Annotated in this window: 64 protein-coding genes, 1 tRNA gene and 1 pseudogene (1 of these 66 cut by a window edge); 38 read left to right on the top strand and 28 right to left on the bottom strand. The window is 42.2% G+C overall.

The features are described from left to right. On the top strand, positions 1-519 hold the 3' portion of the coding sequence (locus A0125_RS11085; RefSeq protein WP_066755940.1) for a DinB family protein. The gene continues 30 nt to the left of window position 1, outside the view; the window shows 519 of its 549 coding nt (coding positions 31-549); the start codon falls outside the window, past its left edge; its stop codon occupies positions 517-519. Further along, complete coding sequence (locus A0125_RS11080; RefSeq protein WP_066755937.1) at positions 509-925, top strand: hotdog fold thioesterase; 417 nt, start codon at positions 509-511, stop codon at positions 923-925. Before A0125_RS11085 ends, A0125_RS11080 begins: the two co-directional genes overlap by 11 nt. A 63-nt stretch (positions 926-988) precedes the next feature. Here A0125_RS11080 and A0125_RS11075 read toward each other — a convergent pair whose 3' ends face one another. Next, on the bottom strand, positions 989-3466 hold the full coding sequence (locus A0125_RS11075) for a family 20 glycosylhydrolase (RefSeq protein ID WP_156472520.1): 2478 nt from the start codon (positions 3464-3466) through the stop codon (positions 989-991). A gap of 116 nt (positions 3467-3582) precedes the next feature. Between A0125_RS11075 and A0125_RS11070 the strand changes: the two genes are divergently transcribed. The 7 genes from A0125_RS11070 to A0125_RS11040 all read left to right on the top strand — a co-directional run bounded on the left by A0125_RS11070 (position 3583) and on the right by A0125_RS11040 (position 7155). Next, positions 3583-3657 (top strand) — tRNA-Glu (locus A0125_RS11070). Positions 3658-3857: 200 nt separating this feature from the next. Further along, positions 3858-4442, top strand: a complete 585-nt coding sequence (locus A0125_RS11065; protein ID WP_066755931.1) for a Crp/Fnr family transcriptional regulator — start codon at positions 3858-3860, stop codon at positions 4440-4442. Positions 4443-4489: 47 nt separating this feature from the next. Then, positions 4490-4927, top strand: coding sequence for a carboxymuconolactone decarboxylase family protein (locus A0125_RS11060; protein WP_066755928.1), 438 nt, complete (start codon positions 4490-4492; stop codon positions 4925-4927). Positions 4928-5172: 245 nt separating this feature from the next. Further along, the gene (locus A0125_RS11055) at positions 5173-5511 is read left to right on the top strand and encodes a TM2 domain-containing protein (protein WP_066755926.1); all 339 of its coding nucleotides are present in this window, start codon (positions 5173-5175) and stop codon (positions 5509-5511) included. Beyond that, positions 5511-5924: a DUF2752 domain-containing protein gene (locus A0125_RS11050; RefSeq protein ID WP_066755923.1), complete on the top strand. Its 414-nt coding sequence runs from the start codon at positions 5511-5513 to the stop codon at positions 5922-5924. The genes A0125_RS11055 and A0125_RS11050 overlap by 1 nt, the downstream gene beginning before the upstream one ends. Next, on the top strand, positions 5921-6358 hold the full coding sequence (locus A0125_RS11045; protein WP_066755920.1) for a DUF4870 domain-containing protein: 438 nt from the start codon (positions 5921-5923) through the stop codon (positions 6356-6358). Before A0125_RS11050 ends, A0125_RS11045 begins: the two co-directional genes overlap by 4 nt. Further along, positions 6355-7155, top strand: a complete 801-nt coding sequence (locus A0125_RS11040; protein WP_066755917.1) for a M48 family metallopeptidase — start codon at positions 6355-6357, stop codon at positions 7153-7155. The genes A0125_RS11045 and A0125_RS11040 overlap by 4 nt, the downstream gene beginning before the upstream one ends. 72 nt (positions 7156-7227) lie before the next feature. On the opposite strand, the gene A0125_RS11035 is transcribed toward A0125_RS11040, so the two are convergent. The 4 genes from A0125_RS11035 to A0125_RS11020 form a co-directional block, all read right to left on the bottom strand. Then, positions 7228-7812, bottom strand: coding sequence for a Crp/Fnr family transcriptional regulator (locus A0125_RS11035; protein WP_066755915.1), 585 nt, complete (start codon positions 7810-7812; stop codon positions 7228-7230). A gap of 202 nt (positions 7813-8014) precedes the next feature. Next, on the bottom strand, positions 8015-8635 hold the full coding sequence (locus A0125_RS11030) for an alpha/beta hydrolase (RefSeq protein ID WP_066755913.1): 621 nt from the start codon (positions 8633-8635) through the stop codon (positions 8015-8017). A gap of 24 nt (positions 8636-8659) precedes the next feature. Then, the gene (locus tag A0125_RS11025; protein ID WP_066755911.1) at positions 8660-8953 is read right to left on the bottom strand and encodes a GNAT family N-acetyltransferase; all 294 of its coding nucleotides are present in this window, start codon (positions 8951-8953) and stop codon (positions 8660-8662) included. Between the two features lie 9 nt (positions 8954-8962). Then, positions 8963-9892 carry a ring-cleaving dioxygenase gene (locus A0125_RS11020; protein WP_066755908.1) on the bottom strand — a complete coding sequence of 310 codons (930 nt, stop codon included), beginning with the start codon at positions 9890-9892 and terminating at the stop codon, positions 8963-8965. A 439-nt stretch (positions 9893-10331) separates the two neighbouring features. On the opposite strand from A0125_RS11020, the gene A0125_RS11015 reads away from it, so the two are divergent. Then, positions 10332-10874, top strand: a complete 543-nt coding sequence (locus A0125_RS11015; RefSeq protein WP_066755904.1) for a GNAT family N-acetyltransferase — start codon at positions 10332-10334, stop codon at positions 10872-10874. Between the two features lie 5 nt (positions 10875-10879). Here the strand turns inward: A0125_RS11015 and A0125_RS11010 are convergent, their stop codons facing one another. The 3 genes from A0125_RS11010 to miaE all read right to left on the bottom strand — a co-directional run bounded on the left by A0125_RS11010 (position 10880) and on the right by miaE (position 14183). Further along, a complete protein-coding gene (locus A0125_RS11010; RefSeq protein ID WP_066755903.1) occupies positions 10880-12409 on the bottom strand; it encodes a SulP family inorganic anion transporter in 1530 nt (509 codons plus the stop codon). A 133-nt stretch (positions 12410-12542) separates the two neighbouring features. Then, positions 12543-13574: an Atu2307/SP_0267 family LLM class monooxygenase gene (locus A0125_RS11005; RefSeq protein ID WP_066755901.1), complete on the bottom strand. Its 1032-nt coding sequence runs from the start codon at positions 13572-13574 to the stop codon at positions 12543-12545. A 27-nt stretch (positions 13575-13601) separates the two neighbouring features. Further along, complete coding sequence (gene miaE / locus A0125_RS11000; RefSeq protein ID WP_066755899.1) at positions 13602-14183, bottom strand: tRNA-(ms[2]io[6]A)-hydroxylase; 582 nt, start codon at positions 14181-14183, stop codon at positions 13602-13604. Between the two features lie 67 nt (positions 14184-14250). Between miaE and A0125_RS10995 the strand changes: the two genes are divergently transcribed. The 3 genes from A0125_RS10995 (at position 14251) to A0125_RS10985 (ending at position 16523) form a co-directional block, all read left to right on the top strand. Beyond that, a complete protein-coding gene (locus tag A0125_RS10995) occupies positions 14251-15492 on the top strand; it encodes a glycosyltransferase (RefSeq protein ID WP_082785013.1) in 1242 nt (413 codons plus the stop codon). Between the two features lie 78 nt (positions 15493-15570). Continuing rightward, positions 15571-16044, top strand: coding sequence for a DUF4293 domain-containing protein (locus A0125_RS10990; RefSeq protein ID WP_066755894.1), 474 nt, complete (start codon positions 15571-15573; stop codon positions 16042-16044). Between the two features lie 32 nt (positions 16045-16076). Beyond that, a complete protein-coding gene (locus tag A0125_RS10985; protein ID WP_066755892.1) occupies positions 16077-16523 on the top strand; it encodes a hypothetical protein in 447 nt (148 codons plus the stop codon). 14 nt (positions 16524-16537) lie between these two features. On the opposite strand, the gene A0125_RS10980 is transcribed toward A0125_RS10985, so the two are convergent. Then, entirely contained in the window at positions 16538-17077 is a 540-nt protein-coding gene (locus A0125_RS10980; protein ID WP_066756544.1) for a tetratricopeptide repeat protein, read from the bottom strand. Between the two features lie 93 nt (positions 17078-17170). Here A0125_RS10980 and ung point away from each other — a divergent pair, with 93 nt between their 5' ends. Continuing rightward, a complete protein-coding gene (ung, locus tag A0125_RS10975; protein WP_066755889.1) occupies positions 17171-17842 on the top strand; it encodes a uracil-DNA glycosylase in 672 nt (223 codons plus the stop codon). Positions 17843-17847: 5 nt separating this feature from the next. On the opposite strand, the gene A0125_RS10970 is transcribed toward ung, so the two are convergent. Both A0125_RS10970 and A0125_RS10965 read right to left on the bottom strand, forming a co-directional pair. Then, complete coding sequence (locus A0125_RS10970; protein ID WP_066755886.1) at positions 17848-18915, bottom strand: DUF6695 family protein; 1068 nt, start codon at positions 18913-18915, stop codon at positions 17848-17850. Between the two features lie 16 nt (positions 18916-18931). Beyond that, positions 18932-19402 (bottom strand): Lrp/AsnC family transcriptional regulator, encoded by a 471-nt coding sequence (locus A0125_RS10965; protein ID WP_066756541.1) that lies wholly within the window; start codon positions 19400-19402, stop codon positions 18932-18934. 319 nt (positions 19403-19721) lie between these two features. On the opposite strand from A0125_RS10965, the gene sufB reads away from it, so the two are divergent. From sufB to sufD, 3 genes are all read left to right on the top strand, one after another. Next, entirely contained in the window at positions 19722-21173 is a 1452-nt protein-coding gene (gene sufB / locus A0125_RS10960) for a Fe-S cluster assembly protein SufB (RefSeq protein WP_066755883.1), read from the top strand. 72 nt (positions 21174-21245) lie between these two features. Next, positions 21246-22004 (top strand): Fe-S cluster assembly ATPase SufC, encoded by a 759-nt coding sequence (gene sufC, locus A0125_RS10955; RefSeq protein ID WP_066755880.1) that lies wholly within the window; start codon positions 21246-21248, stop codon positions 22002-22004. Between the two features lie 46 nt (positions 22005-22050). Continuing rightward, the gene (gene sufD, locus A0125_RS10950) at positions 22051-23364 is read left to right on the top strand and encodes a Fe-S cluster assembly protein SufD (RefSeq protein WP_082785012.1); all 1314 of its coding nucleotides are present in this window, start codon (positions 22051-22053) and stop codon (positions 23362-23364) included. 59 nt (positions 23365-23423) lie between these two features. On the opposite strand, the gene A0125_RS10945 is transcribed toward sufD, so the two are convergent. Further along, positions 23424-24248, bottom strand: coding sequence for an MBL fold metallo-hydrolase (locus A0125_RS10945; protein WP_066755874.1), 825 nt, complete (start codon positions 24246-24248; stop codon positions 23424-23426). A 60-nt stretch (positions 24249-24308) separates the two neighbouring features. Further along, positions 24309-25037 (bottom strand): ThuA domain-containing protein, encoded by a 729-nt coding sequence (locus A0125_RS10940; RefSeq protein ID WP_066755871.1) that lies wholly within the window; start codon positions 25035-25037, stop codon positions 24309-24311. Positions 25038-25284: 247 nt separating this feature from the next. On the opposite strand from A0125_RS10940, the gene secA reads away from it, so the two are divergent. Genes secA through A0125_RS10915 form a run of 5 tightly spaced genes read left to right on the top strand, consistent with a single transcriptional unit; the run spans position 25285 to position 31319 of the window. Beyond that, entirely contained in the window at positions 25285-28587 is a 3303-nt protein-coding gene (gene secA / locus A0125_RS10935; RefSeq protein ID WP_066755868.1) for a preprotein translocase subunit SecA, read from the top strand. Positions 28588-28596: 9 nt separating this feature from the next. Next, positions 28597-29055 (top strand): SPOR domain-containing protein, encoded by a 459-nt coding sequence (locus A0125_RS10930; protein ID WP_231863216.1) that lies wholly within the window; start codon positions 28597-28599, stop codon positions 29053-29055. A 15-nt stretch (positions 29056-29070) separates the two neighbouring features. Beyond that, positions 29071-30258: a M20 metallopeptidase family protein gene (locus tag A0125_RS10925; protein ID WP_066755865.1), complete on the top strand. Its 1188-nt coding sequence runs from the start codon at positions 29071-29073 to the stop codon at positions 30256-30258. Positions 30259-30264: 6 nt separating this feature from the next. Further along, positions 30265-30831: a hypothetical protein gene (locus tag A0125_RS10920; protein ID WP_066755863.1), complete on the top strand. Its 567-nt coding sequence runs from the start codon at positions 30265-30267 to the stop codon at positions 30829-30831. Next, a complete protein-coding gene (locus A0125_RS10915; protein WP_066755861.1) occupies positions 30828-31319 on the top strand; it encodes a GNAT family N-acetyltransferase in 492 nt (163 codons plus the stop codon). Before A0125_RS10920 ends, A0125_RS10915 begins: the two co-directional genes overlap by 4 nt. A gap of 14 nt (positions 31320-31333) precedes the next feature. Here the strand turns inward: A0125_RS10915 and A0125_RS10910 are convergent, their stop codons facing one another. Continuing rightward, a complete protein-coding gene (locus A0125_RS10910; RefSeq protein ID WP_066755858.1) occupies positions 31334-32641 on the bottom strand; it encodes a M20/M25/M40 family metallo-hydrolase in 1308 nt (435 codons plus the stop codon). Positions 32642-32860: 219 nt separating this feature from the next. Here A0125_RS10910 and A0125_RS10905 point away from each other — a divergent pair, with 219 nt between their 5' ends. The 4 genes from A0125_RS10905 to A0125_RS10890 all read left to right on the top strand — a co-directional run bounded on the left by A0125_RS10905 (position 32861) and on the right by A0125_RS10890 (position 35384). After that, positions 32861-33175 carry a rhodanese-like domain-containing protein gene (locus tag A0125_RS10905; RefSeq protein WP_066755855.1) on the top strand — a complete coding sequence of 105 codons (315 nt, stop codon included), beginning with the start codon at positions 32861-32863 and terminating at the stop codon, positions 33173-33175. Positions 33176-33370: 195 nt separating this feature from the next. Continuing rightward, a complete protein-coding gene (locus A0125_RS10900) occupies positions 33371-34795 on the top strand; it encodes a Glu/Leu/Phe/Val family dehydrogenase (protein ID WP_066755852.1) in 1425 nt (474 codons plus the stop codon). Positions 34796-34829: 34 nt separating this feature from the next. After that, positions 34830-35120: a hypothetical protein gene (locus A0125_RS10895; RefSeq protein WP_066755849.1), complete on the top strand. Its 291-nt coding sequence runs from the start codon at positions 34830-34832 to the stop codon at positions 35118-35120. 24 nt (positions 35121-35144) lie between these two features. After that, complete coding sequence (locus A0125_RS10890) at positions 35145-35384, top strand: DUF6358 family protein (protein ID WP_156472519.1); 240 nt, start codon at positions 35145-35147, stop codon at positions 35382-35384. Positions 35385-35421: 37 nt separating this feature from the next. Here A0125_RS10890 and gcvT read toward each other — a convergent pair whose 3' ends face one another. The 4 genes from gcvT to A0125_RS10870 all read right to left on the bottom strand — a co-directional run bounded on the left by gcvT (position 35422) and on the right by A0125_RS10870 (position 38414). Continuing rightward, positions 35422-36504, bottom strand: coding sequence for a glycine cleavage system aminomethyltransferase GcvT (gene gcvT / locus A0125_RS10885; protein WP_066755844.1), 1083 nt, complete (start codon positions 36502-36504; stop codon positions 35422-35424). 75 nt (positions 36505-36579) lie between these two features. Further along, on the bottom strand, positions 36580-37308 hold the full coding sequence (locus A0125_RS10880) for a pseudouridine synthase (protein WP_066755841.1): 729 nt from the start codon (positions 37306-37308) through the stop codon (positions 36580-36582). Then, entirely contained in the window at positions 37308-37676 is a 369-nt protein-coding gene (locus A0125_RS10875; protein WP_066755839.1) for a DUF4359 domain-containing protein, read from the bottom strand. Before A0125_RS10875 ends, A0125_RS10880 begins: the two co-directional genes overlap by 1 nt. Before the next feature lie 6 nt (positions 37677-37682). Continuing rightward, the gene (locus tag A0125_RS10870) at positions 37683-38414 is read right to left on the bottom strand and encodes an SIMPL domain-containing protein (RefSeq protein ID WP_066755836.1); all 732 of its coding nucleotides are present in this window, start codon (positions 38412-38414) and stop codon (positions 37683-37685) included. A gap of 149 nt (positions 38415-38563) precedes the next feature. Here A0125_RS10870 and A0125_RS10865 point away from each other — a divergent pair, with 149 nt between their 5' ends. Beyond that, on the top strand, positions 38564-38755 hold the full coding sequence (locus tag A0125_RS10865; RefSeq protein ID WP_066755833.1) for a cold-shock protein: 192 nt from the start codon (positions 38564-38566) through the stop codon (positions 38753-38755). 88 nt (positions 38756-38843) lie between these two features. Here the strand turns inward: A0125_RS10865 and recO are convergent, their stop codons facing one another. After that, entirely contained in the window at positions 38844-39563 is a 720-nt protein-coding gene (recO, locus tag A0125_RS10860; protein ID WP_066755830.1) for a DNA repair protein RecO, read from the bottom strand. Between the two features lie 8 nt (positions 39564-39571). Then, positions 39572-39799 (bottom strand): hypothetical protein, encoded by a 228-nt coding sequence (locus A0125_RS10855; RefSeq protein ID WP_066755827.1) that lies wholly within the window; start codon positions 39797-39799, stop codon positions 39572-39574. Between the two features lie 295 nt (positions 39800-40094). On the opposite strand from A0125_RS10855, the gene rpmB reads away from it, so the two are divergent. From rpmB to A0125_RS10810, 10 genes and pseudogenes are all read left to right on the top strand, one after another. Further along, on the top strand, positions 40095-40328 hold the full coding sequence (gene rpmB / locus A0125_RS10850; protein WP_066755822.1) for a 50S ribosomal protein L28: 234 nt from the start codon (positions 40095-40097) through the stop codon (positions 40326-40328). 87 nt (positions 40329-40415) lie between these two features. After that, a complete protein-coding gene (rpmG, locus tag A0125_RS10845; protein WP_066755820.1) occupies positions 40416-40598 on the top strand; it encodes a 50S ribosomal protein L33 in 183 nt (60 codons plus the stop codon). Between the two features lie 64 nt (positions 40599-40662). Beyond that, entirely contained in the window at positions 40663-40824 is a 162-nt protein-coding gene (locus tag A0125_RS15420; protein ID WP_082785011.1) for a DUF4295 domain-containing protein, read from the top strand. A 159-nt stretch (positions 40825-40983) separates the two neighbouring features. After that, entirely contained in the window at positions 40984-41940 is a 957-nt protein-coding gene (ftsY, locus tag A0125_RS10840) for a signal recognition particle-docking protein FtsY (protein ID WP_066755818.1), read from the top strand. 80 nt (positions 41941-42020) lie between these two features. After that, entirely contained in the window at positions 42021-43361 is a 1341-nt protein-coding gene (gene rimO, locus A0125_RS10835) for a 30S ribosomal protein S12 methylthiotransferase RimO (protein ID WP_066755816.1), read from the top strand. Then, positions 43361-44221, top strand: a complete 861-nt coding sequence (locus A0125_RS10830; RefSeq protein WP_066755813.1) for a transglutaminase-like domain-containing protein — start codon at positions 43361-43363, stop codon at positions 44219-44221. The genes rimO and A0125_RS10830 overlap by 1 nt, the downstream gene beginning before the upstream one ends. Before the next feature lie 171 nt (positions 44222-44392). Next, entirely contained in the window at positions 44393-45991 is a 1599-nt protein-coding gene (bshC, locus tag A0125_RS10825) for a bacillithiol biosynthesis cysteine-adding enzyme BshC (protein WP_066755810.1), read from the top strand. A gap of 276 nt (positions 45992-46267) precedes the next feature. After that, a pseudogene (locus A0125_RS10820) lies at positions 46268-46561 on the top strand (HU family DNA-binding protein); the annotation flags it as partial. 6 nt (positions 46562-46567) lie between these two features. Next, positions 46568-47404 carry a tetratricopeptide repeat protein gene (locus A0125_RS10815; RefSeq protein WP_066755805.1) on the top strand — a complete coding sequence of 279 codons (837 nt, stop codon included), beginning with the start codon at positions 46568-46570 and terminating at the stop codon, positions 47402-47404. Positions 47405-47702: 298 nt separating this feature from the next. Further along, positions 47703-49256, top strand: coding sequence for an Rne/Rng family ribonuclease (locus tag A0125_RS10810; protein ID WP_066755802.1), 1554 nt, complete (start codon positions 47703-47705; stop codon positions 49254-49256). Positions 49257-49314: 58 nt separating this feature from the next. Here A0125_RS10810 and A0125_RS10805 read toward each other — a convergent pair whose 3' ends face one another. The 7 genes from A0125_RS10805 to A0125_RS10775 all read right to left on the bottom strand — a co-directional run bounded on the left by A0125_RS10805 (position 49315) and on the right by A0125_RS10775 (position 54258). Continuing rightward, entirely contained in the window at positions 49315-49947 is a 633-nt protein-coding gene (locus A0125_RS10805; RefSeq protein ID WP_066755793.1) for a nitroreductase family protein, read from the bottom strand. Positions 49948-50005: 58 nt separating this feature from the next. After that, positions 50006-50383 carry a DUF1304 domain-containing protein gene (locus A0125_RS10800; RefSeq protein WP_066755790.1) on the bottom strand — a complete coding sequence of 126 codons (378 nt, stop codon included), beginning with the start codon at positions 50381-50383 and terminating at the stop codon, positions 50006-50008. A 13-nt stretch (positions 50384-50396) separates the two neighbouring features. Continuing rightward, positions 50397-50819 (bottom strand): organic hydroperoxide resistance protein, encoded by a 423-nt coding sequence (locus tag A0125_RS10795; protein WP_066755787.1) that lies wholly within the window; start codon positions 50817-50819, stop codon positions 50397-50399. A gap of 4 nt (positions 50820-50823) precedes the next feature. Beyond that, positions 50824-51267 (bottom strand): MarR family winged helix-turn-helix transcriptional regulator, encoded by a 444-nt coding sequence (locus tag A0125_RS10790; protein WP_066756535.1) that lies wholly within the window; start codon positions 51265-51267, stop codon positions 50824-50826. A gap of 101 nt (positions 51268-51368) precedes the next feature. Continuing rightward, positions 51369-52277 (bottom strand): tRNA (adenosine(37)-N6)-dimethylallyltransferase MiaA, encoded by a 909-nt coding sequence (gene miaA / locus A0125_RS10785; RefSeq protein WP_066755785.1) that lies wholly within the window; start codon positions 52275-52277, stop codon positions 51369-51371. A 3-nt stretch (positions 52278-52280) separates the two neighbouring features. Then, positions 52281-53453: a Gfo/Idh/MocA family protein gene (locus A0125_RS10780; protein WP_066755782.1), complete on the bottom strand. Its 1173-nt coding sequence runs from the start codon at positions 53451-53453 to the stop codon at positions 52281-52283. A gap of 37 nt (positions 53454-53490) precedes the next feature. Then, positions 53491-54258, bottom strand: a complete 768-nt coding sequence (locus tag A0125_RS10775; protein WP_066755779.1) for a hypothetical protein — start codon at positions 54256-54258, stop codon at positions 53491-53493. A 174-nt stretch (positions 54259-54432) separates the two neighbouring features. Between A0125_RS10775 and def the strand changes: the two genes are divergently transcribed. Further along, positions 54433-55020 (top strand): peptide deformylase, encoded by a 588-nt coding sequence (def, locus tag A0125_RS10770; protein WP_066755776.1) that lies wholly within the window; start codon positions 54433-54435, stop codon positions 55018-55020. A gap of 17 nt (positions 55021-55037) precedes the next feature. On the opposite strand, the gene A0125_RS10765 is transcribed toward def, so the two are convergent. Then, a complete protein-coding gene (locus A0125_RS10765; protein ID WP_066755774.1) occupies positions 55038-55658 on the bottom strand; it encodes a trimeric intracellular cation channel family protein in 621 nt (206 codons plus the stop codon). Between the last annotated feature and the right edge of the window lie 188 nt (positions 55659-55846).

Raw genomic sequence — 55846 nt, 5'->3', positions numbered from 1 at the left:
GCAATTTATAAGGAGTATATTGAGAGTGTGACCGAGCCTATAATGGATGAGTTGGCGCAGCAATTACAGGCATTTCCCGAGTTTGTGCGCAGTATTCCCCAACATTTGGGTAGTTACTCCTATGCCGAAGGCAAATGGACTATAAAAGAAACCCTTTGTCATATCTTAGATGCAGAACGTATCATGGCTTATCGCGCACTTCGCTTTGCCAGAAATGACATGACAGCTTTGGCCTCGTTCGAACAGGATGAATTTGTAGCCTATGCGCGACATAACGAAAGATCTTTTGAGAGTATTATCGAAGAATTTGTGGCGCTGCGCCAAGCTAATATTTTATTGTTCGATACATTCAATGAGGGTGAGCTTAATCGTAAAGGAATGGCATCAGATCGGCTAATCAGTGTGCAAGCTTTCCTTTACATCATTGCGGGGCATATGAATCATCATCTGACGCTATTGCGTAGCCGCTATCTCAAAGATAACGACACGAATAATCAAAAGCATTTGCATGTGGTTTAGAGAATATAGCATTGAAGAGCTAAACGAACTTTTTGCCACGAATATGACTGGATTTCTAGGAATAGAGGTGGTGGAGATTCGTGATGATGCGCTTGTGGCGCGAATGCCCGTTACCGATAAGGTCAAGCAGCCTTATGGCTTATTGCATGGTGGCGCATCTGTCGTGCTGGCGGAGTCGGTAGGGAGCGTGGCCACTAATCTCATTGTAGATCCGGAGAAGTATGTCGGTGTAGGACTGGAAGTAAATGCAAATCATCTACGTCCTGTAGTATCTGGTGAAGTGATAGCCACTTGTACTCCACTACATATTGGCGGGAAAACCCACATTTGGGATATTAAAATAAAAGATAGCAAAGGCAAGCTAACCTGTGTTTCGCGTCTTACGGTAGCCATTGTCCGCAAATAAAAAAGAATTCCACTTGTCGTTTCATGAATAATTAACAAGTGGAATTCTACTACTTGGTTCCTATTATTTTGTATAGCTACTGATACGGCCCTTGCGCCCATCGATATCTGTCGTAAAGACGTCGATCTTTTCTCCAGATTTAAGCGATAATCCGCCAGCTGGGAATGGCTTTGCAGGTGCATTGCGATCTGCCGAAGAACTCACCGTGTACTGAATAGCGAATCCTGGATATTCGACATTAGCAAATAACTTACCGTTGTTTTCTTTTAAGCCAACTGCAGGCAAGCGATATCGGAATCCTCCAGAGAAGCCGTGTAATTTCGGCAATTCCACCTTGCCAACCTTATTAATAAAGGCAGCATAGGTCTTATCAAACGCTTCTTTATCGAAGTTCGCTTCGTTTTCCCATTCGCTCGCGGGTGCCCAGGCACGTTCTGCCAATGCAAAGAATCGAGGAAAGATCATGTAATCCATCGCATCATTATCGAGTACAGTCTCGGCCCAAAGCGCACCTTTTAATCCGATTAAGTGGTTTGCACCTTGTGGGGTTAATCGGGTTTTCTGTTTAAAATAATCTTCGCCTAGCGGCTTACCGCGATCTGTATACTGTATATTGGCAAAATAGCTTTCAGGAAGTAAAGAGTAGGCATGGTATAAATCTGTTTTAGATGCCCAAGTCAGCCCAGGTTCTTCAAAACGATTGTCCCAAGCCATATCGAAATAGAAGTTGCTTGCACTTACAAATACGGTGTTGTGGCCTGAATTGGCTAACTTGTAGGCCAAATCCTCTTGTCCACCACCGATAGTATTATTCCACACGTCGAGTAAAAAACCACGATCAGCAAACTTCTCGTTGACTTCCATGCCTTTACCGCGGTTTACCATGCCCACTTCTTCCCAGCCAGCCATGGTGAGTTGCTTCTCTTTCAAGATCGTATGTACACGATCAATATAATACGTCCATACTTCGTGCACAGAAGCATATCCTTGCTCTTGCATCAGGGCTTGTACTTTTGGTGATCCTTCCCAAGATCCTGTCGGCAATTCATCGCCGCCAATGGAGATCACTTTTAGCGGCAATCCTGCTTCGTCATACATGCCTTTAATCTCATCCATGATATGTGCAATGAAGCGATAGGTACCCGGCAAAGCCGGATTCATGACGTTGTCTTGCCAATATTGAGCAGAATAGTAAGTAGAGGTGTCTTGAAAATCATTCATCAAAAAGCGCTCGGCTTCTTCCTTTTGTCCTGCTTTTACTAATCGGTGATAGCGCGCTTCCATAGCTTTTACTGCTGCACGGGCGTGACCTGGTGTCTCTACTTCGGGTATAATCGTTACGAATCGGTCATTCGCATAGCGCAACAATTCCTTAAACTCTTCCTTCGAGAGGTATTGCTTCTCTTTGGCATTCGCTCCGGAGCCATACGATGGCTGAATGCCAGATCCGTCGGCATAATGAGGCGTTCTGTTAGCGCCAATGGCGGTTAGCTCGGGCAAAGAGGGAATTTCCAATCGCCATCCTTCATCGTCGATGAAGTGCAGGTGCAATTTGTTTAATTTGTAACGAGCCATCACATCGACATACTTCTTCAATGTCTTTAGGTCTTTAAAATTTCTGGAAATGTCCAACATCAAACCGCGATAAGCATATCGTGGTGCATCTTCGACCTGTACAAACGGAAGTGATATAGTTTTGCTGTCTTGAAAATTTGCCGGGAATAGCGATAGCAAAGATTGTATGCCGTAAAATGCTCCTTTGGCATGTGTAGCCTGCAAGCGAACGCCTTTGGCATCTATGGATAGCAGATAAGCATCTTCTGCCAATCCATCGATTTGCTGAATGGCTAAGTGAGCATTATCCACTTGTGTCTTATTTTTTGGTTTCCACTTTGCTAGGTCTTTTGCTATATCATGCAATACTGTAGACAGCTCTTGAGCCAACGCAGGATCAATGTAGTAGGTAAAGCCCGTCTGGAGTTGATACTGAGCAGCTGTCGTGCTTATCGACTTCGGTGTCGGCAGAATAGGTTGTATAGCATCTGATCGGAATAAGTCGTTTTTATCATACAAATCTGCCAGCATTTTCACATTTTTCTCTGTCGATAATACGGGTGCTATGATCTGTGGGTTGGACAAAGAGATAACCGACGTAGGATCTTCCTTAGATTGGAGATAGAAGCCATTTGGCGCAATAGAAGTGTGCGTGATCGGAAAATCCGTCCTGTAGGTCAATAAAATGGAGTCGAGCTTCGCTAAGCGAATAGCTTCCTTAAAGTTGACGCGATATAGGTTGCCATTCTCATCAGATATTTTATAATTAGGCTGCTGCTGTTCCTTAATATGATAGTTGGAATTGAACCACAGATTGTACTTGCTGATATCAAGTGTTTCGCTGTGATTGTTTTTTAGAACAATATCAAACTGCTTGCCGGTAGTATCTTGTGGCGATACCCGCCAGCTCAACGAATAGGGTTGCTGAGCATATCCCAAACTTAGGGCGATGAGATAAGCGGAAATTGATAAGCCTATTTTTTTCATAAGATGGATTTTACTTTGGTCTAAAATAGCTTTTTTAATAGGCTGCTGCAATTTTTTGAAAATAATTTTGACGTATATATATATAATCCTATATTTGCACACCGAAACAGAAAAGCGGCCCGTTCGTCTAGGGGTTAGGACGCCAGATTTTCATTCTGGAAACAGGGGTTCGATTCCCCTACGGGCTACCAACCGAAAGGTTAAAATCATACAAAAGCTTGCAAATTAAATATTTGCAAGCTTTTGTCGTTTTAGCGATTTGTAACTTTCTGTTTTATAAAGAAAGTATCCTCCTACGCGATGTATTGGCTCATGTGTGCATTAGCTTGCGAGACCAAGTTTTATCATTAGATTTGAGAGACTGTTTTGTACAAATACTCAAATCAAAATTATGTCTACAGCGCTAATAGAACATGTTAGAAAGTACATCACTATCGCAGCAGATGAGGAGGCAGAGGTGCTATCCTTCTTTCAACAAAAGCATTTTCAAAAAAAAGAAAACTTATTACTTCAAGGTTTTAGATGCAAGTCTCATTACTTTGTGATAAATGGTTGTTTGCGCATGTTTTTTCTAAACGAAAAAGGCGTTGAACAAACTGTGCAGTTCGCGATTGAGCATTGGTGGATGACCGATTATCTAGCATTTGATAGGCAATGCAACGCGAGCTTTAACATCCAAGCTATCGAATCCTGCGATGTGCTGCAGCTCGACTATCTCGACCAAGAAGCATTGCTCAAAAAGTTTCCCGCTTTCGAACGTTATTTTAGACAGATATACCAACGTGCCTATGCTGCTGCTCAATTGAGAACAAAATATCTTTATGAATTTTCTCGCGAGCAATTTTATCATCATTTTAATGATCATTTCCCGGAGTTTACTTCGAGAATTCCGCAGCATTTATTAGCATCCTACCTCAACATGACTCCCGAATATCTCAGTGAAATCAAGAAAAAACAGGCACTTAAACTGGTTTAAGATTTTCATCATGTGCAACTTATACTTTTGAGTAAATAAAATAAATCATGGAAAATCGTATAGACATTGAACAAGTTGAACCGAGAGCTTTTAAAGCTATGTACGGACTCGAGGATTACCTGCAAAAGTCAGCACTTTCAAAAGTGCATTTGGAACTCATTAAGATTCGAGCTTCCCAGATCAATGGTTGTGCTTTTTGTATTAATATGCATACTTCAGATGCATTACAACAGGGAGAATCGGCACGACGCATCTTCTTATTGAACGCATGGCGCGAGACTGAATTGTTTGATGAGGCAGAGAAAACCATCTTGGCGATGACGGAGGAGATAACACTTATTCAACAAGGTGGACTGAGTGATCAAGTGTACAAAGAGGCCAAAGAAGTGTTCGAAGAAAATTATATCGCTCAAATCATTATGGCGATCGTTACCATCAATGCTTGGAATAGGATTGCGATAAGTACACAAAGAATAGTGAAATAATTCACTAGATGATGGGTGGTCACCTCCTGTGCGCTTAGCGAACAATTTTGTTCGGGCGTTTTCGCGGAATAAGTAGCTTTCAAGCCCGCTAACAGCGGGCTTGAAAGCTTAGAATTAAGTAATACATTTTTTTCTACTCAAAAAAATGTATTATTGTTTAGCCTCAAGCATTTCCTTACTTTTCCAGGTAATGAAATGCTTGTCTAATTAACCACGAAAAATTACTTAATTACATTATCGCTAGAATGGACGCACAAAAAGTCGACATGTTTATCATGACAAATGCAAAATATTTTGAGGGCCATCAATTAACCTTCATAAGGGAACGACTGCTTGAATTGGATGATTCGCACTGGATGTTGTTGTCTACAACCTCTTTTCAAGATCCATCAACAAACCTTATTATTTCTGTTATCGCGGGGTCTTTTGGTGTGGATCGGTTTCTTATTGGCCAAGTTGGTCTTGGTATTGCCAAATTACTTACCTGCGGTGGTTTAGGAATTTGGGCTATCGTTGATTGGTTTTTAATTATGAAATTAACCAAAGAAAAGAATCTGGAGAAAATACAAAAATATATGTATTGATGAGTCAGCAGCATAAGCTATATGTATTCGTGCTATTGGCCTGTTCTGCTGGATATATTTGGCTTTATTATCATATTTCAAAGCATTTTTCGAATAACACGATAGGAGAAGTTTGTCTAATAAAGAGCTTCACCGGTTTTCCTTGCCCATCCTGTGGATCTACTCGTTCCGTCGTTGCCCTTCTGGGCGGGAATTTTTATGAAGCTTTATTAGTAAATCCTATTGGCTATGTGCTATTATCGGGGTTAGTAATTGCCCCAGTTTGGATATTAAAAGATCTATTGACAGCCGACAGTAGCTTTTATAATTTCTTTCGAAGTACCGAGCTTTTCTTACAAAAACCGCAGCATTACGTGCCATTGGCACTACTTGTCCTTGCCAACTGGGTTTGGAACATTGCCAAAGGATTATGATACGCACAGAACAATTTATATATACACCTCGTGAACACGAAGAAGAAGCCGCTTCGAACAGTTATGTGATGTCCATGGTGGCTATAATAGCCGGTCTGCCATTACCTATTTTCAACTTGATTGCTACGTTAATCTTTTATTTAGGTAATAGAAAATCGACCTTTTTTGTACGTTGGCACTGCACGCAAGCTTTACTGTCGCAGTTTACTTTAGTAATACTAAATAGTACCGCTTTTTGGTGGACTATCTCGATCATCTTTTGGGAAAAATCTTGGGATAATTATTTTTTCGCCTATTTATTGACCGTTATCATAGTCAACATAGCAGAGTTCATAGCGACCATTTATACTGCTGTACAAACGCGTAAAGGTATACATGTAGCATGGTGGTTTTACGGTACTTTGACTAATCTTGTTTGCAAACCTCGCATATGAAAAAGCAAGTAATCATCGAAGGAATACTTTTGGCACTCTTGTTCCTAGTTACATGGATCGGATTGGCACAGGTTGATTGGTTGCGTATTTTAAAGGTCGAAACTGTGACCTCTAAAACAGAAAAAAAACTAGGCGATATTTTTTTAGAGACATTCAAAAAATCAGATCAGGAAATTAATAACCTTCAAGTTACCCGCGGTATTGACAGCATTGTTCAGCATATCTGCCACGCCAATGGCATTGATTTTAATCGCATAAAAACGCATGTACTTTTGAACGATCAAGTGAACGCCTTTGCATTGCCAGACGGCCATTTAGTCATATATACTGGATTGATCTCCAAAGTTGCAAATCAAGAAGAACTTACTGGTGTGATCTGTCATGAAATTGCACATATCGAATTACATCATGTGATGAAAAAACTGATCAAAGAAATTGGCCTTTCGGTGCTAATATCACTGGGCAGTGGAAATGCGAGTGGAGAAATCTTAAGAGAATCTACCAAATTACTTTCGTCATCTGCGTATGATAGAAAATTAGAAAAAGAGGCTGATATTAAAGCTGTAGATTATCTGATACAAGCACAGATAAACCCAGATCACTTTGCGAATTTTCTCGACAGGCTCTCAGAAAACGATGATCGAATGTACGCATATTTGGGCTGGATAAATACGCATCCCGACGCAAAGGAAAGAGCAAAATATATCACGTCGTACAGTCATAGCAAGGGAAATCGCTATCTGAAAATCTTATCTGACACTGGATGGCAAGCACTTAGAGACGGCGCTTTGCGATAGCAAATTCATGCCGCTGTAAATCGGCATTAGATGATCTTCTGTGGCTGTGGTTTCAAATTATTGCACCTAGGCTCAAATCTGGTTTTTCGACAAACGTTTTCTTATTGTACTGACAAATTCGGGAGAAATACCTAAATAAGACGCAATATAATATTGAGGCACGCGCAGAGGTACTGATGGATAAATCTTAATAAACTCGAGATAGCGTTCTGTAGCTGTTTTAGAAATTGTATTGATCAGTCTGTTTTGCACTGTAGACAGATTTCTTTGTACAAGCATTCTAAAAACTCGTTCGAATTTTGGCATCTTGCTCAACAATTCTTCCTTAGTTTTGGGAGTCAAGATATACATTTCTGTTTCCTCCATCGTCTCGATGTAAAAATTGGATGGTTTTTGTTCATGAAACGACGCAATATCACTTACCCACCAATCTTCTGCTGCAAAGGAAAGAATCACCTCCACACCCTTCTCATTCATGTAGTAAATTCGGACACAACCTTTTTTGATATATCCCTCAAACTGGCAAACTTCTCCTGCGCGAAGCATCATGGTTTTACCTGCGACGGTTTTGCATTCCAAAAGGTTGGTAAACACTAATTTCTCCTCATCACTTAGTGTGATCCATTTACTTACATTGTCGACAATACTTTGATACATGCTTACCTGTTTTCAGAAAATATCCTTTCGAAGGTCGATATGGCATTAGTGGCACAACTGCTCTTGTTGATGGCCTACACAATACCGATATCGGCTAAAGATAATTAGAAAACCGATAATTCGGAGCGGTTGAATAGCGGCAAACACGTCATTTTCTAGCTTTGCATGCTATTAACTATCTTACCCCAAATTAGAAATTAGCTTATGTGAAAACCAATTTGTTCGCCCATTCGATCTCTTCGTTATTGATCGAATGTCCAAAATTATCGTATACTTTGACCGTTACATCAGCGTTCATCGCTGTCAATATTTTGGCCGATTCGTGCACCCGCTCAACAGGTACGTGCATATCAGGATTGCTTGTTCCGATGAATATTGGTGTTTGCTGAAAATCACCCTGATAATTGGTCTGATCTATTTCTTCTCCAATCAGGCCGCCGATGATCACGGCAGCACCGCCGTATCGTTGTGCGTTTCTGGCTAGAAATTCTAATGTGAGACAGGCACCTTGCGAAAAGCCGAAGAAGTAGATGTTTTCTGTTCTTATGCCGCTATCCACAGCTGTTTGCACTGTTTGTGTAATATTTTCCAGAGCCGAACTTAGCGATGGTTCGTTTTGCTCCACCGGAGATAAGAATGAATATGGATACCAGGTGTGATTGCTTGCCTGCGGTGCTAATAAAGCGAAGTCGCTGACAGCAAGGTGTTGCGATAAGCTTAATATATCGTCTGCAGAACCGCCGCGGCCGTGTAGCATTATTAATACTTTATGTGCTGTAGGCAGCGCTTGGCCTGCTTTTTTAATCACAAGTTGATGTGTCATCTTTTCTATTAGAGTTTTCTAAAGTTATCTTTTGTACCAAACATCTTCAAATTCGTCAGGGCGTCGTTTGAATTGCGCATTAACAAAGGGGCAAATAGGAATAATCTTCAAACTGTTTTCGCGTGCGAAATTTACTAATCTCTCAAGGAGTAGTTTGGCAAACCCTCTACCACTATACTGATCTTTTACTTCGGTGTGAAAAACGCGTAGCAAATCTCTTGAGATCGCGATATCCATTTTGCCAGCCTGTTTATCATCCGAAAACAGTTGTATTTCTCCTCCGTTCTTCTCGTCTAGTACGACTTCTGTTCTTTCCATAATGCTATTTTATATTTTTGGTAAATTATCTTCGATATCATCTCTGATGCCTTCGTACTGTTTTGGTAATTTGAGATCGCGACCTAATTCGGCCAAAGCCTCATCTTTCGTGAATCCGGGATTATCGGTGGCTAGTTCAAAAAGTACACCGCCGGGCTCACGGAAATACAGAGAATAAAAATAATCGCGATCGATCTTTGGCGTGATTTGTAAGCCAGCGGATAAGACTTTTTCACGAAAGTCCATCAAAATGTTATCGTCTTGTACACGAAATGCAATATGATGATTGGTGCCTGCAGCACCACGACCATACGGTATCGTTTCGTCGGCAATGATATCCACGATGTTAGCTGTTTTTATTGCGTCTGTTGATAGGCGGAAGCGATTTCCTTCTTGTATTTCGGTGCGGTATCCTAAGATATCTGTTAGTACTTTAATGGTTGGATTCGCGTCTTTCAGCGTTAGCGTCACATTGTGAAAACCTTTCAAACCATTCGCTACCGATATGTGATCCGTACTCCACGGAGTGCGATTGTCCTGTGTTTTTGGGACGATGAATTGTAATTGCAGGCCATCTGGATCTTGCAACGACAAGGTTTTTTCGCCGAATATTGCTGTTTCTTCAAATAAAATATTGTTAGTGGTTAATCGATCTTTCCAAAAATCGTAAGCTTCTGGGTTGATCGCATAACCTATATGTGTTGCTTGCCCTGCTCCGTTTACACCTTTTCCGATCCCTTCCCAAGGGAAGAAAGTAAGTATGGTTCCTGGAGCTCCCGTTTCATTTCCAAAATAAAAATGATAGGTGCCTGGGTCATCAAAATTTACTGTTTTTTTGACTAAGCGAAGACCTAATACGTCCGTGTAAAAATCTAAATTTCTTTTTGCTTGATTGGCTATAGCCGTAATATGATGTAGCCCTAAAATCCTATTTTCCATGTTTCTGTTTCATTGTTTATACAAAGTTATGTGATTACTGCTGGTTGTTTATTGAACTGGATTAAGAAGTGCTACGACTATTTGAGATTAAATATAAAGAAAAAAATAATCCAATGATTAATAAAATCATCATTTCGGTTGTGTTCTTTGCTTGCTGTTTTTAAATATTCTTTTTGCCGATATACAGAATGGTTGTTTTAGTCGCATGTATTGTAGGTAGTGGTTTTTACAGCTATTTTGCTAGATTAGTGTATCAATTTACCTTGTTTCGGTATTTTAATAAATTCTTTTTATGCGCTCGATATAGCGAGCCATAATCGAATTATTTCAGATTGCGATACATGGAGTGCACAGAATAAATTAACACCTCATTTTCAGCATGGTTGGCTTGATGCTATGAAGAAATTGAAGTGGAAAGAATATTAAAAGAATAAAGACGATGCCTTTAAATTTACAGCCAGTTTTAGAAAATGATTTGGTCTTATTGCGACCATTAAAACAATCGGATTTCGAGGATTTGTATACCACGGCGAGTGATCCAGCAATTTGGGCTGGGCACCCGAACAAGAACCGCTGGCAGAGAGCAATTTTTTTGAATTTCTTTGAAGGAGCGATGAAAAGTGGTAGTGCCTTCCTAATTGTCGAAAAGCAAACAGGTAAGATTATCGGCAGCACGCGCTATTATGATTATGATGTCGAAAACAAAAGTATATTCGTCGGATATACTTTTTATGCGACTGCTTATTGGGGAAAGGGAATAAATCCTATCGTAAAAAGGATGATGCTGGATTATATATTTCCTTTTGTCGATACCGTACGATTCCATGTCGGCGCCGATAATCTCCGATCTCAAATTGCCGTAACGCGGCTAGGCGCTACAAAAGTTGCCGAACTAGAGATGTCTTATTATGGCGAACCTTCACGGTTCAATTATCTGTATGAACTTCGAAAAAGTAAGTATTTAGAGGCTCAATCTAGATAGATTTACTAATCCTTCGGCATCACTTTATACGTTGGATCTTCCAAAATATTGACTTCAACAATGCCCGCAGCATCAGAAAGCAAATGGACGCTATCTGGGCTAAGCGATCGTAGATGAACTTTCTTGCCGACTTTGGCGTAGCGCGCAGTGATTTTGTGCAGCGCGTCTATGGCAGACATATCCGCCACACGGCTTTCCTTGAAGTCGATGACGATACGATCAGGATCTTCGTTAACGTCAAACTTTTCTAAAAAAGCAGTCGTCGAGCCAAAGAATAGCGGCCCATAGATCTCATAATGTTTCACGCCTTCATCATCCACATATTTTCTTGCGCGGCTTCGTTTGGCATTATCCCAAGCAAAAACTAGTGCAGATATGATCACGCCGACAAGCACGGCTAAAGCGAGGTTATGCAGAAGTACCGTAATGATAGCGACCAGTATGCCGACGAAAATGTCGGACTTAGGGAACTTGTTGATGATGCGAAAACTCAGCCATTCGAACGTCGAAATCGCTACCATCATCATGACGCCAACTAATGCCGCCATCGGAATCATTTCAATCACAGGACTGCCAACTAGTATGACGAACAAAATAGTAATCGCAGCAATGAATGACGACACATAGGTTTTAGCTCCAGCATTGAGATTGACCAAAGTTTGTGCGACCATGGCGCAACCGCCCATGCCACCAAAAAATCCATTGACTACATTGGCCGTTCCCTGAGCCATGGATTCGCGATTAGTTTTTCCTTTTGTACCAGTGATCTCATCGACCATATTGAGCGTGAGCAAGGATTCGATTAACCCGACGCCGGCCATCACCAATGCGTAAGGAAAGATAAGTTGTAGCGTGTCCAACGTAAATGGAATCTGTGGGATATGAAAATTAGGTAAAGATCCGCTAACCGAAGCAATATCAATCACCTTTTTGGTATCTATTCCGAAATAAGTGACTATCCCAAACACGACTAAAATCGCCACGAGCGAAGCCGGAACAACTTTCGTCAACTTTGGCAATCCAATCACAATCGAGATGGTCAGCAAGGTCAACCCGATCATCGTATACAGCGGTGTGCCGCTCATCCACGAGCCAGAATCGCCTGACATTTTGAATTGCTCGACTTGTGATAAAAAGATAATAATGGCCAAGCCGTTGAGAAAGCCATACATCACGGGTTGTGGAATCAATCGTACAAATTTGCCTAACTTAAAAAGGCCGACTGCAAATTGTAATACCCCAGCCATTACAACTGCCGCAAAGAGATATTCTACGCCGTGCGTAGAAGCTAGTGCGATTAAGGTGACAACGGTAGCTCCGGCTCCGCCGGAAACCATGGCTGGCCTGCCGCCTAAAACAGCCGTGACCAATCCCATCAAGAATGCCGCATACAAACCTGTCAATGGCGAAAGGCCAGCCAAAATCGCAAAAGAGAGTGATTCGGGAATCATCGTCATCGCGACTGTAAGACCGGCTAAAGTTTCATTTTTAAGATTGATATTCCGAAAGGAAGAGATACGCATCGTAATGGCCATGAAGCTGTGCTAATAAAAAGTGGTGATGTAGGTACTGATGCAATATTACGGCAATGAAAATACAAAATCAGCGTGGGACACCAAGTTTACCGTCTGTGAACTATAGTATGCTACGCTGATTTGTGCGGAGTGTTTATTTCGCTAATGCGGCTTTAACTTTTGGTATAATCTGCGTGCCGTAAATTTCGATAGATTTCATCATCTGTGCATGATCTGGGCTTCCGACATCCATATGTGCGGCAAATCGAGTCAGGTCAAAGGATTCCTGAATTTCTAAGATTTTGTCGACCATTTCATTGGCATCGCCTACCAGAAGGTGGCCATGTTTTGAGCGACCAAAATCATATTGCGAGCGTTGGTACGGTGGCCAGCCACGCGATGCGCCTACGCGATTCATTTGCGCTGCATAAAACGGATAATACCATTCTGCAATCGCCTTGGAGTTGTCGCCGAAGAAAGCATGCATATGTACGCCGACTTGGAAATTGGCCATATCGTGGCCACTGTCGGTATAAGCTTGTTGATATACTTCAAACAATGATTGGAAGCTGGCGTAAGTTCCGCCAATAATGGCAAACATGACAGGCAAACCCAGTTTTCCGGCACGAATCACAGATTCTGTTGTGCCGCCAACAGCCACCCAAATAGGTAATTTTTTAACCGCACGAGGATATATCTCTTGATTGATCAACGAAGCGCGATGCTTGCCCGTCCAATTCACGGTTTCATTATTATTGATCTGCAATAGTAGGTTCAACTTCTCCGTGAACAGTGAGCTGTAATCTTTCAAGTCATACCCGTACAATGGGAAAGATTCGATAAAAGAACCACGTCCAGCCATCAGTTCGGCACGTCCGTTGGACAATAAATCCACCGTCGCAAAATCTTGATATAATTTGACTGGATCACTAGAACTGATGACCGAAACGGCACTACCTAACTTGATCCGTTTGGTGACGGTAGATGCCGCGGCCAAGATAATTTCGGGCGAAGCTACCGCGTAGTCAGGGCGATGATGTTCGCCCATGCCGAAGAAGTCCAATCCGACTTCGTCCATCAATTTGATCTCTTCGATAATTTCGTGTAATCGTTGCTGCGGTGCTTGTATTGCTCCCGTTTTTTGATCGATCTGAAGATCGCCAAACATACCTATGCCTAATTCCATGCGTTGTCGTATTTATATTAATGCGTACTAACCGTGTATTTGCTCTTTTGTGCCGTAGCTCTGAATCAGCTCTCCTTCAAACGTGAGCCATTCTTGCCAGCGTTTGTCCACATCCACACCTTCGGTGTATTTCCGAGCGAAGTTGAGGAAAGTCGTATAATGATTGGCCTCAGAAACCATTAAATCATGGTAAAATTTGGCCAATTTTTCATCTTGCAGATTCTTAGACAACACGCGAAAACGCTCGCAGCTGCGGGCTTCGATCATGGCCGCAAATAGCAAACGATCGATAAAAGCTTGATTTCTGGATCCATCTTTTTTAGAAAACTTCATCAACCGGCCTACGTAATCATCTTTCCGTTCGCGCCCTAATGTGTAGCCCCGTTCTTTGATAATATCGATCACCATCTGAAAATGTTGCATCTCTTCGATCGCGATTGCGGTAAGTTCGTGCACAAGATCTTCGTATTCACAGTTTTGTGTAATGAGTGAGATTGCATTCGAAGCCGCCTTTTGCTCGCACCAAGCATGGTCTGTTAATATTTCTTCAAGATTAGACTCCGCCACGTTCGCCCAGCGTGGATCTGTCAGTAATTTTAATCCTAACATAACAATGTTCGTTTGTACAAATTTACGAAAATTAGAAACACGCCGCTTAAATATCCTAACTTGCACGATGCAGCGTACCAAGCTTTTTGTGATTGGCCAAGTGTGGCCGGAGCCGACTTCTTCTGCCGCCGGCTGGCGGATGTTGCAGCTATTGGGTTTATTTCTAAAACAGTACGATGAAGTGCATTTTGCTTCGGCAGCAGCACGCTCTCCCCACAGTCATCGGTTAGATGAGATGAACATTATTTGTCATTCCATTTTGCTTAATGATAGTTCCTTCGATAAGCTAATCAAAGAATTACAACCGGATGTTGTTTTATTTGATCGGTTTATGGTCGAAGAACAATTTGGCTGGCGCGTGGCAGAGCACTGTCCGCAGGCAATCCGGATATTGGATACCGAAGATCTACATTTTCTGCGTTTGGCGCGCCAAGAGGCTTATCGACAGCAGCAGGCGTGGTCTGAGGAATTGTTGTATTCGCCTACAGCAATGCGCGAGTTAGCCACTATCTATCGCTGTGATCTATCGCTAATTATTTCGCGCAGCGAATACGACCTATTGGTCGATCAATTCCGTGTGTCCGAATCGTTGTTGTATTATCTTCCATTTTTTGCAGAGACTTTCAATGACCCGAACAGCACTCTGATGCCGACTTTTAGCGACCGAAAGAATCTTATTTTTATAGGTAATTTTTTGCACGAACCTAATTGGAAAACAGTAGAGTTGCTCAAAAAGACCTATTGGCCCGAGATTCGTAAAGCTTTGCCGGAGGCAGAATTGCACATCTACGGTGCCTATGCGTCGCAGAAAGTAGAGCAACTACATAATACGAAAGATGGTTTTCTGATTAAGGGTCGAGCGGATGATGCGCGGCAGACGATGCAATCGTATCGTTTGTTGTTGGCACCAATACCGTTTGGCGCTGGGCAAAAGGGAAAGTTCGTCGATGCCATGATCACGGGCACGCCATCTATCACTTCTAGCGTTGGTGCAGAAGGGATGAATCCGGAATATTGGCCTGGAGTAGTTGCAGATTTATTGGAAAATTTTGTTTCCGAAACGGTGAAATTATATACGAATGAGGCCTATTGGTTGGAGAAGCAAGCGCTGATCTCATCTGTTTTAAGCAATCTGATGGCCGACGATCTCGCGCAAATGCTTTTCGTACAACATATTGCGGCCCTGACTGAAAATCTTGCGGCGCATCGCAATCAAAATATGATCGGCCGGATCCTGGCGCAAGAGCAGTATGCAGCCAAGAAATATATGTCGCGTTGGATAGAGGCTAAGAATATTTCTAGCAAGTAATAGTTTATCAAACCAAACGCAATTCCACCTGTTAAATAGTATATTTGTCCGCATAGTAATAAAAATGTTCGCACTATTATGATACAACGTATACAATCCGTTTGGCTTTTGCTTTCTGGTCTAGTTTTGACCACCTTGTTTCTATTCCCTTATGTGAATTATATCGACTTAGTAGGGCTGGGCAAACAAATCTATGTGTCGGGCATTTACACCTCGGTTAATAATGAAGCCGTAAAGCAAGAGAGTTTTATCTTACAAAGTATCGTCGCCGTATTCATTGCTGTGATGCCGCTTGTGCTGATATTTTTATATAAGGATCGTAAGCGTCAGATCAAGTTTATCTATTTACAGCTTGTATTGATCGTGCTGTTTGCAGTATGGATGTATGTCAGCGCCAATAACGTATTGTCGGCCAATAACCAGTATCTAAGTGCTAATAATATCGGGATTGGTTTCTTCCTTTTGCCGGTGTCGATCATTTTTCTATCTATGGCTCTAGGTGCTATTCGTAACGATGAGAAGCTAATCAAGTCAGCAGATCGTCTTCGTTAGTTGTTCTCTTTGACCCTTTCTTTACTTTATCTATGTTTAAGAAAATAGTTCTTTTTCTGTTGTGGAGTTTACCTCTTGCACTTGTAGCGCAAGAAGATACGACGGTATTGCTATTGGATGATTTGCAATTCGATGTGCGATCTGTGAATGTCAGCAAAGATACCGCCATCGTCGATCTCTACGTTATCTCGTCGTTGCGCCAGCAGCGAGAATTTAAGATGAACACCTTTGCCTCCACGGTAGTAGATCAAAACGATAAGGAATTAATGTATACGCAGATACAGATGGGAAGGGTGCGTATTCATATCAATGATCGGCAAAATTACCTGAATCATGTGATGGCGATGGATGTGCCCGTGGCATTACAATTCAAAGTTGCCGGTTGGAAAAAAGAAAACGGCCTTCCAGAGGCCGTTAATATTGTGTTTGAAGATAGCCGAGAATCAGGTCGCTTTAGGCAGATCAAGGTTCGACTTTAGTGTTTGATAGCAGGCTATCTGGAATAGCGGAATTGCTGCTTGTCCATCATCGTCATCTGCGACTTCATCATTTTTATTTGCTCATCGAGCAATTTGTTTTTGTCTGCTCTTTTAGCTTCAGAAAGCAACTTTTCGGCGCCGCGTTTATCGCGCTTCGCCATCGCTATGCCCGCCAAACTTAATTTGGCCAAAGCTACATTGTGATCCATATGCAAGCCCAATGTCAACGCTTTCTTGAAGAATTTCTCTGCTTGTAAAGGTGCTTTTTGAGATTCGATTAACCCTAATAACATGTGGTAATAGCCATGTTGAGCAGGGACGAGTTCTTTCTGAAAATTCTTGATTTTCTTCAGCCAGAGCTCTGCCTTTGTCATGTTTTCTTTGCGCAAATGCCATTGTGCTAGCAACATTTTCTCGTTGAAAAATACGGTTACCCAAGTCAGGATTGTTACGAGAACGGCTAATATACCCCAGCCCCATAGCCCAAACCAAAAGAGTGTAGCGGTTCCGATGATCAACAGGCTGGCTATGATTATGCGTATTAAATTCGACATATAATTTCTTAATTTCTTTTTATGCAAATATCCGATAATTAATAGAGGTATCCAATTGTATGCCACAATTAAACGAAAATTGTACATTTGATTATGTCGAAACGATATCACGAAAGCTGGGAATCTGTATTTAAACCGTTGTTTGAACAGCCCGCGATGCGCACTTTATCGCAATTTGTACAAAAGGAGCGACAAGTAGCACAAGTATTTCCGCCAGAGAACTTAGTTTTTAACGCCTTTCGTTTAACACCTTTGCCCGACGTCAAAGTGGTCATTCTGGGTCAGGATCCCTATCATAATATTGGGCAAGCGCATGGCTTATCATTTTCGGTACCTGTTGGTGTTGCCATCCCACCATCCTTGAAGAATATTTATGCAGAGCTGGTAGAAGATATTCCTGGATTTGTTTATCCAAAAAACGGCGATCTGACAAAATGGGCACAGCAAGGCGTGCTATTACTGAATGCTACACTCACAGTGCGTGCACACGAAGCAGCATCGCATCAAAAGAAAGGTTGGGAGCAATTTACAGATGCCATTATCCAGTCGATCTCAGCACAACGCTCGGGTGTGGTTTTTATTCTTTGGGGGAGCTATGCGAACAAGAAATCGGCGTTGATCGATCACTCAAAGCATTTGGTGTTGACTTCGGTACACCCATCGCCCTTGTCGGTCTACAGAGGGTTTTTTGGTTCGAAGCCATTCTCGCAAACTAATGCTTATCTTTCAGATAAAGGAAAACAGCCTATAGACTGGCAGGTGTAAAGGTTCTAAGCATACAACTCTTTGACGATTTCGAATTTGAAGTCCTCAATCTCCAATTGTTTAACATGGTTGATGCGAATCTTAACATCGTTCTGCTCAATATGTGTGAAAAGTAGATGACTGTCATAAACTACACGCCAGGGCATATCGACTTGAACTGCTGTAACAGATTCTCCTTGCACTACATATTCTAGCTCGCCTTTGGTTGTAAAGCGCTTGATAATAAATTGCCTTTCATCTAAATGTGTGACGGCGTACCAAGCGCCATCGCCCACACCGCCAAGATAAGTTGCATCTTTGGGTATAGTGATCGGTTTAGATCGATAATCAACCGCGCCGATAATTTGGTCATTGGGCAATAGATCTGCTTTCTTTTGGGAGACATTGTCGCCCAATTGCTTGATTAAGAACCAAAAAGATTTCCAACGATTCATATGGAAATACTGCAAGCCTTCGGATGGGCAAAAGGAATAAATCATGCGGTCCTGCACTGCATTTACCACATTGCTGATCGGGCTTGCTTTTATTGTTTCGGGCAGATTTATGCTGTGCCAATAATGATATTTATCGGATGCTTTCATCAGCATACGGGTGATGAATCGGGAGCAGTTATTGTTGTGCCGCGCGACTGCGCCGTACGGATAAGTGCCTTTCTCCACCCAGTAATCGCCGAAGCGCTTAGCGGCACTGAAGTTGATGTTATCCGCCACCGAAAAGTAGAGTTGGCCCTCGCCGTACATCGCGCTTTTCAAAGTTTCGAAGTGTTCGACTATTTTTTCGAGATTGATGATTTTCCCGTCGATTATCTGTGCCTTGAGGTCAATGGTAAGGCGCGGATCAGAATCCTGAGAACGCGCTCTTCCATATCCGCGTGGTGATATGTAGCGCCCAAAATCATAAAAGCGCATAGTGCCGCTAGTTCTTTCTACTAAGACGATGCCCGTATGACCCACCTTGAAATTGAGGTTTTTTACTAATCCAATTTTTTTAAAAAACATCATCCATCGCTCATCTCCACGAATCGTCGCATCGGGCCAAGTAAGTATGATTGCAAAATCGTCAAATGTGTGCATAGTGCGCTATTTCCTCTTAATATTGTAGGGGTACGATTGGTTCTTTTTTACTAGTGGACATGATCACCATAGTCTGAAAAGTTTTCACATAAGGTATCTTCGTGATTTTCTCCATGATGACTCCTTCGTAAGCTTTAATATCGCGGACATATACTTTAAGTATAAAATCACAATTACCTGTTACATGGTGGCATTCTGTGACCTCAGGAATCTCAAGCACCGCATCGACAAACTTAGGGATAGCATCTTGCGTATGGAAATCAAGAGATATTTGAATAAATGATTTAATGCCTAAGCCCAGCTTTTCTTCATCTACAAAAGCATGATAACTTTTGATAAATCCCGAATTTTCTAATTTACGAACACGCTCTAGCGTCGGCGCAGGTGAAAGACCAATACTTGTTGCAAGCTGTAGGTTGGTAATACGACCATTCTCCTGCAACAGTTTTAATATTTTAAGATCCGTCTTGTCTGGCTGGTAAGGCATTGCAATAAAATTTTGTGAAATGTAAATATACAATATTTTATTTGCCGTCGTAATTTTGCAATACGTAATCATAGTGCAATATTTTGGTATGTCGAATATTCGCTAATTTCCGCCATTCAGGTCTTGCAATCTCGAGCTAGATGACCTAAAGACATTTCTTACTAACTATGAGCCAGATGGCAGCGTGTAAAATATACCTTGCTTTTTGGGATTAACTCCATAATTGCTGCTCAGACATAGTGTGTTATTCCTATTAAAGTGCTAAATTTGCAAATTGAAAATAGGGCAACAATACGTTGCTTCATAAGGTGAAAGAGATATGAGTACCAAAGACGACGAATTACTAAAAGAGCTTGAGCACGAGGAATATAAATATGGGTTTACGACCGATATTGATATGGAAATCGCGCCCAAAGGTCTTAACGAAGATACTGTGCGCTTGATTTCTGCAAAGAAAAACGAACCAGAATGGCTATTGGAGTGGCGCTTAAAAGCGTTTCGCCATTTCCAAACGTTGGAAATGCCAACTTGGCAAAATTTTGATAATCCTGATGTGGATTTTCAAGATCTCTCGTACTATGCAGCACCAAAACCAAAAAAGCAATTGAATAGTCTGGATGAAGTTGATCCAGAATTACTATCGACATTTGCCAAGTTGGGTATTCCCTTGGATGAGCAGAAAGTATTGGCAGGGGTAGTTGCAGTAGATGCGGTATTCGATTCGGTGTCGGTCAAAACTACTTTCAGAGAGAAACTAAAAGAAAAAGGTGTTATCTTTTGTTCTTTTGGCGAAGCAGTACAAGAATATCCAGAATTGGTGAAGCAATATTTGGGTACAGTAGTACCACAAACCGATAATATTTATGCAGCCTTGAATTCGGCAGTTTTCTCCGACGGTTCTTTCGTATATATTCCAAAAGGAGTGCGTTGCCCGATGGAGCTTTCGACCTATTTCCGTATCAATGCGCAGAATACAGGTCAGTTTGAGCGTACGTTGATTGTCGCTGATGAAGGTTCTTACGTGTCTTATTTAGAAGGTTGTACTGCGCCAATGCGTGATGAAAATCAATTGCACGCGGCCGTTGTAGAATTGATCGCGATGAAAGATGCAGAAATCAAATACTCAACTGTACAAAACTGGTATCCAGGTGATAAAGATGGTAAAGGTGGTATCTTGAACTTCGTGACCAAACGTGGTATTTGTAAAGGGGATAACTCCAAAATCTCTTGGACACAAGTAGAAACTGGATCAGCGATCACGTGGAAATATCCAGGTGTGATTTTGAAAGGTGACAATAGCGTGGGCGAATTCTATTCGGTAGCGATGACGCGTAATCGCCAAGTGGCAGATACAGGAACCAAAATGATTCACTTAGGTAAAAATACCAAGTCGAAAATTATTTCTAAAGGTATTTCAGCCGGATTGAGCCACAATAGTTACAGAGGTTTGGTGAAGATCGGTCCGAATGCAGATCAAGCGCGTAACTTCACGCAGTGTGATTCTTTGCTTATTGGAGATCGCTGTGGAGCGCATACTTTCCCATACATCGAAAGTAAAAATAAATCGGCCAAATTAGAGCACGAAGCGACTACTTCCAAAATTGGAGAAGATCAGGTGTTTTACTTGAATCAGCGCGGTATTGATCCAGAGAAAGCAGTAGGGCTCATCGTGAACGGATATGCCAAAGAAGTATTAAATCAACTTCCGATGGAGTTTGCGGTAGAAGCACAAAAATTGCTGGCGATATCGCTTGAAGGCTCAGTAGGATAAGCACAAAAAAGTAATACACTATTCCGGCAGTAGCGCTACGCGCGGATGCTGGAAGAACAAATAATAAATAGCATGTTAAAGATTGAGAATTTGCACGCCTCAGTAGAGGATAAAAACATATTAAAGGGATTAAATCTAGAAGTGAAAGCGGGTGAAGTACACGCGATCATGGGGCCAAACGGCGCTGGTAAAAGCACATTAGGAAATGTATTGGCGGGTCGTGAATCATACGACGTGACCGACGGTACGGCTTTGCTAGATGGTGTAGATTTATTGGATCTTTCGCCAGAAGATCGTGCTCGCGAAGGCTTGTTTTTAGCGTTCCAGTATCCTGTGGAGATTCCAGGTGTTTCTAACATTAACTTCTTGAAAACGGCTCTAAACGACATCCGTGAATACAAAGGCTTGCCGCCGTTGGAAGCGAAAGAGTTTTTGCAGTTGGTAAAGGATAAACAGAAATTAGTAGAATTCTCGGCCAAGCTGACCAATAGATCCTTGAACGAAGGCTTCTCCGGTGGCGAGAAGAAACGCAATGAGATCTTTCAATTGGCGATGTTAAATCCTAAATTATCTATTTTGGACGAAACGGATTCAGGTCTAGATATCGATGCATTGCGTATCGTAGCAAATGGCGTGAATCAATTGCGTTCTAAAGACAATGCATTCGTCGTGATTACACACTACCAACGTTTGTTGGATTACATCGTGCCAGATTTTGTTCACGTATTGTACAATGGACGCATTGTAAAAACAGGGCCGAAAGAATTGGCTTTGGAATTGGAAGAAAAAGGATACGATTGGTTAAAAGAATTGGATACGCAGACCGCCTAATAAGGAAAAGAGAGGGAAGGTTATGAGTGTATTGACAACAAAAAATATGAGTACAATAACAGCAGAATCTCTGTTTCAGCAATTGAAAACGACTTTCCATGATCTGGAGAAGATCGATGAACCGGCTACATTAGCAGCGATTCGTCAGGAGGCGTTTGCAAAGTTTGAGCAGGCAGGGTTTCCTACGGTCAAAAATGAAGATTGGAAGTATACCAATATTCACAGTTTGGTTCAAGCACCTTATGTGCTAAACAGCGATGTGGATGTGGCCGATCTTGATTTGAGCCAAGCAGATATTCCAGCATTGGATGCACACCGTTTGGTATTGGTCAATGGCCAATATACAGTCGCTTTTTCGAGTTTAGAAGAGGAAGATGGCTTGGTAGTAAAACCAATTGAAGACGCAGCGAACGATCCGCAATTTGTCCGTCATTTTGCACAACATGCTGACAAAACGGATAATGCTTTAGTATATCTGAATACTGCCTTGTACACCGCAGGTGTATTTATCGAAGTGAAACGCAATGCCGTAGTGAATAAACCCATTCATTTGGTGCATGTAGCAACAGGGACAGAAGCATTTTTTGCGCAAACGAGAAACTTAATTGTAGCAGGTGCAAACTCTGAAGTAGAAATAATCGAATCGTTCATTACGTTGGCAGGTACTGCAAAGAACCTACACAACAAGGTGACGGAAATCGTGCTAGAAGAGAATGCGAAAATGCAACACTACTATTTGCAGATCGCTGATGCATCGAGCAACTACATCAACCATACAGAAGTATACCAGAATAAGCACAGCTTGTACAATAACTACAACTGTAATTTCCCTGGAGCTACTTTCGTACGTAACAATATCAATGTACGCCTGGATGATGAGCAAGTGGAGTCACATTTGTACGGAATCAATCTGTTGGCCGACAAGCAATTGGTAGATAATCATACGGTCGTGGATCACATGAAGCCACATTGCGAATCGTACGAATGGTACAAAAACATTCCTCAAGATGATTCTACAGCAGTTTTTAATGGAAAGATCTTTGTGCGTGAAGATGCCCAGAAAACTAACGCTTTCCAGCAAAACAACAATATGTTGATCGGGGATAAATCTACGGTGTATACCAAGCCGCAGTTGGAAATTTTTGCTGATGATGTGAAGTGTTCGCACGGTTGTACGATGGGTCAGTTTGACGATCAAGCCTTATTCTATCTGCGTGCAAGAGGAATTGGTGAAGAATCAGCTCGTACTTTATTGGTACATGCATTCGCATTCGATGTAACTTCGCGTTTCTCTAACGAATCCGTTCGTGAATACGTAGAAGCGTTAGTGGCCAAAGGTTTGGAGCCACGCCAAAACTAGTACAAGATTAATAATTAATATAAAGCCAAAAGCGTCTGATGTTCCATCAGGCGCTTTTTTTATACCACTTCGCGCATAATCGGGGCTGACATCTCTGCCACGATGGCTGTTGTTGCCGATTGCAAATCTGCCAAATCGAAGATAGCCGAAGATTCGTATCTAGTTGCAATAGATAAGGTGATATCTGTGCAATGTGGCGCAAATGTTTCCAATACTTTTTCCACCGTATTATTTTGCCCAGAAAGGTGGCCTAAAATCAAATGTTTCAGGCGATCAGTACGTTTTTCCAAAAATAAATCCAACGCCATCGTATTCGAAATATGTCCTAATCCGCCGCGAATCCTGTTTTTCAGATAATAGCTATAACGCCCTTTTTGCAACATTTCTTCGTCGTAGTTGCTTTCTAGCAGCAATACGTCAACGTGTTGCACCACGTGCTTCACATTATCGCAGGCATGGCCGAGGTCGGTCAATATTCCGATGTTGTTTGTGCCATCAGACACGACAAAACTACAGGGCTCTTTAGCGTCGTGATATTTGGGAATCCCAATGATCTCTAAACCACCGATACGCACGCGCTCATTGGTTTTAATAATGCGAACTAGATGCGCTGGTAAGCGCAGTTTGCTGCCGTCTAACGTACCTTGGGTAATATAAATTGGTAAGTCATATTTTTTGGCAAATACCGACAATCCGCAAATATGATCGGTATGCTCATGCGTGATGAAAATGGCTTTGACCTGTGTCGGCAAAATACCCAATTGGCCCATGCGTAGGTGCATATGTTTGTTATTGATCCCGACATCGATGAGTACCGCAGTATCATCTTTAGCGACATAATAACAGTTTCCATTACTTCCAGAAGCGATCGAGCAATATTTCATCGACAGCAAAAATAGAGAAAAATAAAAGGCCAATCAATGTGGTAAACACCGTTTGGATGATTATTTGGTAGCCGTTTTGCCAAGCGCATACGCGATACCGCCAGCGATATGTTGAAGAAAGTCAGCGTCATTATAGGCTTCTTTCGTGTGGCCCAAAGCCGTGTAGAAAGCACGGCCGCCATCGTAGCTATGATGCCAAGATACAGGGTGGTAATCTCCCATTTTGCCACCTTGGTAACTTTCTTCATCGATTGTCATCAGCAGATCGACGTCTGGATTTAAATCCTTGAAATCATACCACTCGTCTTTATGCTTCCAGATTTCTGGCAAATGCTGTGTAGCTAGATGGCTGTGATCATGCACATGAATATCCGCAGTTTGTACTTCTGGATGACTGGCGAAATAGCCGCCGACCATCTTGCCGTACCACGGCCAATCGTATTCCGTGTCGCTAGCGGCATGAATACCTACAAAACCATTTCCAGCTTGTATAAACCTTTCGAAGGCAGCTTGTTGATCTGGGTCTAAAATATCGCCTGTGGTGCTTAGAAATACAATGGTTTTATATTTCTGGAGCTGATCGTCGGTGAAAATGGCTGCATCTTCTGTATGATACACGCCAAATCCATGCTCACGTCCGAGTTTCTGAATAGCTTCTGCGCCTTTCTCAATACTGTCATGTCGAAATCCCTTAGTTTTAGAAAAAACTAATATTTGCGGAATATCTTGTGCTATACCGTGTAGCGTAGTACAAACAAACAGTAGGGCTATTAAGGATACGTTTCTCATCAAGTCAAAAGGTTATATTCTAAAGGTATTGATAATTTCTCGGAATGGTAAAATTCTCTACGTGAAAAGCAGTTAGTCATCTGAGTTTTAGACTATATTAAGCCAATTAAAAAAAACCGTAAAAAAACAGTGATAAGCTGTTACTTATCACTACGAATAATTAAATTTGCCCGATTAGTGTCAAAATGTCTGTTTAGGAACTTTGGATTTATTATTGTGCACTAGCTGAGTACAGATTAAAAAGATTATGTTAAAATTCTTAAGTAAATTATTTGGTAGCAAGTCTGAGCGGGATATCAAAGGAATACAACCTATAGTAGATAAGATCAAAGAAGAGTACGAAAAGCTTGCCAGCTTATCAAATGATGATTTGAGAGCCAAAACAGCCAGCTTTAAGAGCCGCATCGCAGCATACTTGAAAGAAATTGACGATGAGATCGCTAGCTTGAAGGAACAGGCTGAAGCTACCGAAGATATGGAGTCCAAAACCTCCTTTTATGAGAAAGTAGATAAGTTAACGAAAGATCGAGATAAGAAATTAGAAGAAGTGCTTTTGGAGATCTTGCCAGAAGCATTTGCTGTCGTGAAAGATACCGCCAGACGTTTCACGGAAAACAAAGAAATCTCCGTAACGGCAAGCCAATTTGACCGTGACATTGCGGCATTGAAGCCGAATGTGACCATTCAAGGTGATCAAGCCGTTTGGAAAAATAGCTGGTCTGCAGCTGGTACGGATGTGACTTGGAATATGGTGCACTACGATGTACAGCTGATCGGTGGTATTGTATTACATCAAGGTAAAATCTCCGAAATGTCTACCGGTGAAGGAAAGACTTTGGTAGGTACCTTGCCAACTTACCTAAATGCATTATCTGGTCAAGGAATTCACATCATTACGGTGAATGATTACTTAGCCCGTCGTGACTCGGAGTGGAACGGTCCATTGTTCGAGTTTCACGGTTTGAGCGTAGATTGTATCGATAAGCATCAGCCCAACTCACCACAACGTCGCAAAGCATATGCTGCCGATATCGTGTATGGTACCAATAACGAATTTGGTTTTGACTACCTGCGTGACAACATGACGCAAAACCCAGAAGCTATGGTACAGCGCAAACTGCACTTTGCCATGATTGATGAGGTGGATTCGGTATTGATTGACGATGCGCGTACACCATTGATAATTTCTGGTCCAATTCCAAAAGGTGATCAACATGAATTTTATCAGTTAAAACCACGTATCGAGCGTTTGGTGAATGCACAAAAAGCCTATGTCAACAGTGCATTGAATCAGGCAAAGAAAGCCGTCGCAGCAGGCGATGTAGATCCTGAAGCTGGCGGTTTGGCTTTGTTCCGAGCGTACCGCGGTTTGCCAAAAAATAAAGCTTTAATCAAGTTCTTAAGTGAAAGCAATCACCGCCAAGTTCTTCAAAAAGTAGAGAACTTCTACATGGCAGAGCAAAATCGTCATATGCCAAAAGCAGATGAGGAATTGTTCTTCGTGATCGATGAAAAGAACAATCAAGTAGAGCTTACCGAAAAAGGTATTGAGTTGATTACCACTTCTGGTGAAGATCCAAACTTCTTCATTCTCCCGGATGTGGGTACCGAGATCGCTGCAATCGAGAATTCTAATGATCCATTAGAAGAAAAAGCGCGTCAAAAAGAAGAGTTATTACGTGATTATTCGATCAAAGCAGAGCGTATTCACTCGATCAACCAATTGTTGAAAGCCTATACGTTGTTTGAGATTGATGATCAATATATCGTAGACGAAGGCAAAGTGAAAATCGTGGATGAGCAAACCGGCCGTATCATGGATGGTCGTCGTTACTCAGATGGTTTGCACCAAGCGATCGAGGCAAAGGAAAATGTAAAAGTAGAAGATGCAACGCAGACCTATGCGACCATTACTTTGCAAAACTACTTCCGTATGTACCACAAGTTAGCAGGAATGACAGGTACAGCTTCTACCGAAGCAGGCGAGTTGTGGGAAATCTACAAACTAGATGTGGTCGAGATTCCAACCAACCGTGCGATACAGCGTGACGACCGACAAGATTACATCTACCGTACAGCAAGAGAGAAGTACAATGCCGTAGCGCAGGAAATTCAGACATTGACCGATGCACAAAGACCAGTATTGGTTGGTACGACTTCGGTAGAGATTTCGGAATTGTTGAGCCGTATGTTGAAAATGCGCGGTATCAAGCACAATGTCTTGAACGCGAAATTGCATCAAAAAGAAGCGGATATTGTAGCGGAAGCGGGTAAACCAGGTCAAGTAACGATCGCTACAAATATGGCTGGTCGTGGTACAGATATTAAGTTAGCTAGCGAAGTCATTGATGCAGGTGGTTTGGCAATTATCGGTACCGAGCGTCACGAATCACGTCGTGTGGATCGTCAGTTACGTGGTCGTGCAGGTCGTCAAGGAGATCCGGGTTCTTCTCAGTTCTTCGTTTCGTTGGAAGATCCATTAATGCGTTTATTCGCTTCGGAGCGTATCTCTAATTTAATGGTGCGCATGGGTGTAGAAGATGGAGAAGTGATGCAGCACGGTATGTTGACCAAATCTATCGAACGTGCACAACGAAAAGTGGAGGAAAACAACTTCGGTATTCGTAAGCGTCTATTGGAGTACGATGATGTGATGAACTCACAACGTACTGTAATCTACACGAAACGTAAAAATGCGCTATTCGGACAACGTCTGGATGTCGATTTGAACAACACGATCTTCGATGTTGTTGAAGATGTAGTGCTTTCTTCCAAAGAGGGAGGCTCATTCGAAGAATTCCAAATCGAAGTGATCCGTCTTTTCGCGGTAGATCCATCCATCACAGAAGAAGAATTCAAATCGAACAACACAGAAACCTTAATAGACAAATTGTTCGGTCAGGTTATCACACATTACCAAGAAAAGGCAGCCCACGTAGCAGCGCAAACCTTGCCGGTAATGACCAACGTGATGGCAGAACGTGGCGATATGATCGAGAATGTAGTAGTGCCATTCTCTGACGGCACACGCGGCATACAGGTGTCTACCAACTTGAAGAAAGCAGTAGAATCACAAGGCAAGGAAGTATTTAGATCTTTTGAAAAAGGTATAGTTCTTGCTCTGATAGATGAAGCTTGGAAAGAGCACTTGCGTGAAATGGATGACTTGAAGCAGTCGGTACAAAATGCCGTTTATGAGCAGAAAGATCCGATCGTAATCTATAAAATGGAAGCATACAACCTGTTTAAGGAAATGTTGGCTTCTATGAATAAAGAAATTGTCAGCTTCTTGTTCAAAGGTGAAATCCCTGGACAGCAAGGTCAACAAGAGGAACAAGTAAAAGAAGCGCGCCCAGTACCAGCGCAGCCGACACAGGTTACTGCTTCTAAGCAAGAACTATCTTCGCCGACAGGTGTTAGTGAAGAAGATGCAGACACAAGAGTAGCGCAGGTAACAGCACCGATTCGCAAGGAGCAAACCGTAGGTCGCAATGATGAATGTCCTTGTGGTTCGGGCAAAAAATACAAAAACTGCCACGGCAGCAAATAAGATATAATAATGATGGTTAGAAAAGGATTGATTTTATGTGGATTACTCGGCGGGTTAACTGCTGGAGTACATGCTCAAGAACAGCCAGTAGATGTTGTTGTAGATCCATTGATCGCAGCATTGCAAGCTTTCCGAGCGGAGCATGAAATCAATCCTGCTGCCCGTCCGACCGTCAGCTTGGCCGACAAAAAGGTGGTCGACAAGCGTAATATGCGTCGTGTGCGTACCAAAGGTTTTCGAGTACAAATCTTTTCTGGAGCTAATCGCAGCGATGCAGTATCGGTACAAAATGGATTTTTGCGTCAATACAGCGATATAGCCGCGTACATTAACTACGAAGAACCTAATTTCCGGGTGAAAGTAGGTGATTTCCGAACGCGCAGCGAAGCCAATACTTTTATGCGTAAGATCCGAGGGCAATACAGCAATGTATTTGTCTTTGTCGAAGACATTTGGGTCTGGCAATAAATCACTTTTAACTCCATGACGATGATAGAGCAGATTAAAAGCCTAGCCTCCTCCTTCGCGGAAGAAACGGTAGGCATAAGAAGGCATTTGCACCAAAATCCAGAACTTTCTTTTCAAGAGTACAATACATCCGCCTTTGTCAAAGAGCGATTGGATGAACTGCTTATTCCGTATACAGCGATGGCAGATACAGGTATAGTTGCATTAATTCAAGGTGAATTGCCATCCGATAAAGTCATTGCGCTGCGCGCAGATATGGACGCTTTGCCTATTATGGAAGTCGAAGGGCGGAGTTATGGATCGCAAAATCCCGGCGTTATGCACGCTTGCGGGCACGATGTGCATACCTCGTCTTTGTTGGGCGTAGCCAAAATCTTGCAACATCTGAAGTCACAATTTGGCGGTACAGTGAAGTTGATCTTCCAACCTGGTGAAGAACGCCTTCCAGGCGGTGCTTCGCTTATGATCAAAGAAGGCGTATTGCAAAATCCAGCACCAGATGCAATCATTGGTCAACATGTGATGCCGCTTATCGAAAGTGGCCAAGTGGGCTTCCGTGCGGGGAAATACATGGCATCCTGCGATGAGTTGTTTCTCACTGTTCGCGGAAAAGGCGGGCACGGCGCGCAGCCACATCAAAATATAGATCCGATTGCGATCACCGCACAAGTTATCACGGCGATGCAGCAAATCGTGAGCCGCTATGCAGATCCACGTATCCCGAGCGTGCTTTCTTGGGGAAAGATCATTGGCAATGGAGCTACTAACGTAATTCCCGATGAAGTCAAGTTAGATGGCACTTTCCGTACGTTCGACGAAGCTTGGCGCGCAGAAGCACATGAAAAGATGACTAAGATGGTAGGTGGTATCGTGGAAGGAATGGGCGCGACTTGCGATTTCAAAATCGATAAAGGTTATCCTTTTTTAGTCAATGAACCACATACCACCAATGCAGCTCGGACTCATGCAGAAGCTTATCTCGGCAAAGAGAATGTATTGGAGCTGGATCTGTGGCCTGCGGCCGAAGATTTTGCTTATTACTCGCAAGAAACCAATGCGTGTTTCTATCGCTTAGGCACGGGCAATAAAGCACAAGGAATCATCTCGGCAGTACATACGCCTACGTTTGATATCGACGAAACTGCGATCGAAACGAGCATTGGCTTGATGTCTTATATTGCTTTAAAATCGTTAGAAGGATAGCATCACATGTCGTCCCATCACATCATCCGGGAGAATCAGGAACCTGCGCTGCTCATCATCGATTCTGATGCGTTATCAGAGGAATCTCTCGGCCAATTGCTCGAATGGAGCCCCATTGTATTGACGACGGATGCTAATGTCGATTATCTTCTTTCCCGAGGAATTAAAATAGATGTGGTATTTACGGCTAATGCGGATTTTGAGATTGATCAAGACGCAATCTCCATTTTACCATTGCAGCATATTTTGTGGGATGCTTTGCATTATTTGAAAAGTAAAAATCAGTTTGCGTTGCATATCCTTTGGAACGATTTTTCGGCGGATGCTTTAATCCAGCATAGTCAACAATTTACGTTTGCGGTATATAGCCAGCAGTTCAAATACATTCTTCGATCGTCTTTTCACAAATGGATGCCTCAGGGCAGCGTGCTGAAAGTCATGAGCGGCGGTGCAGCATATCGTGTTGACAATCTGCAAGCGGCGGCTAATGAAACTTACCATTCGCTTCAGGATGGTTTCGTGAGTATTCATTCGGAGAGCGAAAATAGTTTGATCATAGGCGAGGCATTATGAATCCAACTATCAAAATAGCCACTACAGCAGATTTTGCGTTCATCTCACAACTCGCTCAGGAGATTTGGTATCCGACGTACAGTCCGATCCTTTCCGAGGCTCAGATCGCCTTTATGCTTGATCAGCTATATTCTATCGAAGGAATATCGGACACAGTGGAGCAAGGCAAAGTATTTTATATGCTATACGAAGGAGATGTCGCGGTCGGCTTTATTGCTGTGCGACCCCTATTAGAAAAGCACGTATTTCGAATTGAGAGTTTGTATTTGCTTCCTTCCACGCAAGGTAAGGGGTACGGGCAATTGTTGATTAACTTCGCCGCAGAATTAGCCAAAGCGCAATCCTTTCCGACATTAGAACTCAATGTTAATCGCCAGAACAAGGCGTACCACTTTTACCTTAAAGTCGGCTTTGTGGTCGCCTACGAGATCGATATCCCATATCACGATTATGTGCTCGACGATTACGTGATGCAGAAATCCATCTAAGTCTTAAATCCCGTTTATTCCCTCAACTTTTCTACACGTGTAGGCGTTTGTTCGCCACTGACAATACCGACAACACCATGTGCAATTGCTTCGATGCTTGAACGGATGTTTTCAATATCCAGAGTCGAAACTTCGTCCTTCACCGTGTGATAATATTCATCCTTATCAATTTGAGAAGTAGAAAACGTATGTGCTGGCACACCTAATGCGGCAAGTGTAGCATTGTCACTACGATAAAATAGATTTTGTTGCGGATAGGGGTCAGGATGGAAAGTGAATGCAGATCCCTTAACCTGCTCCTGCACAAGCAATCCTAAATTAGAAGCTTCAAATCCAGTAATGTATAACGTGTTTGGGCCAAACTTCGAATCTTTGCCAATCATTTCGATATTGATCATCGCGACCACTTTGTCAGAATCGATGTTATTGCCAAAATGTTTTGAACCATACATGCCGATTTCCTCGCCTGTGAATGCGACAAAAAGCAAGGTGCGCTCGTTGTTGTCTAACGCTTTGAAATGCTTCGCAAGTGCAATCACGGCGGTAGTGCCAGATGCATCATCATCAGCGCCGTTGGCAATAGAATCTTGGCCGTCGGCCTCAATGATGCCAATATGGTCGTAGTGAGCCGATAGGATTACGTATTCCTCTGGCCTTGATTTTCCTGGCAACATACCAACAACATTGAAAAGCGGTATTTCCTGTTGTGTACTCTTTGCTGTAAACTGAAAGTTTTGCGGAGCAGTATCTTGTACCACAAAAAACTTGGTCGGAGTGCTCTGGCCACCCACCGGCACTAAGCTTTCTTCACCAATCATTCTCCTGAAGCGGTTCAGTAAATCCTGATGAGCTGGATGCACCCATATAATCTCATCTTCCTTTCCTTGTAAAGCAGATGCTCTAAAGGCTTGGGAAAAATCTTCGTCTTGTCCGATAGCACTAGTCTTAATTTCCGTCTTTTGATTCCAATCAAGTGCCACTGGCCTGCCAAAAACGAGATACCGCGCAGGATCTACTGCTGTACCATCAATTACGACGCTTTGTCCTGCGGCCGAAATCCGGTTAAGATGAAAAGTTTGTCTAAAGTTGGGCTCCGCGTAAGGCTGTAGTCCAATATCTTCAAATTCTTGTGCTATGAAATCGGCGGCACGCTCAATATCTGGCGTCAGTGCATGGCGGCCACGCATTTCGTCAGAAGCCAATGTATTTAGAAGGTGTTGAATATAGGTAGTATCTGCCACCTGCGCCGATACGGTAAGGCTGAAAAGTGTAAAGCCAATGAAAAGGCTCCAATGTTTTGATGATAATACATGCTGGGTCATGTCGTAAAAATACAGAAAAAGTAATGGAGTTTGATGTGCTATTAACCTATGTGCTCACTAATATAGTTGGATCTTTCTAATCGATACATTCTAACTGCAACATTACTCTTTTCTCTTTTCGAATACAAACGGTATATTTGATTAGCTACATGGTATGATAATTGTCGGCCAACAACATAGCGCATTGATAATAATCTGTGATCGTAAAATATAATATGTATGAAAGAAGTAACTGTAAAAGAACTAAAGCAAAAGATTGACAATAAAGATGAGTTTCAATTAATAGATGTGAGAGAGCCTTTTGAATATGAGGTTTCAAATCTAGGAGGACTCAATATCCCACTTTCAGGAGTAGTTATTGAGGCGGATAAAATTTCCAAGGATATTCCAGTAATCGTGCAATGTCGCTCCGGAAAAAGAAGCGCTCAGGCGATAATGCTTTTGGAAAATGAAGGTTACACGAACCTTTCTAATTTGCAAGGCGGCATATTAGCTTGGAAAGAAGAAATAGATCCAGAACTGGACGTCTATTAGATTCAATATACTTTTTCGAAGAACGGCCATCTTTATTGATGGCTTTTTTTTGCTATTAAGTTTGGTACGGGCGGCATGATTTATGTGAGTTATAAAACGATAAAAAACATAAGTTAAATATCATTTCATCTGATATAATATTAACTTTATCGAAAATAAACCAACATAAACACAGCTGTAAATTAAATTTATTTTATGGGAAATTCAATACCAAGCAATTTCGGCTTTTTCAAAGGAGTGGAAAAAAACTTTGACAAAGCAGCTAAGTACACCCGGTTCTCCAAGGGAATACTGGAACAAATAAAAGCCTGCAATTCCGTATTACAAGTTAAGTTCCCAGTAAAAATAGGGGAGAATGTTGAGGTTATCGAAGCGTACCGCATTCAGCACTCACATCACCGTACGCCTTGTAAAGGTGGTATTCGCTACAGCATGGCAGTAAATCAAGATGAAGTGATGGCTTTGGCTGCATTGATGACGTACAAATGCGCCATTGTAAATGTACCTTTCGGCGGAGCCAAAGGCGGCATACGAATCGATCCGACTAAATACTCGGAATATGAGCTGGAGAAAATTACTCGTCGGTATACCAGTGAGTTAGTGAAAAAAAACTTTATCGGACCGGGAGTAGATGTGCCGGCTCCAGATTATGGAACTGGTGCGCGAGAAATGGCTTGGATCGTCGATACTTATCGCTCTTTGCATCCTAATGAGGTATATTCTAATGCGTGCGTTACCGGAAAGCCAGTAACACAAGGAGGAGTTCGAGGTCGCGTAGAAGCGACTGGTCTAGGCGTGTTTTATGGTGTTCGAGAAGCCTGTAAAGTCGAAGAAGATATGCAGCGGCTAGGCATGTCTGTCGGTATAGAAGGAAAACGTATCATTGTGCAGGGTTTAGGTAATGTAGGTTACCATGCCGCCAAATTTTTTCAAGAAGCAGGTGCTATTCTAGTAGGTTTAATCGAATATGAAGGCGCTATTTATGACGAGAATGGGCTAGATCTTGAGGCCGTAGTAGCACATCGGGCTTCTACAGGATCCATATTGAATTTTGAGAATGCAAAAAGTATTAAGACATCGAATGAAGTGCTCGAATACCCCTGCGATATTCTCATTCCTGCAGCTTTAGAGGCAGTCATCAATGAAAGCAATGCAGACAAGATCCAGGCAAAGATTATTGGAGAAGCTGCCAACGGCCCACTAACGCCCGAAGCCGATGAGATCCTCAATAAAAAAGGCGTGTTAGTGATTCCAGATATCTACCTTAATGCAGGTGGTGTTACCGTATCCTATTTTGAGTGGTTGAAGAACTTGAGTAATGTGCGTTATGGACGTTTGGAGAAGCGTTTTGACGAAAATATGTACGCAGAAATTCTCAATATTATCGAGTCGATGACCGATAAGAAAGTTTCTAAAATCGAAAAGAAAATCCTGTTACGTGGCCCAGACGAGATCGATTTGGTGCACTCTGGCCTAGAAGATACCATGATCGGTGCCTACCGTGAAGTATGGGATATATGGAAAGGGCAGGAGGGCGTTGAAGACCTGCGAACGGCAGCTTTTGTGTGCGCAATCAACAAAGTCGGAGTGGCGTACGAAGAATTGGGCATTTTCCCATAGCTTCATACGTTACAAAAAGATTTATATTTGCAATATGCAAAAAATGTATAGCCAGACTAAACAAGCCTTTTTGTTTAGTCTGGTTTTTTATAGTCTTTCAATGGTGTTTGTGCTGTTTCAAAGTCCCATAGCGCCAGTTATGATTAGCGTCTCCTTGCTTTTATCCATGATTTGGGTGGTGCTAGTTATGCTGGAAATTATCCGTTCGCCGCGTATCGACAATCTCGAGCGGACCGGGCTTACAGTATTTATTATCGTGTTAAATATATTTGCAGGTATTATCTATTTTGCCCTAATTCGCCGCAAGGTGACGGGTATCTCTTAATTCGCGATTGCAATGACTAAGAAAATGATTTTTAACGTAATACTGAACTTAGCAATCATTCTGATGATTATGAGTACAGTAGCGGCCTATCGTGTGGGGCACGTGCTTTTCTTCGGATTATCTATTGCGCTGATCGTCGTATTTATCTATTTGAAGGTTGTCCTACTCAAATATGTGAGTCGAACAGTGCGCGCCCAATCGCAAGAGCGACAGGTTGTATCGCAGCCGCAACGTAAAGCAAAAAAGAAAAAGAGGAATTCGTAATGAATTCCTCTTTTGTTGTATTACTATTCGTACAATTCTATTTCACGAAAGGTGGTTTTTTCACCACTGCTTTTACCGACTGATTACGAATCTGAATATAAATTTCCGTACCCTCTTTAGCGTAAGCAGCGTCAACATAACCTAAACCAACAGATTTTTTTAGGCTTGGCGATTGTGTTCCAGAAGTTACACGACCGATGGTTTCACCTTCTGCATTCACGATCGGATAGTCATGACGCGGAATACCGCGGTCAATCATCTCAAAACCGACAAGCTTTTGTTTTACACCAGCTTCTTTTTCTGCTTTCAGGTTTGCACTATTGACGAAGTCTTTGGTGAATTTCGTAACCCAACCTAAGCCTGCGGCTAATGGAGAAGTATTGTCGTCTATATCATTTCCATAAAGGCAGAAACCCATTTCCAAACGCAAAGTATCACGCGCGCCTAGTCCAATCGGCTTGATGCCATATTCTGCACCTGCTTCCATGATCGCGTCCCACACCTGTTGTGCATGTTCATTCGCCACATAGATTTCAAAACCGCCAGCACCGGTATATCCCGTAGCAGAAACCAATACATTATCTACACCAGCAAAAGTGCCTTTTGCAAACGTGTAATATTCCATCGGAGCTAGGTCAATATCAGTCAATGATTGCAACGCATCAGTCGCTTTTGGACCTTGTACAGCAAACAAAGAAGTCTCATCCGAGATGTTTTTCATATCAACACCATAAGTGTTATAGCGCGAGATCCAATCCCAGTCTTTGTCGATGTTCGAAGCATTTACCACTAACAAATACGTTTTCTCATCAATACGATAAGTCAAGAAATCATCAACTACGCCACCTGTTTCGTTAGGAATATAACCGTATTGTACTTTGCCATCGTATAATTTGGAAGCATCATTCGACGATATTTTTTGGATTAATTCCAAAGCACCATCGCCTTTTAAGATGAATTCGCCCATGTGGCTCACATCAAACATACCTACTTTGGTTCGTACCGTTTCGTGCTCGTCGTTGATGCCAGAATATTGTACCGGCATATCGAAGCCAGCAAAAGGTACCATCTTGGCACCTAAAGAAATATGATGATTGGTTAATGCCGTGTTTTTTGTCATAAAAGTTCTTCGTTCAAAATCGCCCAAAAATACATAAAATACGTGTAAGCCGAGAAAGATTGGAGTAGTAAAATGCTATAGATTATGGGGCAATTCTACAACAGCTGTTGGTAGTATTGTATTCGGAATTGCCAAAATATCCAATACACGAGCAAACTCTGGTTGGATAGGCGCTTCAATCAAGATCCTTTTATTCAGTAGTGGATGTGTAAACGCTAGGGCAGAGGCATGTAACATCATGGTATCCATCTGAAAAGTTTCTTTCCACAACTTATTTTGCTTGTTGCACCCATGCGGTCGGTCGCCAATGATGGGATGTAATATATGAGCAAAATGTCGACGAAGCTGATGCATTCTTCCTGTTTCGGGCTGCGCTTCTACTAAGCTATAGCGAGAAGTAGGATGTTTGCCGAATGGTAGATCTATTTCTGCATGCTCCAACGTCTTATAGTGAGTGATAGCATCCTGCATCATGCCGTTTTCTTTTTTCAATGCATAATCGATCGTGCCTTCGGCTGGTGCGTGCCCACGGAGTATCGCTAAGTACTTTTTCTCCATTTGCCTATTAGCAAACATCGGCTGGATGATGCCGTCCATCTCCCTATTCAGACTAAAAAGTAATACACCGCTGGTTTTGCGATCGAGTCGGTGAGCGGGATGTACCATCTTCCCGATCTGCTCGCGTAAGATTTGTAATGCAAATTCGCTGGCATCGCTAGCGATAGGCGAGCGATGAACTAGTAAGCCATGGGGCTTATTTACTGCAATCAGGTATTCGTCCTCGTAAAGAATATCTAAATGCATCACAAATCTTTTATCATCCGTATAATCTTGTCGGCTTCGGCATCAATCTTTGGACTCAGCCAAACAAAGCCCAGCGCCCCACCACCAACTACCTGTGATTCCGCTTGCCGTTTGATCTCTGTTAGCGAAAACAAGTAGTAATTCTTGATACGGACGTTGTTGGCTAAGAACTCGTTGATGATTCGATCGCCAAAGAGCATCATACCAAGCTGCACGGCATCTTCCTGCTTATAGTCCAATTGTGAGGTGAGCAGTTCTTTCGCTTTGGCGCGTAATACTTCTTCGTGCCTTTCTTTACTAGGATTGGTCAGAAAAGCTGCGACAAGCACAACTATTCCGACCAATGCAAAGATGCGTGTTTTACTCATCTTAATTTATTCGCTATATAAATAAAAAACAGCATCTACGTTTGCGATCAATTTGATCGGGCGAATGCTAATATTGATGTTGCTCGCTTCATCAGCGCTTTCCATCATGTCAGCAGATTTTGCACTCATCGCATACATACGGCCGACTGGCATGATATCGTTCCAGCTAAATGAGCTATTATCATTGATTAATATAGCTTTGCCAATCGATTGGCCATCTGCACTCGCTAATACCTCAGCATTCATGCGCGCGTCTTTTACGGCTTCGGTCTTCAGATCACGCTCGATTTGGCGTTTTTGCGAATGATCATACTCACTAATAGAAGTGCTCTGCATGCCACGGCTATCTACCTCGTCAAATAGACTGTTCAATTTAGAAAGATCCGTCACCTTGATGCGGTACTGGCGTGCTTGTAGCAATTCAGGATTTTTGTTCTTTTTTGTCTCGTTGTTGTAGCTATAGATGTTCTGAATCGTGAGATCTTCTTGTTTTACTCCATTTTTTAGCGCGGCATCAAAGAGTTGTTTTTCCAACGTTTCGATTGTTACTTTTTTTCGAGCATTTCCGTCTACCAGATATTCGCGAAGCGATACCGCTAGATAGATAATATCAGGGGTAATTTCTTTTTCTGCATAGCCTTTCGTAGAAACTCTGCGCGTATTATCTCCGGTCATAGTTTGTGCATTACTTGTCGATACGAGGCCAATTATGGCCAAAAGGTAGATGAATTTTTTCATATGTTTTTCGTTTAAAGAATGTACGTAAAAAACTGTTCAGTTGTTACAAAAAGACCAAAGTTTTTTCTTTTGGTTTAAGAGCATTTAAAAATTATTCCAAATTATTGATTATATTCAATATCTTTATGGAACAATAATTTTAATACAAAATGCAAGAAGGAACAGTAAAATTTTTCAATGAAACTAAAGGCTTCGGTTTCATTATTCCAAATTCTGGGGAGAGCGAAATTTTCGTACACGTATCAGGTTTGGTAGACAAAGTTCGTGAGAACGACCACGTATCTTACGAAGTAGAGCAGGGACGTAAAGGTCTTAACGCGGTAAATGTAAAACTTATTTAAGAATACAATTAGATATTGAATATATTTATTGTGTAAGAAAGCCCTTGACCGATCGTCAAGGGCTTTTTTTGTACTAAAGGAATGAGGGCTACGAAGAAAAGATTTCTTCCAACACAAATAATGATCGCACTTCGCCAAAATTTTCGGTGTGTAGCCGATATAAATCCAATGTCTTTTCTAAGAGATACTTTCGCTCATCTTTGGACATATTAGCTTGTTGCATGGAGTCGTAAGTGCTGTTCATTAGCACTCGAAAAATGGATGTATAGGGTTCGGCAATAAAATGTGCGTGTGCCGGTAGGCTGTTGGTAAAAATGCCCTCAGCCAGATCGAGGTATTCCTTTGATGCATTGCTCGGATAAAATCCCAAATGCTTGCTCAGGCCAATCAAAAACAAAAGATGAAAATTGCCCAACTTCGCTGACGATCGATCCAACCACTGAATCGAATCAGCAATGTATTGGAAGACATTCGGGTCGGGATTTTGATGGCGAAGCACTTTGTAAAGCACTTCGTTTAAGAAAAGTGCTATAGAACTTTTTACGATGTTGAGCGGAATATCTCGTAATACAGGGTACTGTCGTGCTTCTTTAACTCGCTGAAGTTGGTTGGTATCTTTGTGATACACCAACATGTCTAGCAAATGAAAAGGTTGCAAGATAGCTAGCGAAATCTTCGCTTTCGGCTTTTTAGCTCCTTGTACAAGGTAAGATTGCAACCCATGATCTCGCGTGAAAATCTGAGCTACTAGGCTATTTTCTGAGTAATCTGTCAGTTTAAGCGCAATGCCCTGGGTGCGAAGAATCATGCATGACTTTATTTTATATTTTGTTGATCGCGGCGATAGCGTTGCAATGTGCTGCGGTCTATCTTGCGGAATAAGCTATACATGGATAGAATAACCCCGATGCCAAAGCACAATACGCCAATCGGCATAATAAACTTGTAGATATTACTTTCAGCTTGCATCAAATTCAAGCTGTAGATTGTAATGATAGAGCCTATCACCAACAGGGTAAATCCGCGTAGTAAATATTTGTTCATGTTGTGAATTGTTGAAAACTATTTAAAGTCCCACTCCATACAATCTGCCTGCAAAATACGTTCTTTTGTGTGAAAACTATGTAGCACGCTCTTCTTTCCCTGATAGAAAGTGCCACAATGGGACATTTGTTATAACACATATTGTGTGCCAAAACCTATATTAGCTTGGGTGAATTAGATATTTTCGAAAAAAATATTGCTTAGCTGTATTGCATATACCAAAAGAAATTTAGATATTTGCAAACTCTTTGAAAAGAGAGTATTGAACAAAATACAACATTAAAAATCAGATATCATGTCAAGAATTTGTGATTTAACAGGCAAAGCAGCATTGAAAGGGAATAACGTTTCTCACTCAAACGTTAAGACCAAAAGAAAATTCTACCCTAACTTACAAACGAAACGCTTCTACATTCCAGAAGAAGATCGTTGGATTACATTGAAAGTATCTACTGCTGCAATCAAAACGATCAACAAAAACGGTATAACTGCGGTTATCGATAAATTTATCAAAAAAGGATACGTTTAGTAGTTACTACTATACAGCCTGTTGTATCAGAAGTCAATATTTATTAGAAATTACAAGCCCGTGAGGGTCTAAATAAAGCATAAGAAAATGGCTAAAAAGGGAAATAGAGTACAAGTTATTCTAGAGTGTACAGAGCACAAAGAAACTGGTCTTCCAGGAATGTCTCGTTATATCACCACAAAGAACAAGAAAAACACTACTGAGCGTTTAGAGTTGAAAAAATTCAACCCAGTATTGAGAAAAGTAACCGTTCATAAAGAAATTAAGTAAGCATTTGTGACGTACTTCGAAGAGCGCAGGCTTTCGAAGGGAATCGCATAAACTATAACATACCATGGCAAAGAAGGCAGTTGCATCATTACAAAAAGGTGGTGGTAAAGAATTTACAAAAGTAATCCTTACCGCTAAGTCTGCAAAAACAGGCGCATATACTTTCAAAGAAAGTATGGTACACAATGACAAAGTGAAAGAGGTTATCTCTGCATCTTCTAAGTAAGCATTGTATCTTTCTTTTTAAGATCATCTTTTAAAAAGATTCATAGCCGTTTTGGTCATTGCCAAAAGGGCTTTTTTAGTATATTTGGCTTTCTTTCGCGGAGCGGAAGGCCAACAATGATAGTAATATTTCACCCTTAGCAAACATAATCAGCATGGGATTATTCGATTTTTTAAGAAAAAGCAAGAGACACCGGAAGCCCATGAGGCGCTTGATAAAGGACTGGAAAAAACCAAAGACGGTTTCCTTTCCAAAATCACCAAAGCTGTTGTTGGAAAATCGACCATCGATGATGATGTGTTGGACAATCTAGAAGAAGTGCTTGTCACGTCGGATGTGGGAGTTACGACCACGCTAAAGATCGTTGATCGTATTCAGAAACGCGTAGCCAAAGACAAATACGTAAGTACGGACGATCTTCACGGTTTGCTTCATGATGAGATTCAATCTTTACTTGCCGAAAACAATAGCGACGATTTCGAGCGATTGGAATACGGCGATCATAAACCTTACGTGATTATGGTAGTCGGCGTGAATGGTGTAGGTAAAACTACAACTATCGGAAAATTGGCTCATCAGCTAAAAGAAGCTGGCAACAAAGTCGTGCTCGGTGCCGCAGATACTTTTCGTGCGGCAGCAGTGGACCAGATTAAATTGTGGGGAGAACGTGTTGGCGTACGTGTCGTATCGCAGCCGATGGGTTCTGATCCTGCGTCTGTCGCTTTTGATACCGTAAAGTCTGCCGTAGCAAATGGTGATGATGTTGCGATTATCGATACCGCCGGACGCTTGCACAATAAAGTGGGCTTGATGAACGAACTCACCAAAATTAAGAACGTAATGCAGAAGGTCGTGCCCGATGCACCGCATGAAATCTTGTTGGTGTTGGACGCCTCTACCGGGCAGAATGCGATTGAACAATGTAAGCAATTTACCGAAGCAACAGATGTAAATGCATTAGCATTAACGAAGTTAGATGGTACTGCCAAAGGTGGTGTCGTTATAGGGATATCCGATCAATTCAAAATTCCGGTAAAATACATCGGTGTAGGCGAAAAAATCGGTGACCTACAATTATTTCAGAAAAAAGATTTTGTAGACTCTTTATTTAAATAGCAAAGAGTTTACCCAACATAAGCATATGCCGGCGCGCGATCTACCAAAAGATCATTGACCGAGCATCGGAAAGAGATAGTATGAGAACGAAAGAGAAAAAGGTAGCCGCAACAGTGCGTAAACCACGTGTAAACGTCGTAACGCTGGGTTGTTCGAAAAACATCCACGACAGTGAAGTATTGATGGGGCAGCTGAAAGGCAATCGCATCGATGTGGTGCACGAATCTTCCAACATTCAAGCGGATGATATCGTAGTGATCAATACCTGTGGATTTATTGACAATGCCAAGCAAGAATCGATCGATACCATCCTTCAGTTCTCCGAGCTAAAAGACCAAGGCAAAGTAAATAAGGTCATCGTGACCGGATGTCTTTCGGAGCGCTATAAGCCAGAGTTACAGTCCGAAATCAGCAATGTCGATGCATACTTTGGCACCAATGATCTGCCTGATTTGTTATCGAGCATTGGCGCCGATTATCGCCATGAATTGGTTGGCGAACGCTTGCTTACCACACCTTCGCATTTTTCGTATTTCAAGATTGCCGAAGGTTGTAATCGTCCATGTTCTTTTTGTGCGATTCCACTAATGCGTGGTAAGCACGTTTCCAAATCCATTGAAGATTTAGTGAAAGAAGCCAAATTCTTAGCTTCCAACGGTACTAAAGAATTAATCTTGATCGCGCAAGATCTGACGTATTATGGCCTAGATATCTATGGCAAGCGCAATTTGTCTGATTTGATGCGTCATCTTTCTGATGTAGAAGGCATCGATTGGATTCGCATGCAATATGCGTATCCATCTGGTTTTCCAATGGACATCCTCGACGTGATGAATGAGCGTAGCAATATCTGTAATTATTTAGATATGCCGTTGCAACATATTACGGATAATATGTTGAAATCCATGCGTCGTGGTATTGATAAACAAAAAACGATCGACCTTGTGAACAAGATTCGGGACAAAGTGCCTGATATCGCTTTGCGGACTACGCTCATTTGTGGTTATCCGGGCGAGACCGAAGCGGATTTCGAAGAAATGTCACGATGGGTAGAAGATACTCAATTCGATCGTTTGGGATGTTTTACTTATTCGCACGAAGAGAAAACGCATGCGCATACTCTGGTAGATGATGTACCAGAAGAAGTAAAGGAATATCGTGTGGAGCAGATAATGGAGATCCAGCAAGGTATTTCATTCGACAAAAATCAAGAAAAAGTAGGCAAAGAATACCGTGTCTTGATCGATAAGAAAGATGGTGATTACTTTGTAGGCCGTACTGAATACGATTCGCCAGAGGTAGATAACGAGGTGCTAGTAAACGCTACGACAGATTATGCTCGTGTGGGCGACTTTGTGCAAGTGAAGATCGATCGTGCCGAAGATTTCGACTTGTACGGAACTATTGTAAAGAGAATGTAATGAAAGGTTGGTGTTTCACTGTTTTTTACTTTTTTGTGCTATGTTGTTTCGCTCAGCGTAGCGTACAGGTTGCGTACGATGTAGACTATCATGTAGCCGCTAATCAGGAAACCAAAAAGATAGAACTGACTTGTTTGATACCCCAAACTCTTACAGGTATTCAGCAATTAGAAGACATTACCTTTTCCATTCCTCCGGATTCAGTCTTTACTGATCAAGGTAATAAGTATGCTTATTTTCTATTTTCGGATGCCAAGGCACCATTTGTGCTTTCCATTCATGCCGATTTGTCTATTACCTCAAACGATCTGGCTGGAGCAGTTCATGATACCGATGATCACGCGATTGCGCAATATTTGGTAGCCGAACAATATATTGAATCGGAAGCTGAAAATATTGCCGAATTGGCCACTCAACTGAAGAAGAAAGATGACTTGGCAACAGTTAAGAACATCTTTGCATTTATCCGAAATAAGATGCACTACTCGGGTTATAATCCCAATGAGGTGGGAGCATCGAAAGCTTTGGCAGCAAGTCATGGAGATTGTACCGAATTTGCAGATTTGTTTGTGGCCTTGTGTAGAGCAAATCACATCCCGGCTCGAGTGCTGGAGGGATTTACAACAGAGTCTCAAAATGTTTCTGTACACAATTGGGCGGAAGTATTTTTGAAAGATATTGGATGGGTTCGATTCGATCCGACAGCCCCAGTTTTGAAAGGTCTAAAAAATAGGTATGTTCAGCTATCATCCATCAGGAATGATCAGAAACTCCAGAACAAACATTTCTACTGTTACAGATACTGGGGAACATCCGTCGCGGTAAAAATGGTCGACAATGTAAAGGTGAAGCAAAATTAGTGCAATCAAATTATGCTAATATTGTATTATTCTTTTCAGAATACCTTGGAAAACAGGTAAATTAGATTATGTATTTTTCGCGGTGCTCATTTATTTGTCAAATCTTGTCTGGCCATGCCGATTAGGGGCTAAAAGCACTACTTTTGTGCAGATTAATTTTTTGGGAAGCTCATGAAAGCCACATATATCGATTATAAAGATACCAACAGTTTTTCTGAAACATTATTGGCTTACCTCGACGGGAATCCTACACTGGAACCATTCTACGGTTACCGGCCCACTATAGAAAACTTTGGTAAGCAGATCAATGAAAAAGCGGCTTCATTTCCCGATAAGACGCGCCAGATTTTGGCTGAGCAGTTGGAGTTGCAATATGCAGGTTTGTTAGGCAATGCACCACTGGTTGCCGATCAGATCAACGCCCTGCGAGATGCCAAAACTTTTACCATCGTCACAGGCCATCAACTCAATATCTTTACCGGTCCACTCTATTTTATATTCAAGATTGTATCTGCCATTAAGTTGGCGAGAGAACTCAAAGCCGCTTATCCCGATAAGCAATTCGTGCCAGTTTACTGGATGGCAACAGAAGACCACGACTTTGCGGAGATCAATCATACACGTGTGCACGGCAAGAAAGTAAGCTGGGACACGCCAGCGGTTTCGGCCACAGGCCGCATGTCTACAGCAGATATCGGAAAGACAGTGCGTGAGTATGTCGGTATGTTAGGTTTGTCAGGACATTCACAAGCATTAGCGAACCTGGTAGAACAGGCCTATTTGCAAAATCTTTCGTTAGCAGATGCGACACGCAAACTCGTACATGAGTTATTTAAGGACTATGGTTTGCTAATCGTTGACGCAGACCGACCTTCATTAAAGCAATTGTTTGCTCCGATAATCGAACAGGATATCTTGCTGGAGAATAGTTTTAAAGCGATCGAAGCAACTTCTGCTCAACTCAATAACGAAGGCTTTGCTACGCAGGTGAATGCGCGCGAGATCAATTTCTTTTATCTAACGGATGAATATCGAGAGCGTATCGTGCGTACTTCGGATGGTCGGTTTGAAGTGCTTCATCAACAGCGTTATTTCACGGAGCAAGAGTTGCGTCAAGAGATTGCAGCCCATCCGGAGCGATTCAGTCCAAATGTCGTAATGCGGCCTCTATATCAGGAATTGATATTGCCTAATTTAGCTTATATCGGGGGTGGTGCAGAGATCGTATATTGGTTGCAGCTAAAATCCAATTTTGATCAATATCAGATACCGTTTCCCGTCTTGGTGCCACGGAATTCGGCGATCATTACGGACGATACCGTCGTTAGTAAAATATTTAGATTAGATCTGACGCTTAAAAGTATTTTCAAGCCTTCGGATGTATTGAAGAATGATTATGTGCGACGCTACACCAAACACCGGCTCACACTAAGAGATGAGTGGATGGAATTGAATGCTATCTTCGGAAAGATGAAGTTGCGTACACACAAGATTGACCCTAGCTTAGGCCCAAGTACCGAGGCGGTAAAAGCTCGACTAAAGAAAGCTATTAATAGCCTGGAGCGAAAACTGTTGAAAGCAGACAAGCGAAATCATCAGGATGGACTACTTCAGATTGAACGCGTCAAGGATCGTCTATTTCCAAGCGGTGGATTACAAGAACGCTCTGAGAATTTTGCCACATTGTATGTCAAATATGGTGACGAACTTATCGAAGAACTTGTTACGTACTTTCATCCTTTGGATTTTAAGTTTACAATTTTGTATTGAATCGAACATTCTGTACGAATGATTTAGGCCTTTTTTGAAGGGAAATTAAACAGGTCGATAAGTGAAACAACTGTTTGATTTACAGATATAAAATTTTATCTTTGCGATTCCTTTTTCAAGGACTTGATGTTTAGGTATGAATATCACAATGATGGGATTATATCCTCTAATTGGCTAAAAAACGATATTTATTTTTAAACATCAATATAAAGCGATACCTTTGCGTCCCCAAAGTGCTGTGCGCCTAGGGGTTGTAATGAAAATTCAGTATATAAGCACAATATGACTAAAGCAGAAATCATCGCAGAAATCTCAAACAAGACAGGTTTAGAGAAAGTAGATGTTCAGGAAACAGTAGAAGCATTCTTTAAGGTAGTTAAAGGCGCCATGGTAGGTGGTGAGAACGTGTACGTAAGAGGCTTTGGCAGTTTCGTAGTGAAGAAAAGAGCTGAGAAAACCGCGCGTAACATTTCTAAAAACACGGCAATCATTATTCCCGAGCATTTTGTTCCAAGCTTCAAGCCTGCCAAAGTATTTGTAGAGAAAGTAAAAAGCGGCAACAAGAAATAAGTAAACTTGAAAAATACTAAACAAATACAGATAGTGGTTGTGTTGGCAGTAGTTCTGATTATGGGACTGCTATTGGCACAACCTATCAAAGGTTTAGTGACAGAGCCTCAGGCTACAGAGAGTACGAGTAGCGCTATGCCGATGTTTACCATGGAAGATGTATCTGCCATGTCTAAGCAAGGTATGAATCCGACTTTGGCGGATGAGATCACCAAATTAGAAGGGCAGTTGGCTGGTAGCCAAGGCGAAGATCGCATTGCAATTTTAGAGCAGATTGCTCAAAAATGGGATGATCTAGCTAAATACGCACCACAAGGATTCGTTTATGAAGAGATGGCCAAAACCAGTCCGAAATTCGAATACTGGTTGCAGGCAGGTGATGCTTATCGCAAAGCGTACACTAACTTGCAAGATACCGTCTTAGCGAGAGAGCTGAACCGCCTTGCTATGGATTCGTACCAGCAAGCAGTAGATCTGGATGGTAGCAGTTTGGCTGCGAAGACTGGATTAGGAGCTACGATAGTGACAGGAACTAACAATCCTATGGCCGGAATTGCTATATTGCGTGAAGTTGTTGCGAGCGATCCAAAAAACCTAGAGGCCAACAAGACATTAGGCTTATTTTCTATGCAGTCAAGACAATTTGACCGTGCTATAGAACGCTTTCTTACCGTCATCGAGATCAAACCCGATGCAGAATCGTATTTTTATCTAGCAACAAGCTATGAAAATATTGGGTTGAAAAACGAAGCCATTGCTGCTTTTCAGAAAAGTAAAGAAATGGCGGCCGATCCAACCCTCTCCCAATTCATCGAGCGTAGAATCGAAGAGTTGAGCAAGTAATTAACATATTATTTTATAATCATTTAAAAACATTAAAGCTATGCCAAGCGGAAAGAAAAGAAAAAGACACAAAATGGCTACTCACAAGCGCAAAAAACGTTTAAGAAAAAATAGACATAAGAAGAAATAAGTGAAACCCTCTGTACAAGAGAGGGAGACATTTATGGTCATCATCGAACAATTCTCTTACTACAATATGTGGCGAGAGAATTGTCCGTTTTTAATTAAACAATTTTGTTTTATTGGACACCAAAAGGATACAGAGCGAGTCTGTATCTGTCCATAATTGAAATAGCTGTTGGTAAAGGAATTAATCATCGATTCAACTCCCGAAAAGGGGGTGACTATTGCTTTACTACAAGACAAGCAGTTGGTAGAACTGAATACCGAAAAAGTGGATAACCATTATGCGGTAGGGGATATTTATCTCGGTCGTATCAAAAAGATTATGCCAGGCCTTAACGCGGCATTCGTAGACGTTGGATACGAGAAAGACGCGTTCCTGCATTATTTAGACCTAGGCCCTCAAGTACAGTCACTACTTAAGCTTTCCCGAATAGTAAAGAACGGCAGTTATCAAGAGAAACTGCTCAGTAGTTTAAAACTCGAGAAAGATATCGATAAGGCAGGAAAGATCTCGGACGTATTGTCCAAGAATACACTCATTCCTGTGCAGATAGCCAAAGAACCTATTTCGACTAAAGGCCCTCGCCTAAGTTCGGATTTATCTATCGCCGGCCGTTTTGCCGTCCTTGTCCCTTTCTCCAGTTCTGTTTCCATCTCCAAGCGAATCAAAGGTAACGCCGAGCGCAACCGCCTAAAGAAGATTGTCGAAAGCATTAAACCGCCAAATTTTGGTGTTATCGTCCGTACCGTTTCCGAAGGGAAAGGTGTGGAAGAGCTACAGAAAGATCTACAGGATTTGATTTCTAAATGGGAACGGTTTACCAAGCGCCTGAAAGATGTAGAGCCTGCACAGAAAGTGTTGGGCGAAATGGATCGCGCCTCCACCATTCTCCGGGATATATTGACCGATGAGTTCAGTCACATTTACGTCAGTGATTCTGGAATTTATGACGAGGTGAAATCCTACGTACAGGAGATCTCTCCAGATCTAGAGCGGATCGTAAAGTTCTATAAACATAAAGAACCGATCTTTGAGCACTATGGTGTAGAGAAGCAGATCAAAGCATCTTTTGGTAGAACGGTAAACCTACACGGTGGCGCTTATCTCGTGATTGAGCATACTGAAGCGTTGCACGTGATTGATGTAAACAGTGGAAACCGCATTGCCAGCAAAGAGAACCAAGAAGATAATGCACTCCTCGTAAACAAGGAAGCAGCCAAAGAGATTGCTCGGCAGCTGCGCTTGCGTGATATGGGCGGTATTGTGGTGATCGATTTTATCGATATGCACAAGGCGACTAATCGCAAGGATCTTTACGGATTCCTAAAGGAATGTATGGCCGGCGATCGTGCTAGACATACCATCCTGCCTCCGAGCAAATTTGGTTTGGTACAAATCACCCGACAGCGGGTGCGTCCAGAAATGAGCGTAGTAACCAATGAGAAATGCCCGGCTTGCGATGGTACCGGAGAAATCCGTTCCAGTATTGTGCTGCTCGATGATATTGAAAGTAATTTGAGTTTCATCCTGCAAGAACAAAACGAGAAAAGCATTACGCTTTTTGTGCACCCATACATTGATGCATACATCAAAAAAGGTTGGATCTCTAGGCGTGTAAAATGGTTGTTGAAGTACGGTAAATGGATTAAAGTTAAACCCGTAGCTTCCTATTATTTGACTGAATTTCATTTCTTCAACTCAAAAGAAGAGGAAATCAAATTGTAGTCATCAAGACATTACAGAAAGGTCGCTATCCGAATAGGATAGCGACCTTTTTTGTTGTTTACATCTCTATGGCGAACTCTGCCAGAGGCTGTCTTACCTTTTTCATCGGTGCTAGCCAGTCGCGCTCTTTATCTGCGTAGCCAATATACATTAGGCTCACACTTTTCAAGCCGAGCTCCTGCAACCCCAACACGCGATCTACAGCGGCATTGTCAAAACCTTCTGCAGGTGTGCTATCGATCTTTAATTCTGCTGCTTGTGCCAACGCTAAACCCAGAGCAATGTAGGTTTGTCGTGCGATATGTGCAAAGTTAGCATCTGCCGCCTCGTCCAAATACATCTCTTTCAGTTTGTCGGTATAATTTACAAATCGACCGCGAGGAAGATCGCGCATATCCGTGGTAAGATCGTACATGGTGTCAATTCGTTCTGCAGTGTATCTGTCCCATGCTGCAAATACCAATATGTGCGAGCACTCACGTACGCAATCGGCATTCAAAGCGGTAGGCGCGATCTGATCGCGAAGTTCCGAATCTTTTAGTACGATGACTTTGAAAGGCTGTAAGCCAGATGATGTAGGAGCCAACCTAGCGGCTTCTAAGATTTTATCTAAATCTTCTTGACTTACTTTTTTGGTAGGGTCGTATGCTTTGCAGGCATGTCGCCAGTTTAAATCTTCTATTAATGACATTTTTATTAATTTATCAGGGTATTACTATACAGGTACTTTATGTACACGGTTTATTAAGTTAAAACAGAAAGTGGGAGGCAAGTACCGAAGCCAATGCCAAAATTGCTGGTAGGCCTTGCTTTATAAGTATACTTTTGGATGCTGTGGCTGCTCCATATAGAGCAGCGATAATGACACAGGCAAGAAAGAACAATCTTACATTGAACGACCATGCCGGGTCGGATATCAAAAAGCTCCACGCTAAACCAGCAGCCAAAAAACCATTGTACAAACCTTGATTCGCTGCTAGGCCTTTGGTGGGTTTGAATAGCTCTGCTCGTAGCGATTTTCCAAATGTTTTTTTACCTACGGTCTCCCAAGCAAACATCTCCATCCACATGATGTAAATATGCTCGATTGCTACTATAGCCGTCAATATACTCGCGATGGTTTGCATAGCTGTATGCGATCTAGTTATTGGTAACGGTGAGCTTCACTTCGATATTATCACGCGTCGCATTAGAGTAAGGGCATATCTGGTGTGCTTTTTCTACGAGCGATTGTGCCTCTTCTTGCGATACGCCGGGAACATTTACTTGTAATTCTGCCGATAGCGCAAAACCACCACCATCTATTTGTCCGATACCCACTATAGCCTTTACGGAAGTTTCGCCAGCAGATGACTTCTCTTTTTTGATCACCAGCGTCAAGGCGCTATCAAAGCAAGCGGCATAACCCGCTGCAAACAACATTTCGGGATTGGCATACTCATCATTCTTTCCACCTAATCCCTTGGGCATTCTCACATCAATATCTAAGACGCCATTTTCACTTTTTACGTGCCCGTCTCTACCTCCAGTAGCGGTTGCACCTATGCGATACAGTTCTTTCATCGTTTTACGTTTTATGAATGTTTTTACGAATTTTACAAATTATACGTTGTAGTGTTTCCAACTCTTCTGCCGTTACCGGCATTGACTTTAATAAGGTGGCTGGAATGTTGGCGGCTTTACTTTGTAACGAAGTGCCAGCTTCCGTAAGTGAAACCAGTACGATTCGTTCGTCGCGCCCGCTGCGCCGTCTATTTACCAGCCCTTTTTGTTCCAATCTCTTCAACAATGGCGTTAGCGTGCCACTATCAAGATCGAGGTGCTCACCCAACTGCGAAACACTTTGTTCTTGTTTTTCCCACAACACTAACAGTGCCAAATATTGTGGGTAGGTTAAGTCAATTGCCTCTAACAGTGGTCGATAAGCGGCGATAATATCGCGCGCCAAAGCATAGATGGGAAAACATAGCTGATTGTCAAGTTTCAAATTTTTATTTTTATCCACGTTCATCACAACACGAAGGTATGGGTATTTATATTGTGCACAATATAATTGTGTAAAATTGACATTGCTATTATTTTTCCTTTCTTTGAAGAATGGATGATTTATAATCAAGAAACCCAATAAATGTTAATGCCGTCTTTCTGCATTTTCCGGAAATACGTCATCTGGCGTTTGGCATAACGCTGTATTTCGGTCGTCAATTTCTCTACCAAAGCTTCGTACGACAGGATTTCTCGCAGGTGCATACTCACATATCGATATTCCAGGCCGTAGTAATCCAAGTCTTGATGGCTAAGTCCGGCCTGCAATAAGTTTTTCACTTCCGCGATCAACCCTTCCTCAAAACGTTGTACCAATCGCCGATGTATAGCTTCGCGCCTTTGTACAAGCGGCGGATTCAATCCGATTGCATAATAGTGGTGAATAACCCGCTGAGGTGGTAGAATAGGATTGTGCTGTTGTAAATATAAGATGATCTCGAGTGCCCGCACCAAACGTTTGTGGTTATGAAAGTCGATCTTATAATCTTCGGGGATGCCTTGCTGTTGGATGTCTGCGATCAATTGTTCTTTACTGCGCAGAGCGAGTTTGGCTTGTAACACAGCATTTTTGGGAATTTGCGCGTAGCGCGACTGCTGCAAGATCGATTGGATGTATGATCCTGTGCCACCGCATAAAATAGGTTGTTTGCCACGGGAGATAATATCGTCATAGGCTGCAAAGAAATCTTGCCTAAAACGATCTACCTGATACCTTTCCCCAGGTTCGGCGATATCGATCAAATGATAAGGTACGGTGCCGTAGCTATTTAAATCTTTTCCAGTCCCGATATCCATTTGCCGGTACACCTGCCTAGAATCTGCTGAAATAATTTCGCCATTCAGCGCTGCTGCCAAAGTTACGGCCAAGGATGTCTTGCCAGACGCAGTCGGTCCTAGAACGATGCATAATGAATCAGGCGAAAGATTTTCTTTCGCCTGATCTATCAACACTTTTATGTCCGGATTGCCGATCATATATTATTGTTCAAATTTAGTCCATTTTTCTTGGCTCTCGTGGCTACGCACCACGGTATCGATAAATGCCATGCCGCGAACGCCATCTGCCACTGTTGGAAAATCTAAACTTTCTGCTGAAGGTGTTTGCCCTTCTCTTTTGGCAGATACTGTTTCCGCAAAATTGCGATAGATATTAGCGAAGGCTTCTAACAAACCTTCTGGGTGGCCAGAAGGGATACGCGTATTGTGAGTTGCGAACGAACTTAATGTATATGGAGCAGTATAGGCATTGCCAGTACGGTAGAGCTGTCGCGGTTGGTCGAGCATTTTTACGATGAGATTGTTTGGATCTTCGTTGGCCCATTCTAACCCACCTTTTTCGCCATATATACGAATGCGTACGGCGTTCTCTTCGCCAGCAGAAATCTGTGACGCCATTAATACGCCTTTTGCACCTTCGGTGAAGCGCAGTAATACTGAACCGTCATCGTCCATGTTGCGCCCATCCACAAAGGAAGTGAGGTCGGCACATAAATCGGTAATTTTTAACCCCGAAATGTATTCTGCTAAGTGAGCAGCATGTGTGCCGATATCGCCCATAACCAAGGATTTTCCTGATTTGGCTGGATCTGAGCGCCACTCTGCTCCGCCGTTTTTTTCTTTATCCGTTAATCTAGTTAACCATCCTTGCGGATATTCGACCACGATCTTACGGATTTTTCCGAAATGACCTTCTTTGACCATGGCTTTTGCTTGCTTTACCATCGGATAACCGGAGTAAGTGTGTGTCAAAGCTAAAGTTCGCCCTGTGCGTGCTACGATTTCTTCCAATTCTTTGGCTTCGGCTACAGATACGGTCATTGGCTTATCAACCACCACATCAAATCCGTTTTCCATTGCCAATTTAGCAGGGCCAAAATGTACTGAATTGGGCGTCACAATGCTAATAAAGTCCATGCGCACATCCTCTGGAAGTTTTGCTTCCTGTTCGATCATGGTTTTGTAATCTGGGTAGACACGGTCTTGTGGTAAGAAAAGTGCTTTTCCCGATTCGGCAGCCCGTTGCGGATCCGAACTAAAAGCTCCACAAACCAAATCAATCTTGCCGTCCATAAAGGCTGCTATGCGATGTACCGCGCCGATAAAGGCATTTTGGCCACCGCCAACCATTCCCATGCGTAGTTTACGAGTCATGTTTTTCTGTTTTTTTGAGGTCTAAATATAATGAAAACTAAACCGAACTGGCGAATCGTAGTAGCAACTTTGTGCTTCCGCTGTTCTTCTTACGGATTGTCGAAAGAGCGTGCTCTTCCAGAGTCGAGCTCATGCTGGTGGACTGTACGGGGATCTCGACAAATTGTGGTTCTAATACGCCTTCTTCTCTGAAGCCAATTTGTTGTAAGGAAGAATCCAGCGACCAGTCCCGATCTACATAGGTCATCAGGTCTCCTGGTTTAAAGTCTTTTCTAAAAGCAGCGATCAATTTAGACAAACCACCAACAGCGATAAAATCGCGTTTGTGGCAGAAACGAATTAGCTCAAATGAACGATAATCCTCTGCCTGTTCCTGCATTCGTCGCCCACCGCTAAATACGGCAATACTAATCAATTCACCTTGAAAAAAAAGGCCATAACGGTATTTGCCAGGTATCGGTGCTTGCAAGTGATGCTCGGTAAGAAAAGCCGTGGTAATGCGCTTGTCTACTCTGGCTACCACAGTTTGCCGTGCATATATTCGGCGGCCAAAACCTGCAATGGTGCGAATTCGGGCCAGCACCTTAGCCATATCATGCGCTATTATGTGTGCATCAAGATGGATGGTTTTGATCGCATCGTTGTGCGTTATCCTATGGTGGACATGATCGGGGTAAATCCACAAGCGCATTGGCATGTTAGTAGATGACAACTCAACTACAGCTTGATCCAACATGGCGACACGGATATCTTCCATCATGATCTCGCCAAGTGCTGTGGTAAATCTGTCTAAAATTGCGCTCATGTGGCAAAAATACGAATTTTCTGCGCAGGCCATTTGAAGCAAACTCCATCATGCACTGTAAAGAATATGTTTGGCATCACAGCCTCATTTTTGTACTGACCTTGGACTTGTTGCGCCTATAGATATGCACACTGCCGAATAATTGGTAACTTTGCGGTGCAAAAAAGAAATAGCATGAAATTACCTATAGTAGCTTACGGAGATCCGGTATTACGTACAAAGGCAGAAGAGATAGAAGAGGATTATCCTAATCTGAAGGGGTTGATTGAGGATATGTTTGAAACCATGTATGCTGCTAGTGGCGTAGGTTTAGCGGCTCCGCAAGTAGGTTTGCCGATTCGTCTGTTTGTTATAGACGCTTCTCCATTTGGTGAAGACGATGAAGATGGCGAAGGTGACCCGACGGCCAAAGATTTTAAACATGTGTTTATCAACCCGATTATGGTCGAGCAAAGCGGCAAAGAATGGGGTTTTAACGAAGGATGCTTGAGTATCCCGAATATTAATGAAGAAGTGATGCGCAAAGAAAACATCATCATAAATTACCTAGATGAGAATTTCGAGGAATATGAGATGGAACTTACTGGCTTAGCAGCGCGAGTAGTGCAGCATGAATACGACCATATCGAAGGCAAATTGTTTCTAGATAAATTGAAGCCATTAAAAAAAGCGATGTTAAAATCGAAGTTGGACGCTATATCTAAGGGTGAAGTGCGTACTTCATACAAAATGCGCTTTCCGCTGCAGAAGAAAAGACGTTAGGTAACGGACGCTTATGGTTAGGTTTTTTTTGGATAAATCTGCTTCACGGCGGGTAACGACCAGTTGTAGCGGACTGAGATAATCCGAATAGTAAAGACCAAACTAGCGCTGGCAAAAGCATTCATGGCTGGGGTGATAGCAAAACTGTCAAGAATAACAAAGAGTGTCGCCCCAGCGATGCAAGCAGTTGCATAAATTTCCTTACGTAAAATTAGTGGCGTACGATTTAATAACACATCCCTGATTACCCCGCCCATTGAGGCCGAAAACATGCCTAGCAGTATTGCCGCAAAAGCATTGCTTTCGTACATGAGCGATTTCTCTACGCCGACAACCGTAAAAAAACCTATACCAATAGCATCAAACAGAGTGAGCGTGCGAGCCAACGCATATAATTGTTTGTTGAATGTGAGCGAAATTAATACACCCAGGGAGATTACCATGATATAATTTCCATCTTCAACCCACACCGGACGGATATTTAAAAAGATGTCGCGGAGAGATCCGCCGCCAATAGCAGTCACAAATCCCATGAATCCGGCGCCGAATACATCTACATTATTGCGGTTGGCTGCCATTGCCCCCGATATGGCAAACATCATCGTGCCTAACAAATCTAGTCCGTATATAATATTCATTTAAATGCCTTTGAAGCCAACTTTATCCAAATATATGTAAATTATAGGATGGCTTATATAATTTCTGAGAGGATTGGTCGTTATTATAAAACCCTTCATTGATAGAAATTTTTCAAAAGATATAGTTGGAGGCTTGAAAAAAATCGTTCTCGTTTTTAGCGAGTTAGCTATGCTAAAACAGGAAAGAT

The organism is Sphingobacterium populi (genome assembly GCF_001586775.1).
GTDB classification, from domain to species: Bacteria; Bacteroidota; Bacteroidia; order Sphingobacteriales; family Sphingobacteriaceae; genus Sphingobacterium; species Sphingobacterium populi.
Note: the sequence above shows the minus strand (reverse complement) of the source record. Positions and strands in the feature narration are given on the sequence as shown.

Excerpts from the sequence above, each read along its gene's own strand:
- A0125_RS10830 (WP_066755813.1), top strand. The coding sequence starts at position 43,361 with ATGAAAGGTTGGTGTTTCACTGTTTTTTACTTTTTTGTGCTATGTTGT.
- A0125_RS11050 (WP_066755923.1), top strand. The coding sequence starts at position 5,511 with ATGAGTCAGCAGCATAAGCTATATGTATTCGTGCTATTGGCCTGTTCT.
- A0125_RS10945 (WP_066755874.1), bottom strand. The coding sequence starts at position 24,248 with ATGAAATATTGCTCGATCGCTTCTGGAAGTAATGGAAACTGTTATTAT.
- A0125_RS11075 (WP_156472520.1), bottom strand. The coding sequence starts at position 3,466 with ATGAAAAAAATAGGCTTATCAATTTCCGCTTATCTCATCGCCCTAAGT.
- A0125_RS10925 (WP_066755865.1), top strand. The coding sequence starts at position 29,071 with ATGACGATGATAGAGCAGATTAAAAGCCTAGCCTCCTCCTTCGCGGAA.
- A0125_RS10890 (WP_156472519.1), top strand. The coding sequence starts at position 35,145 with ATGATTTTTAACGTAATACTGAACTTAGCAATCATTCTGATGATTATG.
- A0125_RS10910 (WP_066755858.1), bottom strand. The coding sequence starts at position 32,641 with ATGACCCAGCATGTATTATCATCAAAACATTGGAGCCTTTTCATTGGC.
- A0125_RS11020 (WP_066755908.1), bottom strand. The coding sequence starts at position 9,892 with ATGGAAAATAGGATTTTAGGGCTACATCATATTACGGCTATAGCCAAT.
- A0125_RS10795 (WP_066755787.1), bottom strand. The coding sequence starts at position 50,819 with ATGAAAGAACTGTATCGCATAGGTGCAACCGCTACTGGAGGTAGAGAC.
- rpmB (WP_066755822.1), top strand. The coding sequence starts at position 40,095 with ATGTCAAGAATTTGTGATTTAACAGGCAAAGCAGCATTGAAAGGGAAT.
- miaE (WP_066755899.1), bottom strand. The coding sequence starts at position 14,183 with ATGTTAGGATTAAAATTACTGACAGATCCACGCTGGGCGAACGTGGCG.
- secA (WP_066755868.1), top strand. The coding sequence starts at position 25,285 with ATGTTAAAATTCTTAAGTAAATTATTTGGTAGCAAGTCTGAGCGGGAT.
- gcvT (WP_066755844.1), bottom strand. The coding sequence starts at position 36,504 with ATGACAAAAAACACGGCATTAACCAATCATCATATTTCTTTAGGTGCC.
- A0125_RS10985 (WP_066755892.1), top strand. The coding sequence starts at position 16,077 with ATGTTTAAGAAAATAGTTCTTTTTCTGTTGTGGAGTTTACCTCTTGCA.
- A0125_RS10870 (WP_066755836.1), bottom strand. The coding sequence starts at position 38,414 with ATGAAAAAATTCATCTACCTTTTGGCCATAATTGGCCTCGTATCGACA.
- A0125_RS10980 (WP_066756544.1), bottom strand. The coding sequence starts at position 17,077 with ATGTCGAATTTAATACGCATAATCATAGCCAGCCTGTTGATCATCGGA.
- A0125_RS11065 (WP_066755931.1), top strand. The coding sequence starts at position 3,858 with ATGTCTACAGCGCTAATAGAACATGTTAGAAAGTACATCACTATCGCA.
- A0125_RS11080 (WP_066755937.1), top strand. The coding sequence starts at position 509 with ATGTGGTTTAGAGAATATAGCATTGAAGAGCTAAACGAACTTTTTGCC.
- A0125_RS10965 (WP_066756541.1), bottom strand. The coding sequence starts at position 19,402 with ATGCCTTACCAGCCAGACAAGACGGATCTTAAAATATTAAAACTGTTG.
- bshC (WP_066755810.1), top strand. The coding sequence starts at position 44,393 with ATGAAAGCCACATATATCGATTATAAAGATACCAACAGTTTTTCTGAA.
- ung (WP_066755889.1), top strand. The coding sequence starts at position 17,171 with ATGTCGAAACGATATCACGAAAGCTGGGAATCTGTATTTAAACCGTTG.
- rpmG (WP_066755820.1), top strand. The coding sequence starts at position 40,416 with ATGGCTAAAAAGGGAAATAGAGTACAAGTTATTCTAGAGTGTACAGAG.
- A0125_RS11040 (WP_066755917.1), top strand. The coding sequence starts at position 6,355 with ATGAAAAAGCAAGTAATCATCGAAGGAATACTTTTGGCACTCTTGTTC.
- rimO (WP_066755816.1), top strand. The coding sequence starts at position 42,021 with ATGAGAACGAAAGAGAAAAAGGTAGCCGCAACAGTGCGTAAACCACGT.
- A0125_RS10920 (WP_066755863.1), top strand. The coding sequence starts at position 30,265 with ATGTCGTCCCATCACATCATCCGGGAGAATCAGGAACCTGCGCTGCTC.
- recO (WP_066755830.1), bottom strand. The coding sequence starts at position 39,563 with ATGATTCTTCGCACCCAGGGCATTGCGCTTAAACTGACAGATTACTCA.
- A0125_RS10905 (WP_066755855.1), top strand. The coding sequence starts at position 32,861 with ATGAAAGAAGTAACTGTAAAAGAACTAAAGCAAAAGATTGACAATAAA.
- miaA (WP_066755785.1), bottom strand. The coding sequence starts at position 52,277 with ATGATCGGCAATCCGGACATAAAAGTGTTGATAGATCAGGCGAAAGAA.
- A0125_RS10880 (WP_066755841.1), bottom strand. The coding sequence starts at position 37,308 with ATGCATTTAGATATTCTTTACGAGGACGAATACCTGATTGCAGTAAAT.
- A0125_RS11060 (WP_066755928.1), top strand. The coding sequence starts at position 4,490 with ATGGAAAATCGTATAGACATTGAACAAGTTGAACCGAGAGCTTTTAAA.
- def (WP_066755776.1), top strand. The coding sequence starts at position 54,433 with ATGAAATTACCTATAGTAGCTTACGGAGATCCGGTATTACGTACAAAG.
- A0125_RS10790 (WP_066756535.1), bottom strand. The coding sequence starts at position 51,267 with ATGAACGTGGATAAAAATAAAAATTTGAAACTTGACAATCAGCTATGT.
- A0125_RS10855 (WP_066755827.1), bottom strand. The coding sequence starts at position 39,799 with ATGAACAAATATTTACTACGCGGATTTACCCTGTTGGTGATAGGCTCT.
- A0125_RS11055 (WP_066755926.1), top strand. The coding sequence starts at position 5,173 with ATGGACGCACAAAAAGTCGACATGTTTATCATGACAAATGCAAAATAT.
- A0125_RS10780 (WP_066755782.1), bottom strand. The coding sequence starts at position 53,453 with ATGACTCGTAAACTACGCATGGGAATGGTTGGCGGTGGCCAAAATGCC.
- A0125_RS10775 (WP_066755779.1), bottom strand. The coding sequence starts at position 54,258 with ATGAGCGCAATTTTAGACAGATTTACCACAGCACTTGGCGAGATCATG.
- A0125_RS11045 (WP_066755920.1), top strand. The coding sequence starts at position 5,921 with ATGATACGCACAGAACAATTTATATATACACCTCGTGAACACGAAGAA.
- A0125_RS10805 (WP_066755793.1), bottom strand. The coding sequence starts at position 49,947 with ATGTCATTAATAGAAGATTTAAACTGGCGACATGCCTGCAAAGCATAC.
- A0125_RS10875 (WP_066755839.1), bottom strand. The coding sequence starts at position 37,676 with ATGAGTAAAACACGCATCTTTGCATTGGTCGGAATAGTTGTGCTTGTC.
- A0125_RS15420 (WP_082785011.1), top strand. The coding sequence starts at position 40,663 with ATGGCAAAGAAGGCAGTTGCATCATTACAAAAAGGTGGTGGTAAAGAA.
- A0125_RS10800 (WP_066755790.1), bottom strand. The coding sequence starts at position 50,383 with ATGCAAACCATCGCGAGTATATTGACGGCTATAGTAGCAATCGAGCAT.
- A0125_RS11030 (WP_066755913.1), bottom strand. The coding sequence starts at position 8,635 with ATGACACATCAACTTGTGATTAAAAAAGCAGGCCAAGCGCTGCCTACA.
- A0125_RS10970 (WP_066755886.1), bottom strand. The coding sequence starts at position 18,915 with ATGCACACATTTGACGATTTTGCAATCATACTTACTTGGCCCGATGCG.
- A0125_RS10895 (WP_066755849.1), top strand. The coding sequence starts at position 34,830 with ATGCAAAAAATGTATAGCCAGACTAAACAAGCCTTTTTGTTTAGTCTG.
- A0125_RS11025 (WP_066755911.1), bottom strand. The coding sequence starts at position 8,953 with ATGGAAAGAACAGAAGTCGTACTAGACGAGAAGAACGGAGGAGAAATA.
- A0125_RS10930 (WP_231863216.1), top strand. The coding sequence starts at position 28,597 with ATGATGGTTAGAAAAGGATTGATTTTATGTGGATTACTCGGCGGGTTA.
- sufD (WP_082785012.1), top strand. The coding sequence starts at position 22,051 with ATGAGTACAATAACAGCAGAATCTCTGTTTCAGCAATTGAAAACGACT.
- A0125_RS10940 (WP_066755871.1), bottom strand. The coding sequence starts at position 25,037 with ATGAGAAACGTATCCTTAATAGCCCTACTGTTTGTTTGTACTACGCTA.
- A0125_RS10995 (WP_082785013.1), top strand. The coding sequence starts at position 14,251 with ATGCAGCGTACCAAGCTTTTTGTGATTGGCCAAGTGTGGCCGGAGCCG.
- A0125_RS10990 (WP_066755894.1), top strand. The coding sequence starts at position 15,571 with ATGATACAACGTATACAATCCGTTTGGCTTTTGCTTTCTGGTCTAGTT.
- A0125_RS11035 (WP_066755915.1), bottom strand. The coding sequence starts at position 7,812 with ATGTATCAAAGTATTGTCGACAATGTAAGTAAATGGATCACACTAAGT.
- A0125_RS10765 (WP_066755774.1), bottom strand. The coding sequence starts at position 55,658 with ATGAATATTATATACGGACTAGATTTGTTAGGCACGATGATGTTTGCC.
- A0125_RS11010 (WP_066755903.1), bottom strand. The coding sequence starts at position 12,409 with ATGGCCATTACGATGCGTATCTCTTCCTTTCGGAATATCAATCTTAAA.
- A0125_RS10865 (WP_066755833.1), top strand. The coding sequence starts at position 38,564 with ATGCAAGAAGGAACAGTAAAATTTTTCAATGAAACTAAAGGCTTCGGT.
- A0125_RS11005 (WP_066755901.1), bottom strand. The coding sequence starts at position 13,574 with ATGGAATTAGGCATAGGTATGTTTGGCGATCTTCAGATCGATCAAAAA.
- A0125_RS11015 (WP_066755904.1), top strand. The coding sequence starts at position 10,332 with ATGCCTTTAAATTTACAGCCAGTTTTAGAAAATGATTTGGTCTTATTG.
- A0125_RS10915 (WP_066755861.1), top strand. The coding sequence starts at position 30,828 with ATGAATCCAACTATCAAAATAGCCACTACAGCAGATTTTGCGTTCATC.
- sufC (WP_066755880.1), top strand. The coding sequence starts at position 21,246 with ATGTTAAAGATTGAGAATTTGCACGCCTCAGTAGAGGATAAAAACATA.
- sufB (WP_066755883.1), top strand. The coding sequence starts at position 19,722 with ATGAGTACCAAAGACGACGAATTACTAAAAGAGCTTGAGCACGAGGAA.
- A0125_RS10900 (WP_066755852.1), top strand. The coding sequence starts at position 33,371 with ATGGGAAATTCAATACCAAGCAATTTCGGCTTTTTCAAAGGAGTGGAA.